Raw genomic sequence first — 57,281 nt, forward strand, 5'->3', positions numbered from 1 at the left:
CGCCCCTCCCCTTCGCGCGCGCGTGCGCCGGCCGGGCGCCCGGGGGGCTGGCGGCCGACCCGGCATCGGCCTACTGCCGTGCCGGGGTGAGCGCGTCCAGCGCCCGGTTGAGGTTCAGCACGTTGACCGCCGGTTCTCCGAGGAAGCCCAGCGCGCGCCCGCTCGTGTGCGCCTTCACCAGCGACTGGACGCGGGCCGGCGCCAGTCCGCGGGCCCGGGCAACCCGGGCGACCTGAAGGTCAGCGTAGGCGGTACTGATCTGCGGGTCGAGACCGCTGCCGCTGGCGGTCACCGCGTCGGCGGGGACGGCCGGACGCGCGGGCGCGTCACCACGGATCAGCACCTGTCGGCCGGCGGTGATGTCGTCGGCCAGCGTGCGGCAGCTCACCGGCACGCCGGCGTAGGTGACGAGGAACGGCCGCGTCGGGCACAGCTCGTTCACGCTGACCACCTTCGTCACCCGGCCGGTGAACCCGGGCCCGGCGTGGTAGACGGCGAGCACGGCACCGACACCGCTGGCGGTGCAGTACGGCCGCCGGCCGTCGGCGCCGTCGAACGCGCCGATGTCGTGGCTGCGGGTGCAGACCTGGGTGAGCAGGCTCTGCCGGCTCTCGTCGACACCCCGGGTGGCCGGGTCGTCGAAGCTGTCGGCGACGTCCTCGGGCCCCAGGTTCGACGCCGAGGTGGACGTCGGGTCGTAGCCGCCACCGGCCGCCGACGGGCGGGACTGGAAGTAGCCCGGCACCGGGTTGCCCGACGCGTCGGTGAAGTCCTGGCCGATGAGCGAGGAGCCGACCCGGTGGCCGGCCGCGTCCGTGACGAAGGAGCCCTCGGCCCGGCCATGCAGCCCGGGTAGCTGGGCGATGGCGAGGATCGCCAGCGGGTAGGCGAGCCCGACGACGACGGTGAACACGAGCAGGATCCGCAGGGCGGCCAGGTGCTGGCGGGCCCAGCCGGGAAGTCGCGCGAACATGGGTCAGCCCACTCCCGGGATGAACTGGATCAACAGGTCGATGATCTTGATGCCGACGAACGGGGCGATGATGCCGCCGACGCCGTAACGGGACAGGTTGCGCGACAGCAACGCCGAGGCGCTGCTCGGCACGTACTGCACGCCGCGCAGCGCCAGCGGGATCAGGGCGACGATGACGAGCGCGTTGAAGATGACCGCGGACAGGATCGCCGACTCCGGCGTGGCCAGCCGCATGATGTTGAGCCGGTCCAGGCCGCCGTACACCCCGGCGAACATCGCCGGGATGATCGCGAAGTACTTCGCCACGTCGTTCGCGATGGAGAACGTGGTCAGCGCCCCGCGGGTGATGAGCAGCTGCTTGCCGATCTCGACGATCTCGATCAGCTTCGTCGGGTCGCTGTCGAGGTCGACCATGTTCCCGGCCTCCTTGGCGGCCGACGTGCCGGTGTTCATCGCCACGCCGACGTCCGCCTGGGCCAGCGCCGGGGCGTCGTTCGTGCCGTCGCCGGTCATCGCGACGAGGTGACCCTTGGCCTGCTCGGCGCGGATGAGGGCGAGCTTGTCCTCGGGGGTCGCCTCGGCGAGGAAGTCATCGACGCCGGCCTCCTCGGCGATCGCCTTCGCGGTCAGCGGGTTGTCGCCCGTGATCATCACGGTGCGGATGCCCATCCGGCGCATCTCGTCGAAGCGGTCCCGCATGCCGGTCTTGACCACGTCCGCGAGTTCGATGACTCCAAGGACCCGGGCGCGCGTCGCGACCGGCCCGCCGGCGCTGCTGGTGCTGGTCCGGGTCGTCTCGGCGACGACAAGCGGGGTGCTGCCAGCCGCGGAGATGCCGTCGACGATCTCGCCGAGCTGCGGGGGCACGGGTGCGCCCGTCGCGCGCACCCAGGCGACGACCGCGCTGGCCGCGCCCTTGCGGATCTGGCGGCGCGGCATGCCTTCCTCACTGCCAGGATCCGCCCTGCCAGGATCCGCGTCCGGGTCGGCCAGGTCGACCCCGGACATCCTGGTCTGCGCCGTGAACGGCACGAACGTCGCCGCGCGCAGCTCACCCGGCGAGCGTTCCCGCAGGCCGTGGCGTTCCTTCGCGAACACGACCACCGAGCGGCCCTCGGGTGTCTCGTCGGCGAGGGAGGAGAGCTGCGCGGCGTCGGCGAGCATCGCCTCGTCGATGCCATCGACGGGCAGAAACGCCCGCGCCTGCCGGTTGCCGAACGTGATGGTGCCGGTCTTGTCGAGCAGCAGGGTGCCGACGTCGCCGGCGGCCTCGACGGCCCGCCCGCTCATCGCCAGGACGTTGCGCTGCACCAGCCGGTCCATCCCGGCGATACCGATCGCGGACAGCAGCGCCCCGATCGTCGTCGGGATCAGGCAGACGACCAGCGAGACCAGCACGATGCCGGTGATCCCGTGACTGGTCAGCGCGGCCGAGTCGGGGACGGCGGGCTGCGACGCCTTGGTGTAGACCGCCAGCGGCTGCAGCGTGGCGACGGCGAGCAGGAAGATGACAGTGAGGGCCGCCAGCAGGATGTTCAGGGCGATCTCGTTGGGGGTGCGGCGCCGGTCGGCGCCCTCGACCAGGCGGATCATCCGGTCGATGAAGCTCTCCCCCGGCTGCTGGGTGATCCGCACGACGATCCGGTCGGAGAGCACCTTCGTCCCGCCGGTCACCGAGGACCGGTCGCCGCCGGACTCCCGGATCACCGGCGCCGACTCGCCGGTGATCGCCGACTCGTCCACGCTGGCGATGCCCTCCACGATGTCGCCGTCGCCGGGGATGAGCTCCCCCGCGACCACGACGACGTAGTCGCCGCGGGCAAGCTGGGGCGCCGGCACCTCGGCAACCTCCACCCCGCTCACGGCTGTCCCCACGCTGCCGCTGCCGCTGCCGGAACCGGTGCCCTGCCCGGTGTGGGTGGCCGCGTCCAGCGGATCGCCGGGCGACCAGCCGGTGAGCCGGCGGGCGATCGTGTCCGTGCGGGTCCGGCGCAGTGCCGCCGCCTGGGCCTTGCCACGGCCCTCGGCGACCGCTTCGGCCAGGTTCGCGAAGACCACCGTCAGCCAGAGCCAGCCGGTGATCAGCCAGCCGAACACCGACGGGTTGCCGACCGCCAGCACGGTGGTGAACACCGCGCCGACCTCGACGATGAACATGACCGGGTTGTGCCAGAGCGTCCGCGGGTCGAGCTTGCGCAGCGCGTCCGGCAGGCCACGCAGCAGCTGGCGCGGGTCGAGCAGCCCGCCGCCGACCCGCCGCGGGCCGGCACCGGGCCGGGAGTCGCGCGGCGCGCCACCGGCGCCGGGCGGGGCGATCAGGGTGGTACTCACGAGTGGATCCCTTCCGCGAGCGGACCGAGCGCGAGAGCCGGGAAGAACGTCAGCGCGACGAGGACCACCGCGACGGCGGCGAGCATCCCGGCGAACTGCGGGCGGTGCGTGGGCAGGGTGCCCGCGGTCACCGGCACCGGTTCCTGTCTGGCGAACGAGCCGGCCATGCCCAGGACGAACAGCATCGGCAACAGGCGGCCGAACAGCATCACGAGACCCAGCGCGGTGTTGTACCAGGTGGTGTTCACGCCGATTCCGGCGAATGCCGAGCCGTTGTTGTTCGCCGCCGAGGTGAACGCGTAGAGCACCTCGGAAAGGCCGTGCGCCCCGGAGTTGAGCATGCCGGCCCGTTCACCGGGCAGCCCCATCGCAATTCCGGTGCCGAGCAGCGCGAGAATCGGGGTGATGAGAAAGTAGAGCGCGGCGAACCGGATCTCCCGCGAGCCGATCCGCTTTCCGAGGTATTCGGGTGTCCGTCCGATCATCAGGCCGGCCACGAACACGGTGACGACGGCCAGCACCAGCATTCCGTAAAGGCCCGAGCCGGTACCGCCGGGGGCGACCTCACCAAGCATCATGTTGAACAGCAGGGTGGCGCCGCCGAGGCTGGTGTAGGAGTCGTGGAACGAGTTGACCGCGCCGGTCGAGGTAAGGGTCGTCGCGCTGGCGAACAACGACGAGTTCGGCACGCCGAAGCGGGTCTCGGTGCCCTCCGTGGCGGCGCCGACCGCCGTGGGCACGGTGCCGTGGTGCACGGCCTGGAACGCGGCGCCGATGGCGAAGCTGCCCAGCGCCAGCACGGCCATCACGGAGACGATCGCGAGGCCCTGTCGGCGGTCGCCGGCCATCCGACCGAAGGCCCGCGGCAGCGAGAACGCGATGGCGAGCAGCAGGTAGATCTCGAACAGGTTCGTCCAGGACGTCGGGTTCTCGAACGGATGCGCCGAGTTGACGTTGTAGAAGCCGCCGCCGTTGGTGCCGAACTCCTTGATCGCCTCCTGGCTGGCGACCGGGCCGCCGGTGATCGTCTGGTGTCCGCCGGCGAGGGTGGCGACGACGCGGTCGCCGTGCAGGTTCTGGATCGCCCCGCCGGCGATCAGCACGATCGCGGCCAGCACACAGACCGGCAGCAGGATGCGGATCACCGTGCGCGTCAGGTCGACCCAGAAGTTCCCCAGCTCGTCACCGGTGCTGCCCGGGCCGCCGCCGCCGGCAGCACCACCCGCGCGGCCCGCCGCTCCCCCGCGGCTCGGCCGTCCCGGGTCGCCCGACCGTCCCGGGTCGCCTGCGCTGGCCAAGGCCCGGCGCCGCGTGAGGCCGCGGACCACGGCGATCGCCACCGAGATGCCGACCGCGGCGGACAGGAAGTTCTGCACGGCCAGGCCGGCCATCTGCACGAGGTGGCCCATGGTCGACTCGCCGGAGTACGCCTGCCAGTTCGTGTTCGTCATGAAGCTGACCGCGGTGTTCCAGGCCAGCGGCGGGGCCACCCCGGCAAACCCGAGACCGAGCGGCAGATGCGACTGCACTCGTTCCAGCAGGTACAGCAACAGCACGCTGACCAGTGAGAACGCCAGTACGCCGCGGGCGTAGACCGGCCAGCGCTGACCGGAGTCCGGGTGCACGCCGGTGAGCCGGTAGATCGCCCGCTCGATCCGCAGATGCCGTCGGTCCGTATACACCCGGTACATGTGGTCGCCGAGCGGGCGATAGGTGATCACAAGCGCCGCGACCAACAGCGCCACCGCCAGCGCACCTGCGACGTTCGTGGACATCAGAACCGTTCCGGAAACAGCAGTGCGGCAAGCACGAATATCCCGAGTCCGATCGACAGCACCAGGCCGGCGATGTTCTCCGCGTTCACAGCCTTTCTACCCCTCGCAGGACAAGCGCCAGCAGCGCGAAACAACCCAGCGTCAGCAGGACGTACACCACGTCTTGCATGCGCCCCCTCCTTCACCCCGACAGGGCTCCAAGTAAAGCGCGAAGAAAGCCGAAACGGACGTTCGCTCACAGGGTTCTCACGGTCCCCCGTCCGATTCTCACAGCCCACTAACATCGATCTAGGAAAACCGGTGGGTCCGGGCGTTCCGGCGGTTCCCGCGCAGGCCGGACGGGTGCACCATGGTTGGCGTGGGACGAGGAACTCTGCGCATCTACCTGGGGGCGGCGCCCGGGGTCGGCAAGACGTACGCCGCGCTCGACGAGGCACGCCGCCGCCGCGACCGGGGCACCGACGTCGTTGTCGGGCTGGTCGAAACGCACGGCCGGCACCAGACCGCGGCCATGCTCGACGATCTGGAGGTCGTCCCCCGGCGGTTCCTGGACCATCGCGGCGCGACCTTCACCGAGATGGACCTCGACGCGGTGCTGGCCCGCGCCCCGCAGGTGGCGGTCGTCGACGAGCTCGCGCACACCAACGTCCCGGGCAGCCGCAACGCCAGGCGCTGGCAGGACGTCGAGGAGCTGCTCGCCGCCGGCATCGACGTCATCTCCACCGTCAACGTCCAGCACCTGGAGTCCCTCAACGACGTCGTCGCGACGATCACGAAGGTCCAGCAGCGGGAGACCGTGCCTGACGCGGTGGTCCGCCAGGCCGACCAGGTCGAGCTCGTCGACATGGCGCCCGAGGCGCTGCGGCGCCGGATGGCGCACGGCAACATCTACGCCGCGGAGAGGATCGACGCGGCGCTGGCGAACTACTTCCGCCCCGGCAACCTCACCGCGCTGCGCGAACTCGCCCTGCTGTGGCTCGCCGGCAAGGTCGACGACCAGCTCGACCGCTACCGCGCCGAGCACGGCATCGGCGGCGTCTGGGAGACCCGGGAACGGGTCGTCGTCGCGCTCACCGGCGGCCCCGAGGGCGACACGCTGATCCGCCGCGCCGCCCGCATCGCCGCCCGCGGCAGGGGCGCGGAGCTGCTCGCCGTGCACGTCGTCCGCTCCGACGGGCTCACCGGAGCCGACCCCGCGGCCCTGACCCGCCAGCGCGCCCTGGTCGAGCGCCTCGGCGGCAGTTTCCACCAGGTCGTCGGCGACGATGTACCGGCGGCGCTGCTCGACTTCGCCCGCGCGTCGAACACCACCCAGCTCGTGCTCGGCGCGAGCCGCCGCAGCCGCCTCGCCCGGATCCTGAGCCCCGGCATCGGCGTGACGACCACGAACCGGTCCGGTCCGATCGACGTGCACATGGTCACCCACGCCGAGGTCGGCTCCGGCTGGCGGCTGCCCCGGGTCCGCCGCAGCGGTCTGGCGCCGCGCCGCCGGCTCATCGCCACGGCGCTCACACTCGCGCTGCTGCCGGCGCTGACCGCGCTGCTCGTCCAAGGCCGCGACACCGTCAACCTGGCCATCGACATCCTCGGCTACCTGATCGTCGTGGTGGCCGCGTCGATCGTCGGCGGCTTCTGGCCCGCCCTGCTGTCCGCGCTGGCCAGTGCCCTGCTGCTGAACTACTACTTCGCGCCGCCACTGCACCACTGGTCGATCTCGGACACCAACGACGCGCTCGCCGTCGCCGGCTTCGTCCTCGTCGCCGCCATGGTCAGCCGCGTCGTCGACACCTCCGCCCGCCGCTACGGCCAGGCCGTACGCGCCTCCGCGGAGGCGGCGACGCTGTCCATGCTCGCCGGCAGCGTGCTGCGCGGCGAGGACGCGCTGCCGGCCCTGCTCGACCGCGCCCGGGAGACCTTCGGCATGACGTCGGCGACCCTTCTCGAACGCTCGCCAGCTGGCGCGGTCGCAGCCGTGCGAGCAGAGGAAGCCGGCAGCGGCGGGCACGGCGACGAAGATCCCCGTCTGGGTGGGGAGGACGGTTGGCGAACTGTGCTGTCCGTCGGGCAGGATCCGTGCCGGCGGCCGGAGGACGGTGCGGTCGACGTGCCGGTCGGCGACGATCTGGCGCTCGTGCTGACCGGCCGGCCGCTGCCGGCCGCCGACCGGCGGATCCTCACCGCGTTCGCCGCCCAGGCCGCCGTTGCCCTGGAACGCCGCCGGCTGGCCGAGGCCGCCGCGGAGGCCGCGCCGATCGCCGAGGCCGACCGGGTCCGCACCGCCCTGCTCGCCGCCGTCAGTCATGATCTGCGCACGCCGCTGGCCGCCGCGAAGGCCGCCGTCACCGGACTGCGGGGCGGCAGCGCCCTGCTCGCCGCAGGCGAACGCGACGAGCTGCTCGCCACCGCCGACGAGTCCCTCGACCGGCTGACCCGCCTGGTGGAGAACCTGCTGGACATGTCCCGCCTGCAGGCCGGGGCACTGTCCGTGTTCCCCCGCCCGATCGGGCTGGAGGACGTCGTCCCGCACGCCCTCGACGAGCTCGGCCCGCCGGCCCGCGCCATCCCCATCCGCCTGCCCGACGACCTGCCGACCGTGACCGCCGACCCGGCGCTGCTGGAGCGGGTGCTGGTCAACCTGGTCGCCAACGCCCTGCGCCACGCCCCCGCCGACCGCCCACCGACGATCACCGCCAGCAGCCTCGCCGACCGGGTCGAGCTGCGGGTCGTCGATCATGGCCCCGGCATCCCCGCCGCCGCCCGCGAGCGGGTGTTCCAGCCGTTCCAGCGCCTCGGCGACCGCGACAACACCACCGGCGTCGGCCTCGGCCTCGCTCTGTCCCGCGGCCTCACCGAGGCCATGCACGGCACCCTCACCCCCGAGGAGACCCCAGGCGGCGGTCTCACCATGGTCCTCGCCCTGCCCGCCGCCGAAGCTCCGCCAGCCCTCGGGCCCATCGCCGAGCCGGACAACGCGGCGGCGCAGCACCTCCCGCCCGGGCCCCACCTCCCTGTCGAGTTCGGCGAGCCGACGGAGCCGTGTGCTGGTGAGATCGACTCCGGCCAACGCCCGGCCGCCCAGGCGGAGAAGCCGCCCGCCGGGCCCTGACCGCAGTCGTCCAGATGCCCGGGAACGTCGCCTCCGCCCGGCGGGCAACCGCCACGGATACTCCGTCAGCCTGCCGCCGACCAGCTCACCGATCACCGCCAGCCGCGCGGCCAGTCCACTCCCGACCGCGCCGCTGACACCGTCGTCCCCGTCCATGACCATGGGCGAACCGTAGGTCGCCGCGCACTCGGATGTCGAACTCATGTTCGACTCCTGTGGACGGCACAGCTCCTGTGGACAGAGCAGCCCCTCACGGCACGGCATCCAGGACGTCGGCGGGGTGCGGGTACGTGCGTCAGCCCGGACGGCGGGTGATCACGATTCTGTCGGGCAGTAAGGGGCCGCTGGCCAGCAGGACGGCGGTAATGCACCATTACCAGGATTTCGCCGCACGCAGGCCAGCCCTGGCCTCAACCTCGCCGTCAACCGCATCCGCGGCCACGTGGAAGCATGAGCCCGGGGGCCGCCTGGACAGATCAGCGCCGGTGCCGCGGCCGGTTGCCGGTCAGCCGAGGATGCCGCGTTCGTAGGCGACGGCCACGGCGGCGGCGCGGTCGCGGACGCCGAGTTTGTTGTACAGGTGGATGAGATGCGTCTTGATCGTGGCCTCGCTGACCATGAGTTCGCGGGCGGCGGCCTGGTTGGTGGCACCGGCGGCGACCAGGCGCAGCACGTCGCGTTCGCGGGGGCTGAGGCTGTCGGGTTCGCGGGCGCCGACCCGGCCCATCAGCGTGCCGGCGACGGACGGGGCGAGCACCGACTGTCCCGCGTGGGCCGCCCGCACGGCGCGGATGAGCTCGTCGCGGCGGGCGTCCTTGAGCAGGTAGCCGGTGGCGCCGGCCTCGATCGCCGGCAGGACGTCCCGATCGCTGTCGAACGTGGTGAGCACCAGCACGCGGGCGGGATTGCCCAGTGCCCGTAGGCGGGTGATGGCCTCGACGCCGCCCATCCCGGGCATCCGGAGGTCCATCAGGATCACGTCGACCTCGACGGCCTCGGCGCGCGTGACGGCTTCGGCGCCGTCTGCGGCCTCCGCGACGACGGCGAAGTCCGGGTCGCCGGCGAACACCCCGCGCAGCCCGTCACGGACGATCGGATGGTCGTCGACGATCAGCAGCCGGATCGGCCCGGCCGCCGCCCCGCTCATCGGGCCGGCTCCGCGCCGCGGGTCGGCGGGTCCGTGAGGGGGGTCGACGGGTCTGTTAGGGGGAAGGTGGCGTTGATCGTGGTGCCCTCGCCCGGGGTGGACTCGACACTGAGGGTTCCGGCGAGCGACTCGGCGCGGCGGCGCATGCCGGTCAGGCCGAAGCGGCCGGGTGGTGGGCCGGCCGACGGGTGGAAGCCGCTGCCGTCGTCGGCGACATCGAGCAGCAGCGTGTCGTCGAGGTAGGTGAGGGTGAGTCGGGCGCGGGTGGCCTGGGCGTGGCGGGCGACGTTGGCGAGGGCCTCCTGGGCGATGCGGAACACCGCGGTCTCGATCTCGGCGGCGGCGCGGACGGTCTCGCCGGTGGTGACCACGTCCGCCGGGAGCTGCGCCCGCAGCGTCCAGTCGCGAGTCAGTTTCGCCAGGGCCTCGGGGAGGCTGGCCTGCTCGAGCTGCTCGGGACGCAGGGCCCGCACCGAGCGACGGGCCTCGGTGAGGTTGTCCCGGGCGAGGCCGTCGGCGAGCTCCAGGTGCCGGTCGTGCTCGGCCGGGTCGACGCCGGCGCGCCGGGCGGCCTCAAGCTGGGTGATGATGCCGGCGAAGCCCTGGGCAAGGGTGTCGTGGATCTCCCCGGCCAGCCGGCTGCGCTCCTCGGCGACGCCGGCCTCGCGGGCCTGGGTGAGCAGCTGGGCGTGCAGACCGACGTTCTCGTCCATCGTCGTCCGCAGCCGGTCGTTCGCCTCGGCGAGTTCGGCGATCATGTGGCCGCGTTCGATGTTCTGCTCCAGCACCCGGTTCATCAGGCGGACCATGCTGAGCACGGCCACCACGTTGAAACCGCCCATGATCAGGTAGGTGACGGTGTGGGCGACGGAGCCGTTCGGGTAGCCGGCGGTCTGCGAGCCGGCGAGGACGAGCGCGGTCGCGGTGAAGCCGATGATCCGGCCGCGCCGGCCGAGCTCATCGGCGAAGAAGTAGCCGGTGAAGGCGAACACGCCGAACCACGGGTCCGCCCAGACGAGCACCGCGGCCAGCGCCAGGTGGACGCTGAACACGATCCGCCTGGTCCGCAGCGGCACGCCGACGACCGGATAGCCAAGCAGCCCCAGCGACCACACCACGGCCACGACCGCCACCGGGACGCCGACCCGCAGGTGGGACCGGTAGGCATCCAGCTCGGGCAGGGTGATCACGGTGAGCAGCACCGAGACGGCCAGCGTCGGCAGCACCAGCCGGCGGGCGATCCGGTCGGACCGGGTCTGCCAGGCCACCGCCGCCGGCGAGACCATCGAGCCCGCCGCCGCCTGTCCCGACCGCACAGCCTCGGCCGCCGACAGCACCGTGCCCGCGACCGCCGACCGGGCCGGGGCCACAGCCGGCGGCGGGGCCGGGGCCGGTATCGACACGGCGTCGGTGGGGGTCTCGACGCTCATACCGACCATCGTGTCACTGCCACCGGAACCGGCGGGCCGCGATCGCGCCGCAGCCGACCGCGTAGGCGAGGAGAACCAGCAGCGGCGAGGCAGCCGGAAAGTGCCCTTCCAGGGACGCCCCGACCGCGCGGACGCCGGCACCGAGCGGGCTGAAGTCGCTGATCGTGCGCAGGAGGTGCGGCATCGTCGGGCGGGGGATCCACATGCCGGCGAAGAACAGCATCGGGAAGAACACCACCATGCCCAGCGCGCTCGCGATCCGCTCGGTCCGGGCGAACGCCGTGATCAGCATCCCGATGCCCAGGGTCGCCGCGGCCACCAGCAGCATCGAGAGCACGAAGCCGGGCAGCTGGCGCGGCACCGGGACACCACAGCAGATCGCGACCACGAGCAGGACGATGTCGATGGCGACCCCTACGCCGAGGTAGATCAGGCCCTGCGCGCCGAGCAGGCGCGACGGCGGCACCGGTGTGGTCGACAGCCGGCGCAGGATGCCTCTCTCCCGGTAGCTGGACAGCACCGCCGGCAGCAGGTTCGCCGCCGACAGCAGGAGCACGTACATCATCAGGATCGGCAGGTAGACCCGCAGCGGGCTGAGGCCGCCGAGGGAGCCGCTCGGGCGCCTGGTCCCGGGCACGACCCCCAGCACGATGATCGCGGCGATGGGCAGCAGCGCCGTCCAGACCACGGCGGCGGGCGACCGGGCGAACAGCCGCGCCTCGACCCGAACGAGCTGCCAGAACGGGTGTGGACGCGCCGGCGAGGTCGACGAGGTCGGCGAGGCTGACGAGGTCGGCGAGGCTGACGGCACAGGATGAGTGGTCGAGGTCATCGGATCCTCCTGAGTTCGATGTGGGCCGGGCCGTTGACGGGTTCGCGGTTCAGGACGCGTGGGTCGACGTCAGCGCGAGGTAGGCGTCGTCGAGGCTGGGCTGTTCGACGCGCAGCCGGTGGGCGAGCACGCCGGCCCGGGCCAGGTACGTGGTGAGCACCGACAGCGCGTCGGCGTCGCCGACGACCAGCAGTTCGTCGCCGTGCCGGCTGACGGACTCGACGCCGGGCAGCGCGGCGAGCTGGGCGTCGTCGAGCGGCGCGGACGGCACGAAGCGGATGCGCTGCTGTGCGTCGAGGCGGGTGGTCAGCGCGGACGGCGAGTCGCAGGCGACGACCCGGCCGGCGTCGATGACCGCGACCCGGTCGCACAGCCGCTCGGCCTCGGCCATGAAGTGGGTGACGAGCAGGACCGTGACGCCCCGGTCACGCACCGCGGAGATGAGCTCCCAGGTGTCGCGGCGGCCCGCCGGGTCCAGGCCGGTCGTCAGCTCGTCGAGGATCGCCACCTTCGGCTGGCCGATCAGCGCCAGCGCGATGGACAGCCGCTGGCGCTGCCCGCCGGACAGCTTCCCGAACCGGACGCCGGCCTGCGCGCCGAGGCCGAGGACGTCGAGCAGCTCGTCCGGGTCGGCGGGCCGCGGGTAGAAGGAGGCGAACAGCGCCAGCGCCTCGCGGACCCGCAGGTTCGGCTGCAGGTCGCTGTCCTGGAGCTGGACACCGAGGCTCGCCGTCACCGCCGCACGGTCGCGCGCCGGGTCGTGCCCGAGCACCCGCACCGCGCCGCCGTCGGGCCGGCGCAGCCCCGCGACGCATTCCACCGTCGTCGTCTTCCCCGCGCCATTCGGCCCGAGCAGGCCGAAGATCTCGCCTTCGGCGACGGAGAAGGAGATGTCGCGCACGGCGACGCGTGCGCCATACGCCTTGTGCAGCCGAGCCACCTCGACGACCGTCATCGGATCCGTCCTTCCGCGTGTACCGCTGTCGTGGACGGTTTCGACGATCCCGCAGGAACGCCGCCCGCAATATCGCCCCGCCGGCTACAGGTGCGGGCCACGCGGTGGAGGGCCCGCATCAACCGATCGGTGGAGGTAACGACGAAACCGCTGGTAGGCCGCTCGTGGAATGGAGTCATCCCCTGACTCGTCGACGAGGTCGGCCTTTTTGCGGCGCGCGCGCCGCCGGTGGAGGAGAATGTTGCATTATGTCGGGGGTTGACTTAGCAGGCGAGAGCTCGGGGGCGACCGGGTGGGACTTCTTCGTCTCCTACACCGCTCAGGATGAGCCGTGGGCGGTGTGGATCGCCTGGACGTTGGAGGAGGCGGGTTTCACCACGCTGATCCAGGCATAGGACTTCGTGCCCGGCTCGGACTGGCAGGTCCAGATGGCGGAAGGTATGTCCCGCGCCACCCGGACAATTTCGGTGCTGTCGAGCGCCTACCTGCAATCCTTCTACGCCGGGGAGGAATGGCATGCCGCGCAGGCGGCCGACCCGAACGGGTTCGAACGCAAACTGCTGCCCGTCCAGATCGGGCATTGCGAGCCGCCGAGGCTCCTGCGCGCCCGCGTCACAGTCGATCTGGTCGGCCTCGACGAGGACAGAGTCCGCCGCCGGCTACTCGCGGCGGTGAGGGCAGCGGTGGATGGCCGGAGGAAACCAGAGAACAAGCCAGCGTTCCCGCCTCAGATCCAGCCTCGCAATCAACCCCCGGTAAATGATGTGCCCTTCCCCGGCTCCCGAGCCGTCCCCCAGCCGGCGCCCCAACCCGCGACCCAACCCGCACCCCAGCCGGCGCCCCAACCCGCGACCCAACCCGCACCCCAGCCGGCGCCCCACCTCGTGCCCCAGCCGACGGTCCGGCCCGTACCCCGGCTGATCCCCCGTTTCCTCACCGGCCACGACGGCTGGGTGGCGTCGGCACGGTTCTCCCCGAACGGCTCCACCTTGGCCGCGGCCGGAGCCAAGGCGGTGGTCCGACTGTGGGATGTCAGCGACCCCGCTGAACCTCTGCTGATCAGCGACCTCAAGCGGCATCATCACCGCGGGATCCAGCAGTTGGCGTTCTCACCAGACGGAGACCTCCTCGCCACCGCCAGCGAGGACCACTCGGTGCAACTGTGGGATGTCAGCAAGCCGGAACAGGCCCGCGCCGTCGGTGCTCCGCTGTCCGGGCACAGCCGCGGGGTCTGGTCGGTGGCGTTCTCACCAGTCGGACGCCTCCTCGCGACCGCGAGCGACGACCACACGGTGCGGCTCTGGGACGTCACCGATCCGGACCACGGCCATCCGGTCGGCTCCCCGCTCACCAGGCACACCAACTCGGTGCGCTCCGTCGCCTTCGCGCCGGACGGACGCACTCTCGCCACCGCCGGCGACGACCATTCGGTCCTGCTGTGGGACGTCACTGACCCGGGTCAGGTCCGACCCCTCGGTGAACCCTTCACGCACCACATGCTCATCTGGTCGGTCGCGTTCGCGCCCGACGGGCGCACCCTTGCCGCCGGCGCGGGCGGCAAGGACCACTCGGTAATCCTGTGGGACGTCAGCGACCCCCGGCGGCCGCAGCCGCTCGGCACCCCGCTGACCGGCCACGGCGCCTGGGTGGGGTCGGTGGCATTCGCGCCGGACGGAGGCACCCTCGCCACCGCCAGCGGCGATCACACCGTGCGGCTGTGGGATGTCAGCGACCTCCGGCAGCCGCGGCCGCTGGGCACTCCGCTGACCGGCCACACCGGCACCGTGATGTCGGTGGCGTATGCGCCGCAGGGCCACATCCTCGCCAGCGCCAGCAACGACAAGACCGTCCGTCTCTGGGACCTCAGCTCCAACTGATCCACAGCTCCCACTGATCCACGCCGCGGGGACGGTCGCCGCACTGGTGTCAGCGTGCGGGGTGCGGTCGGGCCGGCAGCGGGCCCAACAGCGCGGTGCGCATCGCGGGGCCCAGAGCCCGGACGATTTCATCGGCGGTCATCGACGCGAGCGGATCCGCGGCGATGACGTAGCGGGTGAGGATGAGTCCGCCGACCTGGGCGACGAAGGCGCCGGCCCGGCGGTGGGCGTCGGCGCCGCCGATCCGGTCGGCGAGGCGTTCGACCATCTGGCCGTGGATCCCGTCGCGCAGCATCGCCGCGAACTGGGGATCGCTTGCCGCCGCGCGCATGGCGGCCAGCAGCGGCACCCCGGTGTCGGGGTTGTCCCACGTTTTCACCAGGGTGGGGATGAGCCGCTGTGGCAGCGTCTCCAGGTCTCCCTGCAGCAGGCTCGCCAGCAGGTCCGCCGGGCTGAGGGTGAGTTCGAGGACCGCCGCGAACAGGCCGGCCTTGGAACCGAAGTAGTAGCTGATCAGCGCCGCGTCGACGCCCGCGTCCGCAGCAAGGGAACGCATCGTGACCGCGTCGAAGCCCTCCCGACGGAACCGGGCTCGCGCCACGGCGAGGATCTCGGCGCGCACGTCCGGGCTACCGGGCCGCCGCCCGCGCCGCGACGAAGAATTCATCACGGTTGAACTACGTTAGCCGCAGCGCCCACGGTGAGTCCAGCCGCACCGAAGCTGGAGGACCCTCGAGATGACCCCACCGACCACCCCACCCACGCCACTCGCCGTACCTACCAAGCCCGACGGGCGGCCCACCAAGCCCGACGGGCAGCCCGCCACGTACGACGAGCGCGACGAGCAGCTGCCAGCGGGAGCCGCGGATCGGCGGACCGCGGCACCGGGCGCGGGCCACACCAGGGTGCTGGTGGTCACGTGCCTCGCCCTGGCCACCGTCGTGTCCGCCATGTCGTCGCTGAACGTCGCGCTGCCGTCGATCGCCGCGGACACCCACGCCTCGCAGACCCGACTCTCCTGGATCATTGACGCGTACAGCCTGTTCTTCGCCGCGCTGCTGCTGCCGGCGGGCGCGCTCGGCGACCGGTTCGGGCGACGCCGCGCCCTGCTCGCCGGCCTGGTCATCTTCGGCGCCGCCGCGGCGGCGGCGCCGTTCACCAGCAGTGCGTCGGCGCTGATCGGGCTGCGCTGCGGGCTCGGCCTCGGCGGCGCGCTGGTGATGCCGGCGACCCTGTCGACGATCACCGGGACGTTCCCGCGGGAACGGCGGGCGGCGGCGGTCGGTGTCTGGGCGGCGGTCGCCGGGTCGAGCGCCATCCTCGGCGTGCTCGCCTCCGGCCTGCTGCTGGAGGCGTTCTCGTGGCGGGCCGTGTTCGTCCTCGGTGTCGGGCTCGCTGCCGTCTCGATCGCCGGGACCTGGCGGTTCGTCCCCGACTCGGCCGACACCGACACCCCGCCGATCGACGTCGTAGGTGCCCTGCTGTCGGTCGCGGGCCTCGGCGCGCTCGTCTACTCGATCATCGAGGCGCCGGAGCACGGCTGGCTGTCCGCAGCGACCCTGACCGGGCTCGGCATCGGCCTGGCGCTGCTGGTCGGGTTCGTCGCCTGGGAGCTGCGCACGACCTCGCCGCTGCTGGACCCGCGGCTGTTCACCCGGGCGCGGTTCGCGGCCGGGACGCTGTCGATCTTCCTGCAGTTCTTCGCCTTCTTCGGCATGATCTTCGTCGCGATGCAGTACCTCCAGCTCGTCCGCGGCGACAGCCCGCTGGTCGCCGCGGTCAGCGTGCTGCCGCTGACCGCGGGCCTGATGCCCGCCGCCCGGCTCGCCCCGAAGATCGTGGCCAGGGTCGGCGCCCGCGTCTGCTGCGTCGCCGGGCTGGTACTCGCGACCGTCGGCCTGGTGGTGCTGTCCCGGCTGACGCAGGACAGCTCGTACCTGCTCGTCGCGGCCGGGCTGTACCCGCTCGGCCTCGGCATGGGGCTCGCGATGACGCCCGCCACGACCGCGATCACCGACAGCCTGCCCGCCCGGCTGCAGGGCGTCGGCTCGGCCGTCAACGACCTGTCCCGCGAGCTCGGCGGCGCGCTCGGCATCGCCGTGCTCGGCAGCCTGCTCGGCTCGGCCTACCGTTCGCACCTGGCGCTGCCCGCCGCCGTGCCGCCGGCCGTCGCCGAGAAGGCCCGCTCGTCGTTCGGCCTGGCCGCCCACCTGGGCGAGCCGATCCGCGGCCACGCGCAGGCGGCGTTCGTCGACGGCATGGGCGTCGCCCTGCTCGGCGGCGCCGCCGCGACCGCCCTGGCCGCGCTCGCCGTGGCCGCACTCCTGCGACACCCGTCCCGTCCCGCCGAGGGCTGACCACGGACGTCGTCAGGCGGTCGGGATCCGCGCCGCGAGCCGGGCCACTCCCGGTCCGTCGAGGTCGGCGAGGGCCGCGGGGCGCCCGGTGAGGGCCATACCCAACGCCTCGGCGGGGCCGGTGACGAGGGTGCCCGCGCCGTGTTCCCAGTCCGTGTCGGTGGCCCTCAGCCGCAGGCCGGCGGTCGTACCAGGGACGATCAGCGCGCGGGCGGCACGCGGGGCGACAAGGTGGGTGAGCAGCAGACGCCAGTGCTGCGCCGGCACGTCGACGGACAGGGCGAGGGGGCGGGCGATGTCCCGCAGGTGGATGCAGGTCTCGGCGAACGGGCCGATCGGGCCGACCCGCGGCGGGTTGGTCCGATCGGCCGCGTGCCGGCGGAGGTCCTCGACGGTCTGGCTGCGGGGTCGCCCGGCGAGCTGGCGGGCGAGGTGGTCGACGGTGCGATTCGTGTCTCCCCGGTGGCGCAGTGCGACGCGAACGAACTGGCCGAACCCGACGAGCATGGGTTGGAGCAGGTGGGCGGCGAGCGTGCCGACCGTCCACCCGGCGCACAGACTCGGGGCCTGCCACTGGGCATCGTCCAGCCCCGCCAGCACGTCCGCGATCATGAGCCGGTTGCCCCTGGTCAGCGCGGCGAGTTCGGTCTCATCAGGCATGGGCGGCACTCCCCGCGTCGGCGGCCCGGACCAGCGGGTGCGCCCGGTCCCGGACGCTCTCCTCGACGGCCCGCAGCACCCGGGTGGCGACGGCGATCTCGTCCGCCGAGCAGCCCGGCGCGAGCGTGGCCAGGTCCCGCAGCTCGTCGCGGCGGATCAGCGCGAACACGGCCGCCCCGGCGGAGGTGGGCACGATCAGCGACGACCGGCGGTGCGCCGGATTCACCCGGCTCTCGACATAGCCGAGCGCGAGCAGCTCGTTGACGTGGCGCTGCACGCCCTGGCGGGCGAGATCCAGCCTGGCCGCGATGGCCGGCGCGGTCATGGGGCCACGGTCGACGAGCATCTCCAGCACCGCCCGGCCGCCCACCGTCAGCCCGTGCGGCCGCAGCGCGGCCTCGACCACCCGCGCGGAGTTCAGCACCAGCGGCCGGACGCACCTCAGCAGCTCGTAGAGGGCAGATCCGCGTTCCTGGGACATGACAACAATGTTGTCATAGCGACGGGCGGGATGTCATCGCGGCGCACGACCGCGGGCGCGTCGCGATGAGATCCACGGCTGCGCGTTGTCCAAGGTGGTGATGCGGCCCGGCACCCCGACCTGGGAGATCGACATGCGACTCACCCTGCACACCTTCCTCACCCTCGACGGCGTCATGCAGGCCCCCGGCGGCCCGGACGAGGACCGCTCCAGCGGCTTCGAGCACGGCGGCTGGTCGTTCGACCACGGCGACGAGGACTTCGGCGCGGCGATCGACGGCTGGTTCGCCCAGGCCGACGCCTTCCTGCTGGGCCGGCGGACCTACGAGATCTTCGCCGGGCACTGGCCGCGGGTGACCGAGCCGGACAACCCGGTCGCGAGGGCACTGAACACGCTGCCCAAGCACGTCGCGTCGACGACGCTGGCCGGCGTCGACTGGCCCGGCGCGCGTCTGCTGGCGGGCGACGTCCCCGCCGCCGTGACCGAGCTCAAGCGCCAGCCGGGTCGGGAGCTGCAGGTCCATGGCAGCGGCCGGCTCGCGCACACGCTCATCGAGCACGACCTCGTCGACGAGTACCGCCTGATGATCTTCCCGGTGCACCTCGGCACCGGCCTGAAACTCTTCGCCGACGGCCTGGCGCCGGCGAAGCTGCGCCTCACCGGCACCAGCACCACCAGCGCCGGAGTGATCATCGCAACCTACGTGCCTGCCGGGCCCGTCACCTACGGTTCCTACGCCCTCGACGACGATCAGTAGGTGCTGCTGGTGGTCCGGTGGTGTCACTCGGCGGGATCGTCCGTCTGGGCGGCCACGAGAGCCCGGACCCGTTCGGCCGGCAGGACACTGCGCACGGCCAGTTCATAGCAGCCGAGGCTGAAGGCGACCACGACGGCGATGTCCCACCAGAACGGGATGACGCCGCGCCCGTCGAACTGGCCGAGCCAGGAGATCAGCGCCATCCCGCCGAGCCACGGCACGAGCCAGGCTGCGGCCCGCCACTCGAGGTCGTCGCGGCTGGCGCGGCCACGGGTCGCCTGGTAGCCGCCGAACAGCGCGAGGCCGGCGAGGACCGCGAGGAACAGGCGCGCGTTCGTCCGCCAGCCCGCCCAGTAGACGATCAGGTTCGCGGCGGCGAAGGCCGCAGGCGCGAGCAGGCTGGCCGCCGGCATCCGGTACGGCCGCGGATGGTCGGGGTCGGCGCGGCGCAGCGCCGTCAGGCAGATCGGACCGAACGCGTACATCAGGAACGTGGCCGAGCTGATCAGCGTGACGAGGTTCTGCCAGCTCGGGAACGGCAGGAACATCAGCAGCCCGACGACGAACGCCAGCAGGATCGAGACGGTCGGCGTTCCGCGCCGGTCGAGGGCGTCCAGGCGGCCGGGCAGGTACCTGGTCCGGCCGAGGGAGTACGACAGCCGCGACGAGGTGCCCACGTAGATCAGCGCCGTGCCGCCGGGCGAGATCACCGCGTCGATGTAGAGCAGGACGGCCAGCCAGCCCAGGCCGAGGTTGGTGGCGAGGGTGGCGAACGGCCCGTAGTCCCCCAGCCCGACCGGGTGGGCCCAGCCATGGGCGATCCGGGCCGGGTCCAGGGAGCCCAGGAAGGCGACCTCGAGCAGCAGGTAGAGGGCCGTCCCGATCAGCGTCGCGCAGATGATGGCCCGCGGCAGGTGGCGGCGCGGATCGCGGGCCTCCCCGCCGAGCTGGACGGCCTGCTCGAAACCCTGCAACGCGAAAACGACGCCGGCGGGCAGCGCGGAGAAAACACCCCGGGCGCCGAACGGCGCGAATCCGCCGCCAGCGGTGAAATTCGAGGTGCGGAACGACACCGATACCAACGCGATCACCGTGATCGTCGGAATCAGGAACTTCCAGATCACGGTGATGGAGTTCGTGTGGGCCAGCCAGTGCACCCCGAGAATGTTCACCACCGTGCACACCAGCATCGCGGCGACGGCGATGGCGAGCCCTTCCCGGGTGAGCGTGCCGTCCGTATGGACCAGTCCGGACCATCTGTTGTTCAGGTAGGACAGCGCCGCCTCGACCTCGACCGGCGCCAGCGCGACGGCCTGCAGCCAGGCCAGCCAGCCGGCGGTGAAGCCGCCGAGCGGCCCGAAGACCAGATGGGTGTAGCGGGCAGTTCCACCCGAGACCGGGTAGGCCGCGCCGAGTTCCGCGTGCACCAGGGCGAGAACCGTGATGAGCACGCCGGCCATCACCCAGGAGAGCAGCGACGCCGGGCCGGCGGCCTGCGCGGCGGTCAGCGCACCGAGCAGCCAGCCGGACCCGATGATGGAGCCGAGCGAGACGAACGTCAGCCCGGCGAAGCCGATATGGCGGCGCAGCACCCGTTCGCTGGCCGGCCCGTCGGCAACGACGAATCCTTCCCCCGCGGGGTGGGTGTTTTCGGCGGTCGCGTCCGATGCCATCGGCAGCCTCCCGAATGTGCGTCCGCCGGTGCCCGCCCGGTTCCCCGCTGCCTTTCCCCCGCCGGCCGGACACACTCCCCCGACCGCCAACCGGGAGACACCGGTGGCACCCACGTGCCGGCCCGGGATCGGGCCTCACCCCACCGGGCGCCGCCGCGCACCCCGCCTGAACAGTGGCGACCCGGAGCCGTGGCGACACAGCGTCGTCGGGGCGGCGGCCTGGCTCACACCACCTGAACGCGCCCGTCGCGGGGCGATGTACCGTACGCCGGTCCCGGGCGATCGCGCGTCGGAGTTCCGGGGCCGCCGTCGGGTCGGAGCATCGGACAAGATCTCCCGAGCCGGAACGGAACCGCGGCCGGACCGGCCCGCGGGGCCGGCCTGGACCCGGTGGCGCGCCGGCGGCGACGTACCCCGCCCCGGCGCATCCCTGCCCCCGGTGCGCACCTTGGGAGTGACTGTACGTGACGCGTCGCAAGGATGGGGCGGCGCCCAGCGCCGAGACCCGCTGGCGTCGTCTGCCCGCCCCTGCCCTGATCGCCGTGCTCACGGCGCTCGTCGGCCTCATCGACATCGTCACCGCGATCAGCCACCGGCCGATCGGCTGGACGTGGATCGGCCGGCTCATCCCCGGCATGGTGACCGACGCGGCGGCCGGCACGAGCGTCGGCGCGGGCCTGCTGCTCGTCGCCCTGGCCCACGGTCTGCGCCGGCGCAAGCGGCGGGCCTGGCGGGCCGCGGTGGCCCTGTCCGGCGCGGCGGTGCTGCTCGACCTCGCCCGCGGTATCGCCGTGGTGCCGGCGCTGGTCGACCTCGTCCCGTTCACGGTCCTGCTCGCGACCCGACGGCACTTCCACGCCGCCGGCGACCCGCGGACCCGCTGGCGGGCGCTCGGCGCGCTGGCCGCGCTGAGCGCCGCGGACCTGCTCATCGGCCTGTCCCTGATCCGCTTACGCCACGGCCACGGCGGCGCGGCCGACCGGGTCCTGCACATCCTCGCCGGGCTGATCGGCATCACCGGCCCCGTCCGGTTCGGCCCCGGCGACGGTGATCTCGTCGGCTCGGTGCTGCTGGCGCTCGGTGTGGTCACCGTCGGCGTCACCGGCTACCTGGCGCTGCGCCCGGCCCGCCCGGTCGCCGCGCTCACCGGCGACGACTGCACCCGGCTGCGCGCGCTGCTCACCCGCCACGGCGGCCGCGACTCGCTCAGCTACGCCGCCCTGCGCCAGGACAACAGCGTGCTCTGGTCCCCGACAGGCAAGGCGGCGATCACCTACCGGGTCGTCGGCGGGGTCGCGCTGGCCTGCGGCGACCCGATCGGCGACCCGGAGGCCTGGCCCGGCGCGATCGGCCCGTTCCTCGACCTCGCCGCCGCCCACGCCTGGGTACCCGCCGCGGTCGGCTGCGGCCCCGACGGCGGACGCGCCTGGCAGCGCGCCGGCCTGCGCGTCCTCGAACTCGGCGATGAGGCGGTCGTGCACCCCGGCGAGTTCTGCCTCGACAGCCCGCTGACCCTCGGCGTGCGCCAGGCCGTCGACCGGGTCGAACGCGCCGGCCACACCATGCGGATCGACCGCATCGCCGACCTCACCGACGACGAGCGCGCCACTCTCGCCGACCGGGCATCGGCCTGGCGCGCCCGCGGCGCCATCCGCGGCTGCGCCACGGCGCTCGGCCGCGTCGGCGCCACCCAGGACGCCGAGTGCGTGGTCGTCCGGGCCTTCCACGACAACCGGCTGTGCGGGCTGGTGACCTTCCTGCCCTGGGGACGCGACGGGCTGTCCCTCGACGTGGTGCGCATCGACCGCGCCGCCACGGCGGGTCTGACCGAGTTCATGCTCGTCGCACTGCTCCAGGACGCGAAACGGCTCGGCATCACCAAAATCTCGCTGACCTTCGCGGCGTTCCGCGCGACCCTGGCCCGCGGCGCGCGCCTGGGCGCGCGCCCCGCCCTGCGGGTGTGGCGGCGCATGCTGCTCGCCGCGTCCTACTGGTTCCAGATCGAGTCGCTCTACCGCTTCAACGCCCGCTTCGACCCGGCCTGGCATCCCCGATACGTCTGCTGGCCGGCCACCCGCGACCTGCCCCGCGTCCTCGTCGCCGCCGTCCGCGCCGAGATCCTCCTCCCCCACCCGACCTTCCCCCGCCTCGCCCTGCGCAGCCGCCGGACGTCCCTGGACGTGGACCGGTCCGACGGTGTCGGGAACGCCGACAGCGCCTGGAGCGACGACAACCTCGACAGCAGAGGCCTCCTCTCGCTGAGCGCGGCCGCGCGCACGGCCGCGCGCACGGCGCACGACGGCCGGTCCTAGAACATCGACCACACCCAGCCCGCGAAGGTCAGGACGACGGGCAGCGTCAGAGCGACCCAGCCCTGTCGTCGGGGGAGATCGAACGCGACAGCACCGGTCACCGAGCCCACGGATCCAACAAGCAGCCCGAACAGCGGGAACGAGTGGACGATGAACAGCGCCGCGACGGCCAGCACCGCGGCCGCCAGGCGCAACCACCGGATCTCGTCCTCCGCCAGCCCCGACGACCTCGGCGCGGTGGCGGTGACCGGCGTGGGCGGCCCGGTCCGCCCCGACGCCGCCGGGGCTGTCCACCCCCGGGAGGGTGACGTCCTCCCGATCGGCGGCGGTGACGGTGGTGGCGGTGGTGGCGGCGGCGGCGCGGACGGGACGTTGGTAGTGGCATCCGTAGAGCCATGGGACGAACCGCGCCGCGGCACGAACGGATCGTGAAAGCCGTTGTCGCGCTGGCGGCACCACGGGCAACGTTGCCCCGCCAGCGCGCTGAAGACGTGACGCGACTCGTTCACACAGGTGGTCAGTGCCTCGAGGGTGCTGTCCAGCCGGGAGGCCCAGACGGCCGCCGGCGGGCGGTCGGCCGGGTCGCGCAGGCCCGGGCCGAACGCGCGGCGGGCGAGGTCGAGCAGATCGACAGGCAGCACGTCCACGGGCAGCGTCCGAGCCGGCACGATGACCAGGTCGTCGCCGGCGAACCTGCACAGGCCACGTTGGATCAGCTCCGCGGGCGTGTCCGCCTGCACCGTGTCGTCCGCCGGGACGCCGACGTACGGATGTGTCCCGCACATCAGCAACTCGCACAGGACGACCGCGAGGGAGAAGTCGTCCGTCGCAGCCGAATGGTCCGCCGGGGGATCTGCGGCGAGTTCCGGGGCGGCGTACTCACGGGTCAGCCCAACCGCGTGGACAATCCGTCCGTCCAGCCGAAACTGAAACGAGTCGCAATCGATCAGGCTGGGCAGACCACCGGGTCCGATCATGATGTTGCGGGGGGAGACATCTCCGATCACCAGCCCGGCCTCATGGACCATAGCGACGAGCGTGGCGGTGAAATAGGCGGTGTGCACCAGGAATCGCCAGTCAGCGTCGGGCACGTGCCGAAGCAGGGCCGCGCGGCTGTAGAGCTCGTCGAGCCGTGCGTAGCCAGGTGGCAGCCTCGGCATCAGATAGCCGACCTCGTCCGACTGGTCGTCGACGACGATGGTCACCGGCCAGGTCAGAAAGACGTGGTCAGGCAGGTCAGCCAGTTCCAGCGCCGGGTCCAGCGGGCGACCCAGCCTGATCAGCTGACGGGTCCGGCGGACGTTGTCGCGACGCCTCCCACCTCGGAAGATCTTGACCGCGTCGCCCGGCCGTCCCTCGACCGCGAACACCGCGGCCTGCCCACCGGCACCCAGGCGATCGCCCAGAACGATCGCCTTCCTGCTGTCGACCCGGACAAGCCGATCTCCGGGGCCGAACTGCCGTTGCACCCCGCCGCCATCACCTGTCGTCATCGGAGACCGCCACCACGATTGTCTTGTCGTCCTGGGTGTACTGCCGGAACTGCGGGCTGTACAGAAAGTCGCCCAGCGCCGCGTCCGGCTGCTGGGGCTGCTCATCGAAGTACTCCATGACGGACCGGACGATGGACTCGGTCACCTGCGGATCACGGCCGCTGTTCCGCACGAACGGCGACTCGAGGCCATCGGTGGACAACAGCACACCGGTAACTCGCGGATCGTCCATGGCATAGTTCCGCAACGTTTCCAGGCAGCGATCGGACGTCACGAAAGCCGTCTCGTCCGCGGCGGCGCCGTAACGGGACTTCGGCTCCAGATCCACCAGCGCGAACGACGCGTCCAGGCCGCGCTTGGCTCGCACCACGAGAAAGCAGTCGCCCACCGCCGCCCACGCGACGTAGTGCCGGTGCAGGATGGCGAGCGTCAGCGTCGTCGCGAAGTCCGCCGGATCGCCGTAGGCGCGGAAGAGCCCGAGAAGCGTCCGGTGCGCATCGCGAAACGCCTCGCCCGCGAGGTACCCCCAGTCAGCCGCACCCGCCGGACACGGTCCCGCGGCCAGCAGCCTTTCCACTGCCTGCGTGCCCACTCTGACCGCGTGATCGGCGCCCTCCCCGGACCGGCGCCGGCTGCCCGCACCGTCCGCGACCGCCAGCACGTACGTCGGCGCGGAGCCCTCGGTCGCGGACACCTCGGCGAAATGGAACGCGTCCTGGCAGGGCATCCCGAGCCGTCGGTGCGAGTCCCCCTGCGCCTTCGCGCCACGCACCCGCCAGTGGACCTGGCCGACCGGCGCCCGGCACGACCGATGTCCCTCGTCGACGCTCACGGCCGCCGTCGCCAGTTGGTGGTCTGGTCCCGGCCGCGAACCTGGTCGATGCTGTCGGTCATACGCGCCAGCAGCCCCTCGATGTTCACGTTCAGCTCGTAGTTCCGCGCCGGCGAGAGTGCCTCGAGCACCCGGCGCCGCTCGCCACTCGCGCCGGCACCCACCCCCACCGCGTGCAGTTGGAGATGACCGTTGCGCTCGGCGTCCGCAATGCGCTGGATCAACGGTTCCCACGGATCGGTGGGAGCGCCATCCGTCACCAGCCACAGAAGCGGGCGGTAAACCTGCTCGGCATGACGGCGCAGAAACTTCTTGCGCTGGTCGATGAGATCGATCGAGCGGCGCAGCGCCTCACCCATCGGCGTGTTGCCGTCCGCCCGCAGCTGCGGCGGACGGAACTCCGAAAGCGGGACGAACGTACCGGGGCCGGCATCCCGGTAGGCAACGCGTTCCGGGCCCCGCCACGCGCAGACACCACCCTCACCGAAGGTGACCAATGCGACTTCCAGAGCCCGGGCATAGTAGGGGTTGCGGCGCAGCTCGGCGAACCAGGTACCTAGCTTGTCGTTCACCTCCTGAATGGATCGGCCACGCATGGATCCCGAGGTGTCGAGGCACAGCAGCAACACAAGCCGCCGCTCAACCGGATCCTCGTCATCGAGATCATCCGGGAAGGGAATTACACTCCTGGGCTGCACGGTGATTCGGTCGTGAATGTTCGTCATGCCCCCGCCCTGACGGTTCTGATTTTGTCCTGTGACGCGCACACGGGTTACTCCGCGGCCCCTTGCGCATCATCCGCAGCTGTCACGACAGAAATGATGTGAAGCTCGCCGGCCCTGTTCCCGACACGGGCGGTGACGACCTCGCCGACCGCCGGCGGACGCACCGGGTCACCCAGCCAGAACGCCGGCCGGAGCACTCCGTCCGCTTCGAGGTATCCCCGCGACCCCGCGAGCGAGCTGTGCACCCGGTACTGCTGCCAGGCCGGTATCGGGTCGCCGCCAGCGGAACCGTCGGCGATAGTGCTGTCAGCGGGCATCGCGTCGAGAGCCTCCGTATCGACCGGCACGGTGTCGGGGGCCACGGCACCGACCGTTCCGGCGCCAGCAGGCATGCTGCCGATCTGCGTGCCGCCGGCGGAGGTGCTGCCGGTGAGCACGACCGCGGAGGTGACGTCGTCGCTGGCGCCGCCCTCGTCGTCCTCGTCGTCCTCGCGCACTCCCTGGCTGGGACCAAGCAGGCGACGGACATGGCCCCTGAACCGGACAGCCCGACCCTCGACGTCATCCGGTCGCAGCGAGATCTCCGTGTCGTCGTCCGACACGCGGCGGCGATAGAACAGGTACAGGAGCACAGGAACAACGACGATGACGAGCACGAGGCCCAGTGGCCACAGCAGGTCGGCCACTCCGTTGCCGGCGGAGCCGTTCCTGTCGGTGTCCGTCCGACCCGCGCCATCAGCGGTCGGCGACGATCCGTCAGCCGGCCGACCCGATGCCGACGAGGGTGAGCTACCCGGGGTGGCTGGCGTGCGTGCGGGTGCCAGCGGCGGCAGTCCCATCCCGGCGAGTTCCTCGGTCGCGCCCGCGTCCACCTGGGGATCATCCTTGACGAGACGATCCAGCGACCTCCGGCAGACCTCGTCGCACCACTTCCTGGCGGCAGGTCTCCTGGCCACGTCCGACTTGATCTGCCTGATTGTGTCGGCTGCCTGCTGCTGGGTCGAAGGCGACGCGATCCGGTGGCTGGCGAGCGAGAACATCAGGGCCGACGCCTCACCGCCGCCGGCACCGTCATCCAGGACGACGGTGAGGCGATCGCCGTTTCGGTCCCCGAGCCGCGAGAAATCGTTCCAGTCAAACTTCGACGCAAAGGAAATCGGCGCGGCGAAACGGACTGCAAACCTGCCCTGCGCGAGGCCGTCCAGGATGGCCTTCACCTGCGGTTCGCCAAGTTCAGGCGCGACGGCAGGCAGCTCGAGAGTCGGGATGGGAGCGCTCTCGGCCGGTGCCGCGAGCGCGGGCGCACCGAAAAACAGGAAGGCGAGGGCGCATAGCAGGGCTACATGAAGACCATGGCGCGACGCCGTTCGCCCAGGCCAGCCAACCACAACATGGTGGGCCAAGATGTACCGTCTCTCCCCCCGGAGCGGCCACGATTCGCGCAGATCGTACCAGGAAGACCCTCAACCGGCGTCCAACGGGCACCGGAACCGCCGTATGCACCCGAAGTTGAGTGGAGGTGAAACTTATGAATCTACCTTTTGTTCCAATTTGACGGCTCGCCACCCACGTCCGAACGTGGCGGCGGAGTACGTCCGATGTCGTACAGAGCGGGGAGGCCGGGATCTCCCCGCTGGTCCTCCCACGTCCCGCACTGCGCAGCCGCCGGACACTGCTGGCACTGGGACGGTTCCGGCGACCCGGACGACGACGAAACCGCCGGGCGCGCCTCGCGCCCGGTACCGCCGGCCGATCACCGTACGGCGTCGGCGAGCCCGACTGGCCCCGTCCGGACAAGGCCCGGCGTTGACAGCGCCGGTCGGGATTGATTCCCTCAGCGCGTGACCACGCGGCGGAGCGTCCGGTTGGCCATCGTCAGTGTCGCGCCGACGCCCGCGCTGCGGGCCGCGCGCTTCGCCGACGACGAGGGCCTTGACGCCGACGGGCTGCGCCGCGCCGCCTCCGCGTCCCGGGCGCTGGCGGCGGGCGCCCTGCCGCGACGGGCCCGGGTGCTCGTCGACGGCTCCATGCGGGCGCGGCAGACCGCGCGTGCGCTCGGTCTCGGCGCGCTGGCCGGCGAGGCGGGCGTCCAGGTCGACCCGGCGCTGCGCGACCTCGACGTCGGCGCCTGGCGGGGCCGCGACCTCGCCGAGCTTTCCCTCGACGAGCTGCGCCGCTGGCACGAGGAGCCCGACATGGTGCCCCCTGGCGGCGAGTCCCGGATCGACCTGTGCGCCCGGGTCGAGGCCTGGCTCGGCGAGATCGGCGAGGCGGAGCACGTCATCGCGGTCAGCCACCCGGCGGTCGTGCGCGCCGTGCTGCTCCACGCCCTGGGCTGCCCGCAGGAGGTCTTCTGGCGCATCGACGTCGCCCCGCTCACCGCGACCCTGCTGCATCGCCCGGCCGCCGGCGGCAACCCGGGGTCGCCCACCCACTGGACACTCACCCACGCCTGCCGACCGCTGTAGCGCTGTTCCTCGCGCAAGGTGTCTCGCCGTAGGCAGGACGAGAAGTGCCTCGGACCTGTAGGCGTGCTCAGAGCTGGCCGTGGCGGGGCGGGAGTGTGTCGGTGAGCAGCCAGCGGCCGATGTGCTGGACCTTCCAGCGGCTCGGGTCGTGCAGGGTGTGGGTGCGTCCGTCGCGCCAGTAGCGGTTGAGGTTGACGGCGCCGGCGGCGCTGCGGGTACCGCCGAGTTCGAACAGGTCAGACGCGGCCCGCACCACCGCTCTCGCGCCCGCGACCTTCGCGACGGCGGTGGCGATCGAGGCGCGGGCGGTGCTGTCCTCGGTGGGGTCGAGTTCGGCCGCGTCGATGGCCGCCGCCGCCTCGCGCAGCAGCGCCTCCGCGGCCCGGACGTCGATCTCCAGTTCGCCGGCCTGCTGGATGAGCAGCGGGTCGTCGGCGGCCCGGTCGACGCCGGCCTCGAACCACGGCCGCGCCTTCGTGACCGCCTCGACGGCGGCGTCGAGCGCGCCGCGGGCGATCCCGGTGTCCAGCGCCGCGTGCAGGACCTGGGCACGGGCGCCGTAGGTGGTCGGGCTGTCGAAGATCGAGGTGAAGGCGACGATCTGGTCGGCGTCGACGGCCACGTCGTCGAGGTGGACGGTGCCGCTGGCGGTGGTGCGCTGACCCATGCCGTCCCAGTCGTCGTCGACGGTGACCCCGGGGGTGTCGCGGCGGATGTAGGCCAACGCCTTGCCGCGCGCACCATCGGGGCCGGGCGGCTCGTCGGCGAGGACGGCACGCACAACCAGCCAGTGCGCGAACAACGCGCCGGTGGCGTAGTACTTCTCGCCACGCAGCACGTACCCGCCGTCCGGCCGGCGGCACAGGGTCGTGGCGTCCTCGGCGATGGTCCGGCCACCGCGCTCGGTCTGCGCGTTGGCGAAGCGCCGGCCGGCGAGGGCCTCGGCGAAGAAGCGGCGCTGCTGGTTCTCGTCGCCCTGGCGGCGCAGCGCGTCGAGGAAGACGAAGTGGCTGTGCGGGATCTGGGCGAGACTCGCGTCGGCAGTGGCCAGCACCCGGAAGACCTCGGTGAGGGTCGCGACCGACACATCGGCCCCACCGAGCCGTGCCGGGACGGTGACGCCGAGCAACCCGGAGGCGGACAGCTGCTCGACCTGCTCGAACGGCAGAACCCGGCCCGCGTCCCGCGCGGCGGCGCCGACGGCGAACCGGGCCGCGAGCCCGCGGGCAGCCACGACCGCCTCTGCGTCGGAGCGCGGCACCGGCACCGGCGCCGGCACCGGCGGCTGGTCGGCGGGGACGGTCGCGGTTGTCCCGGCGGCGGACGGGTGATCGGACACGGCAACATCTCCCAGGTCGGCGTTCGTGCCGGCCGACGCGAACGGAAACAGGTGGCGGGCCCGTCGACCAGATTCGGCCTGGCAATTCGAAGGGGACGGACACGCGTCGGTCATCATGACCGGCATGCGTCCGCCACGTCGACGTCCGCTGCCCGACATCGATCCGCCTCCGGACGGCCCGCCACGGACCACTGTGAGTGGCAGGCATGTCAGGCCGGCTCCCGCGGCCGTACCTCAGCCGAGGTCGAGGAGTTGCTCGTGGAAGCCGCCGAACCCGCGGCCGCGGTCGACGAGGTGGATCTCCAGGATCCAGTGACAGACGCGGCCGTCGTGGTCGAGGCGGCGCATCGGCTGGTCGCTGTCCGGGGCGACGTAGTACTCGATCTTGTTGCCGGGGATGCGGGCGTGTGGGAACTCGCCGACGAGATGGCCGGCGATCGGGCCGCCGAACGACCAGCCGGCCTGCTCGGCCAGGTGGCCGACGGCGGCGTACAGCTCGGCGCCGGTGATGTCGGGATGGGCCTCGAAGTGGCGCCGGCCAGCGTCGAAGATCCTGGGCAGGTCGGCGAGCAGGCGGTCTTTGACCGGGTCGTCGCCGAGGACGAGCGTGCGGCCGAAGTCGGCCTCCCAGCCCTCGAACACCGGGCCGAAGTCGGCGAAGACGATGTCGTCAGCGTCGATCACACGGTCGGGCGGGTTGTCGTCGTAGGGGTACAGGGTGTTCAGACCGGCGCGGACGATCCGCTTGTGCCAGTGCCGCTCGACGCCGAACATCTCGTGGGCCAGGTCACGGATGGCGTCGCTGACCTGCCGTTCCGTGCGGCCGGGAGCGACCAGCCCGCGGGCTTCCACCTCGTCGAACAGCGCCCGCGCCCGCGACTGCGCGGCGAGCAGGCGTTCCGCCCGTCTGGTCTCTGGCTCCACGCCGCCCATCGTAGGTGGCAGTCGAGTCGCCCCGACGCCAGCGCCCGTCGGCCCGGCAGGGGTCCCCGACCCGCTGTCCCCCACCGCCGCGCGAGCGGAAACAATGCGGGCGGACCTGAGCCGGCCGGGCCGGCGTGACGCGAGGAGGCCCAGCACATGGACACCGCGGATCCGGCCACCGCTCGCCCGGAACCCGACGAGGCAGCCCTCGTCGCCGCCGCCCGGGCGGGGGACGCCGACGCCTTCCGCCGGCTGGTGACGCCGCTGCAGCCGCGGCTGCGCGCGCACTGCTACCGGATGCTCGGCTCGCTGTTCGACGCCGAGGACGCGCTTCAGGACACCCTGCTCAAGGCGTGGCAGAACCTCGACGGTTTCGACGGCCGGGCGAAGATCAGCACCTGGCTGCACCGGATCGCGACGACCACGTGCCTGAACGCGATCCGCAGCCGGTCGCGGCGCGCGCTGCCGGTCGACACCGGGTTCCGGGCGGCCGGCCCGTCCGATGCCGCGACCGCGCCGGTCGCCGAGTCGGCGTGGCTCGAGCCCTTCCCGGACGCCGCCCTCGGGCTCACCGCGGAGCCGGACCCGCAGGAGTCCTACGAGCTGCGCGAAAGCGTCGAGCTGGCGCTGGTCGCGGCCTGGCAGCACCTGCCGGCGAACCAGCGGGCGGCGCTGATCCTCACCGACGTGCTCGGCTACCCGGCGCGCGACGCCGCGAGCCTGCTCGACACGAGCACCGGTGCGCTCAACAGCGCGCTGCAACGCGCCCGCGCCCTGGTCGCCGAGAAGGTGCCGGCGCAGTCGCAGCAGGCCACGCTGCGCCAGGTCGGCGACAGTGCGATCGACGCGGCCGTCGAACGGTTCCGCACCGCGATGGACGCCGCCGACGTCGACGCCGTCGTCCAGCAGCTACGCGAGGATGCGACGTGGTCGATGCCGCCGCAGCCGGCGTGGTTCGCCGGGCACGACGCGATCGCCGCGTTCCTCGTCGCCAACCCGTTCCAGTACTTCCGCTGGCGCAGCGTGGTGACCCGGGCGAACGGCCAGCCGGCGCTGGCCGCCTACTCGGTGCTGGCCACCGACCCGCCAGGCACCCCGTACCTGCCGCACGCGATCAACGTGCTCACCTTCGACGGCGACCGCATCGCCGAGGTCACGACCTTCCTCGACGTCACCCGCCGCGGCATCACCGGCCCCGGCTTCCGCCCCTTCACCGAGACCGGCCTGTTCACCCGCTTCGGTCTGCCCCCGTCCCTTCCGGCCTGACGGGCGCTCCGCCCTCGGTGCCGGTGGACGAGCCGGCGGCGGTGGACACGTCAGCGCTGGTCGTCGAGCCAGCGGCGGTGAACGGATCGGCCGCGGAGAGCGGGCTGGCGGCGTGGGCCTGGGCGGGGACGGCGGAGCGGCCGGGAGCCGCGGGGGTGGCGCCACGCAGCAGGGAGGACAGGCCGGCGAGCAGGCCGAGGCCGGCGGCGACGCCGAAGACGATCAGCAGGCCGTGGTGGAACGGGCCGGCGAGCAGTCGCGGGAAGAAGCCGTGGCCGCTGACGGTGGCCCGGTGGGCGGCGGGCACCGCGGCCAGGCCGCCGTCGGGGGCCAGCAGGTGTTCGACCGGGTTCACGCCGAGCACGGTGGCGAACAGCGAGGAGACGGGCGGCAGCGAGCTCGCGTGCCGGGCGACGGTCGCCGACACGCCCTGGGCGCGCAGGCCGTCGAACAGGGCGTCCGGCAGGGTCGCGGCCAGGCCGGCGATCATCAGGGAGAAGAACACGCCGATGGACAGGGCGGTGCCGGAGTTCTGGAACGTCGCGCGCATGCCGGAGGCGACGCCACGCTGCTCGGCCGGCACCGCCCCCATGATCGCTGAGGAGTTCGGCGCGGCGAACATCCCGGCGCCGATCCCGTTGGCCGCGATGAGCAGCGCGAACATCCAGTAGGAGAACATGACGGGCAGCACCATCAGGCCGACGAAGCTCGCCGAGAAGACCGCCATTCCGGTGGTGGCGATGCCGCGGGCGCCGAAGCGGTCGGACAGGTAGCCGGACACCGGCCCGGCGAGCAGGACCCCGGCGGTCAGCGGCAGCAGGTAGATGCCGGCCCACAGCGGGGTGTCGTCGTAGTCGTAGCCGTGCAGCGGCAGCCAGATCCCCTGCAACCACATGATCATCATGAACTGCAGGCCGCCGCGGGCGACGGAGACCGCGAGGCCCGCGAGGTTGCCGGCGGTGAACGCGCGCGAGCGGAACAGGCCGAGGGAGAACATCGGCTCCGGATGGCGTCGCTCGACGCCGACGAACGCGACGAGCAGCACCACTCCCCCGATCAGCAGCCCGATGACCCTCGGGTTCGTCCAGCCCATGGCGTGCCCCTGGTAGGGCTGCAGGCCTTCGGTGACGGCGGTCAGCACCGCGGCGAGACCGATCGCGAACGTGACGTTGCCCCACCAGTCGACGCGCGGCCGCGGCCGGCGCCGGGGGGCCGAGGTCTCGCGCAGCCGCCGGTACGCCCACAGCGTCCCGAACACGCCGACGGGCACGTTCACCCAGAACACCGCCCGCCAGTCCAGGACAGCGAGCAGGCCACCGGCGACGAGTCCGACGAACTGGCCGGCGAGCGCGGCGACCTGGTTCACCCCGAGGGCGAAGCCGCGCCGCTCGGCGGGGAACGCGTCGGTGAGGATCGCGGCGGAGTTCGCCGTGAGCATCGACCCGCCGACCGCCTGCAGCACCCGCCAGCCGATCAGCCACAGCGCGCCGTGCCCGCCGTCGAACGGGTCGAAGGACAGCAGGACGGACGCGGCGGTGAACACCGCGAACCCCAGGTTGTAGATCCTGACGCGGCCGAAGATGTCCCCGAACCGGCCGAGCGCGACGACCAGCACCGCCTGCACCAGCCGGTAGCCCATGATCATCCACAGCAGGTAGCCGACGTTGCCGGGCGCCAGCGGGTCGAGGTGGATGCCGCGGAAGATCGGTGGCATCGCGATGAGGACGATCGACCCGTCCAGGGCGGACATGAACACCGCCGCGGTGGTGTTCGCCAGCACAACCCGCCGGTAACCGGCCTCGCCGGGCCCGCGCTCCACCGCCTGGTCGGCCGGCGGCATCAGATGCGCTCCGCGAGGCGGGCGAGCAACGGGACCGCGGCGGCGAGCTGGTCGAGCTCGGCCGGGGTGAAGCCGGCGTCGAGCGCGCCGGCGATCAGCTCGGTACGCGCGTCGCGGCGGCTGTTCAGGGCCGCGATGCCGGCCTCGGTCGGCGAGAGGATCACCTGCCGACCATCGCCCGGATCGCGGCGGCGCTCGACGAGGCCGCGGGATTCCAGGGCCGCGAGGGTGACACCCATCGCCTGCGGGCTGATCTGCTCGACGCGGGCGAGCGCCGCCGAGGTGGCCGGGCCGCCGCGGTCGAGCCGGGCCAGCGCCGCCGACTCGGGGATCGTCAGCCCACCCGCCGACGTGGACTGGCGCAGCCGGCGCACCAGCATCCCCACGCTGAGGCGCAGCGCGGCGGCGAGCTGCCGGACGTCAGGTTCTTCGGAGGACATCTCGTCAGCCTAGATTGATAAACCTAGGCTGACAACATGGTGATCACGGCCGAGAGCGGCGGGTCTCCTCGAGGACGCGGATGAGCAACGCGGCGGCGTAGCGGTCGATCGGCGGCACCTGCTCCGCCGGCAGCAGGCCGCGCTCGACGATGAGCCGGGTCACCCGGGCGGCGAGCAGCGTGTGGCGCGCCGAGGCGAACAGCAGGTAGGCGTCCATGTCCGCCAGCGGCCGCCCGAGCAGGTCGGCGTAGCGCGCCTCGGTGGCGGCGCGCCCGGGCAGCCCCGCCAGGCGGGCGATCCCCACACCCTCGCTGAGATGGCGGTCGAGGTGCAGGTACCAGGCGAGATCCGTCTCCGGCTGGCCGAGGGACATCATCTCCCAGTCGAGCACCGCCGTGACCCGCTCGCCGGCAGCGAAGATCAGGTTGCCGAGCCGCGCGTCGCCCCAGAGCAGCCGCGGCGGGTGCCGCTCGGCCGGCGGATGCGCGCGCAGCCAGGCGAAGGCCGCGCCGACGGTCTCGGCGGTGTTGTCGGCCGGGGCGAAGAAGTCCAGGTGCCGCTCGTAGGCGGCGAGCTGCTGGGCCAGGCCGGTCGGGCCGTACTCCGGCTGGCCGGCGAACGTGACGCCGAGCGCGGCCGGGTCCAGCCGGTGCACCCGCGCCATCGCGGCAAGCCCGGAGTCCCACACCCGGGCCTGGCCGGCAGGGTCGAGCTCCGCCGGGAAGCCGCCCAGATGGTAGGGCGGGATGTCGGGGGGCACCTGCCCGTCGACCAGTCCGAGGACGACGAACGGAACTCCGAGCACCGCCGGGTCCAGCTCGTAGCCGTACACCGGCGCGACGCCGACCCGGCCGTCGCGGGCAAGGATCTCCATCAGCCGGCACTCGTCGGCGAACCGGTCCCACGGGTAGAGCCGGTAACGCTGCGGCGCGAAGCGCACCACCAGCGGCCGGGACACCCGCTGCCCGTCCGCGCCGATCCGAACCGCCGGCAGCCGCACGAGCTCCGCCGAGAGCCCCTGCCCGCGGGGCGTGCTCGGCTCCCCGAGCTCCCAGCGCACGGCGTCACCGGCCGCCGGCCGCTCGCCGCCCGCCCACCCGGGACCGGGTGGACGCCGCGCGAGCCAGGCCGCCAGCCGGCTACGCAGGCGCCGCGGGTCGGCCGGAGCAGATGAGGTCAGGTGCGGTCCTGGATCTCCCGGACCGCTCTGTCGATGTGCTCGCTGTGCTTGTTGCCGGTGCGGTCGTCGATCACGTCGCCGAGTTTCTCGGCTGCGGCGTCGATCTTGTCGTCGTGTTTCTCCGCCAGGTCACCGAGCTTGTCGAACGCACCCTTGAAGTCCACCATCGAACGCTCCCTCCGTCGCGGTGCCCCGCCCGCCGGCCGTCGCCCGCAGGCGATCGACGTCCCGCACGGAGGTCGGCACCGTCACCAGCGCTACCGGCACACACGATACCGATCCCCCGACATCGTTCGGCCGCATAGCGACAGGTCGGCGCCTTGTGCCGCCCAGGCCGGGAAAGGCCGCGCGACCGTGACCGTCAGGTGTCCGTGCCGGGCCGCGCGCCTGGCAACGGCGCTTCCTGTCTCGTACACAGCCCTCGGCGCCCGATTCGTCCTGTGAAGGAGACAGCGACCCGCTCAGCCACGCACGTCGGGCCGGCGGCGCAGCAGGAGCAGGGTGGCAGTTCCAGCGGCGGCCGACGTCCGCGCCGTACGAGCCGAAGAACGTCCGGCAACGGCGAACCAGGGCCGGCCAACAAGGCGCCGAGCCTGGGCTCCAACGCGTCACCCAAACCGTGCATCCGCATGAGAACATCACGGTAGTGGCTTACCGAAAGGTCAGGGTCGGTGAGTTCCAGTGCCTTTTCCAGGCGGAGGTGGGCACTGGCCGTGCGCTGCCGAAGCACCATCATCACGCCGGCGAACGCCGCCGCGGGCGCGCCGCCATCCAGGTTTACGCCGTGCACCCCATTACCCATCGCATCGATATTGCCGCGCTACGTGGATACCCGTACAGCCCGCCGGCCCGGGAAGTCGGCATACCGGGGGTGGGCGCTCTCCGACATGCTCGTGGAATCAGCGCACATCCCGCGGGGGATGGATTCGGCCGGGCGGCCGCGGCGCGCGGGTGGGACCGGCCTGGCGCTCAGCGCGGCTCGTCGGCGCTGGCGCGGGCGGCCTCGGTGTCGCCGCGGGCAGGGCGTCGAAGGCGCCCGGGTCTGCCGCGTCGGCCGTCTCGTCTACGTCGAAGTGGTCGCCGCGGTCGAGGTGGTGAAACGCCTGGAGTGGAACGCCTGGACCTGTCCGGGCCGGGTGGACACGGGCACCGGCTCGCCACCGGCGTCACGCACCGCGGCCCAGGGCTCGGTGAGCTCGACCTGTCCGGCGCCGTCGGGCGCGACCAGGAACGCGACACGGGTGCCCGCGAGATCACTCGCCACCTGACTGCACTCCTCTGACCTGCTTCGGCTGTGCTGGACACCCCCGGCCCTGCCCCGCATCGGCTCGGTTACCCGGATCCCTCCCCACACCCAGAACGTCACCCTGGGCAGTTACATGAACACGCATCACGGATGATCCCGGCCGGCGTGGGCGGCAGACGGCACGCAATGCAACACATCCCTCCCTGTCAGAATGAGGACTTATCCCGGAGCGACGGTCACCGAAGGGCGCCACATACCATTTCGTACCGACCGGGACATGGGATCGTGCGTCGCCACCACCGACGGCGCACCGGCCATGTCCGCCGTTCCAGGGAGGCATCCGATCGACCGCTACGAGCTCATCGACCTGACTCGACGGGCACTCAAAATCGCAACGGACCGGACCACGGACATGACTGCGTCGGAGCGCCGTCAGCCCGCCGCCGCATATACCGACCGCGATCGATTCGACCGCGAACGGGAACTCGTCCGGCGCGCTCCGCAACTGGTCGGTTATCGTTCCGAGCTGCCGACGCCGGGCACCTTCTGCACAAAGACCGTGATGGACGTTCCGGTACTGCTCACCCGTGCCGCGGACGGCCAGGTACGTGCTTTCCAGAACGTGTGCGCGCACCGGCAGGCGCCGGTCGCCCAGGGCTGCGGCGAGGCCGAGCGGTTCGTCTGCCCGTTCCACGCGTGGGTCTACAACAACGAGGGCCAGTACGTCGGCGGCCCCGGCCAGGACGGCTTCCCGCAGACGCTGAGGCCCGGTGTCGGCCTCACCGAGCTGCCCGCCGCCGAGCATTCCGGCTTCCTCTGGGTCGGCCTGGACCCGGCCGCCGGCCCGCTGGACATCGCCGATCACCTCGGTGATCTCGGTCCGGAGCTGGAGTCCTGGAACATCGGGAACTGGGCGCCGATCGGCGAGAAGGTGCTCGACACCCAGATCAACTGGAAGTTCGCGCTGGACACGTTCGCGGAGAACTACCATTTCGCGTCCGTCCACAAGGACACGTTCGGTCTGATCGCCCGCAGCAACTGCGCGCTGTTCGACTCGTTCGGGCCGCACCACCGGTTGGTTTTTCCGCTCCGACACATCACGGATATCGCGGAGCAACCAGAGGACTCGTGGGAGCCGCTGCACAACCTCGCGGTGATCTACGCGCTCTACCCGAACATCGTGCTGTCGGCCACCGTGGCCAATGGCGAGGTATTCCGGGTCTACCCGGGCCGTGAGCCGGGCCACTCGGTGACCTACCATCAGAACGCCACACCGATGGACCTCAGCGACGAGGCCACCAGAAAGGGCGCCGGCGAGATCTTCGAATACGCCCACGCCACCGTCCGTGACGAGGACTATCGCCTCGCGGCGGAGATCCAGCGTGCCATGGCCTCCGGCGCCCGCGCCGAACTGGTCTTCGGGCGCAACGAGCCGGGCCTGCACCACCGGCACCTCGCTTTCGACGCGGCCCTCGGCGACCCGCTGCTGCACGACTGATTCACGTCATGCGATCCGAGCCGCGCCCGCGCGGGCGGACCCTCAGAGCCCGCCCGCGCCACGGCTCCCGCCGGCGTCGAGACGCCGGACCGGCCCTCGGACCGGCCCCCGGGCCGGCGTGACCTCGCGGAAACCGGAGTCCTCTACGGTTCTGGTCGGCCGAGATGCCGACGCGAGCCGAGGTGACGACCGATGACCGACGACGCGACGACCGTCAGCGCGAGGGCCGGCAACGCGACGGCCGGCAACGCGAGGGCCAGCGAGGACGCGACGACCACCAGGCCCGCGGCGTTCGGGTCGGCGGGCGGCGGGCTCGTGCCGGTCGTCGACGTCTCGGCGTGGACCGGACCGGACGGCGCGGGACGGGCGGACGAGCGGCGGGCGGTGGCTCGCCGTCTCGACGAGGTGTGCGCCGCGGTCGGCTTCACCCAGATCGTCGGGCACGGTGTGCCGGACGATCTGATCGCCGACATGCTCGCCGTCACCACGGAGTTCTTCGACCGTCCCGTCGAGGAGAAGCTGGCGTTGCGGCCGTCGTCGCCGGAGGTCAACCGCGGGTACGCGCCGTACGGCAGTGAGGCGCTCGCCTACAGTCTTGGCGCCGAGCAGTCGCTGCCGGACCTGTTCGAGGCGTTCAACATCGGTGTCGACACCTGGCCGGCGGGTGAGGCGTACTACGAGCGCGAGGCGCACCGGATGTTCGCGCCGAACCTGTGGCCGGCGGAGCCGGCGCGGATGCGGTCGGTGTGGGTGACGTACTTCGACGCGCTCAGCCGGCTCGCCGCCCGGCTCATGGCCGCGTTCGCCTGCGCGCTCGACCTGCCGGCGGACTACTTCGCCGACCGCACCGGCCGGGCGCCGAACGTCATGCGCGCCAACCGCTACCTGCGCCAGCCCGGCTCACCCGACCCGGCGCCCGGCCAGCTGCGGATGGGCGCCCACACCGACTACGGGGCGTGCACGATCCTGCTCGCTGACGACGTGCCCGGCCTGGAAATCCTCGGTCCGGACGGGGCGTGGTACCCGGTGCGGCCGGTGCCGGGCGCGTTCATCGTCAACATCGGGGATCTGCTGGCCCGTTGGACGAACGACCGGTGGCGCTCGACACTGCACCGGGTCGTCCCGCCGCCGCCGGCGCGGCGCGGCCCGGCGTTGCGCCGCTCGATCGCGTTCTTCCGCGAGGGCAACCACGACGCGATCGTCGAGTGCCTGCCCACGTGCGTGTCCGCGGCGAACCCGGCCCGCTACCCGGCCGAGACCGTCGCCGCGCACCTGATGGCGAAACTCCTCGGCCCCCGCACGCTCACCACGTCGACCGCCACGTCGACGACCACCGGCCGCGCCGGCGCCTGACCGGCCGCTGCCGCCCGGCGGACGGCGCCCTCGGTGGCACGTTCCCTCTACCTCTCCTCGGGCGTCCCGCCGCCCGCCCGGCGGCCGCCCGGCGGCCACGGCGCCGCCGTGATCGGGCAGCCCCGCGAGCTCGACCTGCGGCCGGCCGCCCGGGCCGTGCCGGCAGGGACCAGCGGGCCCGCCGGGGGCGACGTTGGGCCTCGCCCGCCCGCCCCGATCCGGGCGTAGCCTCCGTGGTCATGGCATCGCTACCTACCGCGCCCGTCGTCGCCGCAAGCCTCATCGGCGGGTACTCCGCCGCTCGTCTGAGCGGGCGCCGCGAGCTGGCCGGTGTCGTCCTGGCTGTCGGCGGGACCGTCTGCGGGCGGTCCTGGCTGCGCAGCCGTGGCCCGGTGCTGACCGGCGTGCTGCTCGGCACCTACACCGCGGCGTTCGGCGTGGCCCACCCCCTCGCGAAGAAGCTCGGCGCCTGGCCGTCGGTGTTCACCGTCAGCGCGGCCGCCGCGGCCGCCACCTACGTCCTCGCCGACCGCCCCACCGACCGCCGGACCTGACCCGACCATCCGTTCACGGCCGGCTACGCGGCCTCCACCGTCCTCAGGCCACGCCGCCCGCGACGCGCGGTCGCGGCCATCAGCCCCGTCGCGCCGCCCCGCCGTGTGCGGGGCGGCGCTCGCCGTCTGGACGCTCGGTTGTACCGGTGCTCGGTGTTGCCCGTGCTCGGTGTTGCCGGTGCTCGGTGACGCCGATGCGGGCGCTCAGACCGTGCCAACAGTGGCGGTCACGGCGCGCAGCAGGTCGGCGAGGCGTTCCCACGCGGCGCGGGCCGCGGCGGCGTTCTGCTCGTTGGGCGGCGCCGAGGCGAGCAGCTGCACCGTCTTGACCGCCGCGTACAGGTACAGGGGGCGGCCGCGCCAGACGGTGAGCAGCGGATAGGTCTCGGCCAGCGCGCGGTGCACGACCCGCCGCAGCGGGATGTCCGGGCTGCGCTGCCCGATGTCCATGCGGTGCAGGATCGTCACGGCCGCGTCGATCTCGTCCATGTCCGGCATCCAGACACCGATCGTCAGCGCCGCAATGGCCTCCTCGTACGCGTCCAGGGCGGCCACCACCGGATACCCGCCGCCGTGGTGCACGGGCGGCGGAGCCCAGTCGTCGTCATCGTCGGTCACTCGACCACCGTCCCTCACCGGAACCACTCTGGGACGAACAGTGGCCAGACCCATATCGTTTGATGAATTTATTTCGCTAGACGTCGATCAGACGAACAAAAAAGCGCGCACATCGGATTATCGCCGAAGACCGGCCATGCTTCCTTCGGCGGCCCGCGCCAGCCCGGCGCGGGGTGGGGGTACCGCCGCGGGGAAGCCCCACCCCCGGTGGCACCAGCCGGCGGCCGCAGGCCCCCCGATCGGGTGGACGGCGTCGGCTGGGAACATCGCCGCCATGGGACCGAGCCGGCGGACACTGCTGCTCGCCGGGCTGACCGCTGGCTGCGCCGTCGGCGGCAGCCCCGCCACCCCCGCCCCCGGCCCGAGCGCCGGCACCCACGAAGCGCTGACCGCCGCCGCGGCGGCAACCGGGCCCGCGACGGTCACCACCACGACGTTCCGCAGCGCCGCGCGCCGCCGCCAGGTGGCGATGTCGGTCGTCACCCCGGCGGGTGGCGGGCGGGGGCTGCCCGTCTGTCTGGTGCTGCACGGGCGTGGTGACGATGCCCGCGGCGCGGTCGGTCTGCTCGGGCTCGACGGCCTGCTCCCGGCGGCGATCCGCGCGGGCACGGCGCCGTTCGTTCTCGTCACCCTGGACGGCGGCACGACCTACTGGCACCGGCGCTCCTCCGGCGACGACCCGGAGACGATGATTCTCGGTGAGGTCCTTCCCCGGTTGGCCGCCGCCGGCCTGCGCACCGGCCGGTTCGCGGTGCTGGGCTGGTCGATGGGGGGCTACGGCGCGCTGCTGCTCGCCCGCCGTCATCCCGAGCTGGTGGTCGCCGCCGCCGCGAGCAGCCCGGCGATGTGGCACACCTACGGCGCCAGCGCCCCCGGCGCCTTCGACTCGGCCGCCGACTTCGCCGCGCACGAGGTGCTCGGCACCCCGCCCGCGCCCGGCGTCGCCTACCGCATCGACTGCGGCGCCGCCGACCCCTTCGCCGCGGTCTCCCGCCAGGCCGTCGCACAGCTGCACCCGAGCGAGTACAGCCTCGGTACGGGCGGCCACACCCCCGCCTACTGGCGTTCGGTCGCCCCCGCCCAGCTCGCCTTCCTCGGCACCGCCCTGGCCCGCGCGGTCTGATGTCCCGCCGCCCGCGGTCGCGCGGCGCCGGACGGACGGTCCCGCGGCGTCGCGCGGCGATTCCACCGGTCCGCTGTCCGACGGTGGACGAGGAAAGCCGACTTTGCCGGAAACCCCGCGCGGTCCTTCCCCAGTTGCGAGCATGGCCGGGTACGACAGCGGGCGCCGGGGCGATCACCGTCAGTCCGATTCACCAGCGCGGCCTTCGGGGGAAGCCGGCGGGCGTGAACGTTCCACGGAGCCGGGTGTCGTGTGTTGTCCGACCTGTCCACCTCGATGTGGAGGCCCCGTGTCCACGATCATCAACACCGATCCGAAAGACCTGGAGGAGTTCGCCAACCTCGTCGTGGGTTTCGGCGAGACGGTGACCGAACAACTCCGGGGCCTGCAGACGCGCTTCGATCAGCTGCACTGGCAGGACATCCAGAAGGAGAAGTTCCGGGACCTGGTCACGGAGCACGCGCAGCATCTTCACTCGCTGCTTGAGGCCGTCGTCCAGGTGGCGCCCGAACTGCGCGGCAAGAGCGCGAAGCTGCACGAGTACCTCGACGGCGGGCCCGGCCTCTAGGCGGCCGACCGGTAGCGAGACGGCGTCGAAGGACGCGCCATGGTGGTCGTCGTCGATCCCACCGTGCTCACGGCGCACCTGGGTCTGCTGGTGAGCACCGCGGCCCAGCTCGGTTCCGCGGCCCTGGAGATCACCGGCTGCCTCACCGAGACGGCCGGGCGGGCGGACCGCAACCTGGCCAGCCACCGGGCGAGGCTGGACGCGGCGACCCGTGCCCGTCACCTCGCCGAGACGGAGGTCGAACGCGCGCAGCGTGAGATCGAGGCCGCCCAGCGCTCCGTCGCCGAGGCGCAGGCCGCGCTGGACCGAGCCCGCTCGCAGACCTGGCGGGATGCCGACGGAACCGAGCACCACCCTGACACGAGCGCCGAGCAGGCGGCGGTGTCGCGGGCGCGGGAGCGGGTCACCGTCGCCCGCCGCGCGCTCGCCCGGGTGCAGGCGGAACTGGAGAAGGCGATCGCCGCCGTGCTGGGCGCCGAGCGCGGCACCCGGGCCGCCGGCGCCCTGTGCGGCCGCGTCGGCGAACAGGTGGCGAACGCCGCCGCCGTCGCCGAGTGGATCAGCATGTTCCAGCAGCTCGCGACCGATGCGTCGTTCCTGCTCACCATCAAGACCGACCTGTTGGACCAGTATCTCGGCGACCTGCCCGCGCAGGCGTCCATCGCCCGGGCCGCCGCCCCCGCGGCGGCGCTCGCCGTCGCGCTGTCCGGCCTCGGCGGCGGCCTCGTCGGGCCGTTGGGTCTCGCGACGCAGCTCGGCCTCAGCGCCAGCGGGGTCACCGGAGTCGCCGGAGTCGCCGCGAGCCTGATCGACCTGAGCTCGGCGTTCGGCGGCGGCCTCGGCCTTCTCGCCGAGCACTGGGCCGACGACGTCGGCCACCGCTACCGCAACGCGTTCGCCGAGCCGCTCGCCGAGCGGCTGCGCGGCATCGCCCACGCCGCCGATGACGTCAGCACGGCCGTCGGCGGGATCACTCGCGACCTCGAAGGTTCCGAACGAGACAGCACCCGGAGGACCGAGGATGGATGAGCCAGCCCCCCTCATCGACCGCCTGGACAGACTGCGCGGCCAGATCGACGCCGCCCAACGGGAGGCGACGCGGGCCACCGAGACGGCGGACGCGCGCCTCACCGCGCAGCGCACGAAGATCAGTGCGGCCCGTTCCGCCGAGCAGCGGGACAACGCCCGCTGGCGCGACGCGAACGTCCGCCCGCTGGTCGCCCAGGCGCACGAGGCCCTCGGCTCGCGCGTTCACCTGTGGGAACGGGCCGAACAGCAGCGGCACGCGCCGCGACGACCGCCCGCGTCGATGGACACCCTCGACCTGCCCGACACCCTCGACCTGTTGGCGGAGGCCGCGAACAAGCTGGGCTCGATCTGGCGCAGCAGGCGCTACTGGGTCGCCATGGCGGTGGCCGCCGTCCGGCGCGCCGACCAGCTCATCGCCGACAGCGACGCGCAGGCCGAACGGCAGGCGCGGCTCGCCGGCCAGCAGGCGGTCGACGATCACCATCAGGCCATCACCGCCGCACGGCGGCGCTGGCAGGCCCAGTTCGCCCGGCTGCGCGCGGAGCTCGCGGCCACCGTCGCCGAGCTGGACGAGATCGACCGGCCCGCGGACACGGACTGGAGTGACTGGCGGACACCCGCGCGGCCACTCGGTGCCGTGCGCCTGGGCGACCACACCCGGCAGGGCTTCGCCGACGAGCCGATCGCGGTGCCGGCACTGTTCCGCTTCCCAGCGGCGACAAACCTGGTCATCCGGACCGTCCGGGACAACGCGGAGCACACCGACGCGATCCTCGGCGTGATCTGCCGGCTGCTCGCCGCGGTGCCGCCCGGGCAGCTGCGGCTGACCGTCATCGACCCGCGTTCGCTCGGCGGCAGCGTCCGCACCCTGGCCGGGCTCAACTCCGACGACGTGAAGCTGCTGGACAAGCCGCTCACCGAATCGATCGACATCGAGCGCAGGCTCGCCGCCCTGGTCGGACGGATCATGCGCGTGCACGGCGAGATGCTCGGCCCCAACGGGCTGGACACCCTGACCGAGTACAACGATCGGGTCGCCGCCCGCCCGGAGCCCTACCACCTGGTGGTGCTGTTCGACTTCCCCAGCGGCTTCACCACCGCGGACAGCCGCATCCGCGTCGATCAGGTGATGTCCAACGGCCCGGCCTGCGGCGTCTACACCGTGCTCGCCATCAACGACGAGGACCCGGACCATCAGCACCACCTGGAGCTCACCGCCGACGGCCGGGTGCTGCCCGGGCCCGCCGCGTTCGGCCCGGCGAGCGCCGGAGCGTGGGGCCTGGAACTCGCCCGCCCCCGGGAAGGCCGGTGGGAGCGGTCGGCGGCGCTGCGCACCGTCGTGGAGCGGGTTGCCGACGCCGCCCGCGACGCGGGGTTGGTCGTCGTCTCGGTGGAACGGATGTTCGCGCTGCTGCCGGCGACGGCGCGGCCCGAGCACGGCGGCGTCCCGGGCGCCACCACGGCGATCAGCCCGCAGGAGCCGGCCACCTGGTGGCAGGGCGACGCCGGCGGCCTGCTCGTCGCGCCGCTGGGCCTCTACGGCCTCGACGACGTGCAGGCACTACGGCTCGGCGAGGACACCTGGCAGCATGCCCTGATCGCCGGTACGACCGGGTCCGGCAAGTCGACGCTGCTGCACACGCTCATCATCTCCGCCGCGACCGTCTACTCCCCCGACGAGCTGGAGCTCTACCTGATCGATCTCAAGGGCGGCGTCGAGTTCTCCGAGTACGCGGTGCGCCGCCTCCCGCACGCCCGGGTGGTGTCCATGCACAGCGAGCGCGAGTTCGGCCTGGAGACCATGCAGGGCCTGCTCGCCGAGTCCCGCCGCCGCGAGCTGCTGTTCGCCCAGCACGGGGTGCAGGACCTCGCCGACTACCGCCGGGCGTGGGATGCCGCGCCGGCCGACGATCCGCTGCGGGCCGAGCCGCGCTTCGCCCGCGCACTACTGATCATCGACGAGTACCACGTGCTGTTCGAGGGCGACGACCACATCGCCCGGGCGGCGCGGGCCTGCCTGAGCTCCCTGGTTCGCCAGGGCCGGGCGTTCGGCATCGGCACGCTGATGGCCTCGCAGACCCCGAGCAGCCCCGTCCAGCTCGGTGAGGGCGTCCCGAGCCAGATGGCGGTGCGGATCGCGCTGCGCTGCCCGGAGAACATCAGCCGGCGCATCCTGGCCGAGAACAATGTCGCCGCGAGCCTGCTCACCGCCCGCGGCGAGGCGATCTACAACCCGGAGTACGGCCAGGTCGGCCGGGACACGACGTTCCAGGTCGCCTTCCAGGACCGGCTGGCGCGGGCGGACGCGCTGGATCGGATGAGCCGGCTCGCGCACGCCCGGGGATTCACCCGCGAGCCCATGGTGTACGACGGCCACCGGCCGGGCGATCTCACCCGCGACGGGGTCTTCGAGGCCCACGCGGGCGCGGAGTACCGCCGGGCCGGGCGCGGGCCGACCGATCCGGTCCGGGTCTGGCTGGGCGAGCCGATGGGCCTGACGGCTCCCGTGTCGGTGGCGTTCTCCGCGAGCCCCCGCCGAAGCCTGCTGGCGATCGGCGACGACGAGGCGAACGTGGGCGTGCTCGTCGCGGTCGTCACCGCCCTCGCCGCCGCCGGCCTCGGGCGCACAGCCGCGACCGCCGACGCCGTCACGGTGATCGACTTCACCGGCGCGGCCTCCCATTCCCGCTATCCGGGTGTGCAGGCCGAACTGGAGGTACTCCTGCCCGGTCTGCGCCGCATCGCGGTGCGCGACGCCGAGGAGCATCTGGTCGCGCTCGCCGACGAGGTGCGCCGGCGCCTGGCGGACGACGCCTTCCCGGCCGGCCGCGCGCAGGACGCCCGGTTCGTCCTGCTCAACGGTCTGCGTCCGGCCCAGGGTCTGGCGGACTCGCCGCGGTTCCGCCCGGCCGGACTCGGGATGGCGCTCGACGTGCTGCTGTCGCAGGGTTCGGAGGTCGGTGTCTTCGTCGTCGCGACGATGGATCCGAGCGCGGAGCGGCGCATCCACAGCGAATATCTCAACGAGTTCGGCCCGGTGCTCACCCGCTGGCAGCCGCACACCTACGACCATCGCATCCAGAGCCTGGTCGGGCGGCGGACCGACAGCCTGCGCGACGGTCAGGCGCTGCTGATCGACGAGGACACCGAGGCGCGCCTGCGGCCGTACCAGATTCCACGGCCCGGCTGGCTGACGGAACTCGCCGCGCGACTGCCCGCCGGGGACGCGCCGTCCACCGAGCTGCCCACGGTCTGACCCGGTCCGGTCTGACCCGGTCCGTACGGTCTGACCCGGTCCGTACGGTCTGACCCGGTCCGTACGGTCTGACCCGGTCCGTGTGGCCGGTCGGCCGGCGTCAGGGCGGCGCGTCGACCGAGCGGATGGCGTCGGTGACGGCGGCGAGGGCGAGCAGGCGGACGAGGTCGACGTCGGCCTCGACCTGCCCGGTCGCGGCGGCGACGAAGGCGTCGCCGTCCACCCGGGTGTGCGGCGGCATGATCGCCCGAGCCAGGCCGTCGTGGGCGCCCTGGGCGACGATCAGGCAGCCGGCCTTGTCCAGGCGGGCGTTGGTGACGACGACGCCGATGGTCGTGTCACCCCGGCCGCCCGCGAGGGCCAGCGGGCGCCATGCGCGCGCCGCCGCGTCGAGGTCGGCCAGGCCGTCGCCGTGGTCGATGTCGCCGTGGGCGTTCACGGCGCACAGCGCGGCGACGGCGAGCGTGCCGACCCGGCGGACCGCGTGGCCGAGCCCACCGGGCCGAAGCGGCGTGCGGCCACGCCACTTTCCCGTGCGCGCCCCCGTCCCGGCGCCGACGGCCCCGCGCAGCGCCGGCCGCTCGCCGCCGAACGTCTCGCCGGCGAACGTCTCGCCGGCGAAGGCGGCGGCGGCGGCGAGGTAGCCGGACTCGGCGGTCGGCCGCGCGTCGGGATCGCCGACCGCCAGGTCGAACAGGGCCAGCGCCGGGACGATCGGGACCGGCCCGGCGGCGGTGACCACCCCACGGCCGCGCTCGGCGAGATGGCGCATCACCCCGTCGGCGGCGGCCAGCCCGAACGCGGAACCGCCGGTGAGCAGCACGGCGTCGACAGCGGCGACCAGCATCCCCGGCGCGAGCACGTCGAGCTCCCGCGATGCCGGCGCCCCGCCGCGCACCTCCCCCGAGGCCACCGTCCCCGCCGGCAGCTCCACGACCGTGCAGCCGGTCAGCCCCACCGGATCGGTCCAGTGCCCGACCCGCACCCCGTCGACTCCGATCGTCACGGCTTCGCCACACCGACGATCTCGTCGACCTGAACGCTGGAATGGATCGGACCCAGAACGCTCCACCAGCTCACGTCGGCCTCCTGGCTCGCGGCGCCCGATATGCCGTCGAACGCCTGGCCGTCCCAGTCTCCTCAGGCCGGCCACCCAGAGCCACCCGTCCACGGCGCCAGCCGATCAGCCAATGTTGTCACCTCACGCAAACAGGACGTGATAATGTCATTAAGCGGCCATTTCGTAACTCTCTGAATAAAATCGGGGGAGAATAAAATGGGGGATCACGCCTGGTGCGTCATACCACTCGGCTGTTGACAGCGGCGACATCACTGCTGTTCCTGCTGGCTGCCTGCGGCAGCGGCTCCGGCCCGCTGATTCCCGATCTCCCCGCCACGAGCGCCAGCGCCGGGGGACCGGCGACGAAGACCCTGCCTCCGGCCCGGAACTACGACCCGCCGGTTCATTTCAGCCAGACGGGTGCGGTGCCGATGCCACCCGAGACCGGGCAGGGCCTCATCGGGCTCGACGGCAGTGCTCGGCGGCCCCTGCCGGTGGTGCTCGTCGGCACCCTCGCCTACATCGCCGCCACCGACCGTCTCCTGGCAGTAGACACTCGTACCGGCCAGCAGCTCGACTCGCCGATCACCCCACGGTCAGGACAGAGCGAGCCCTACCAGCCCTCCGGATTCGTCGGTGACAATCCCGCGCAGCGGCCCCTGTCCACGACGGTTGGCGGCCACCGGCGGCTCTATACCGCCTTCGTCGTCGACATGCCGGGCAGCGGCACGACACCAAAGCAGCCCGCTCTCGAGCTCGTCGGGGTCGAGGTGCCAGGCCTGCGTGCTGCCGCACGCGCGGTGGTGCCACTGGAGAAGTGGGTCAGCGAGCCGCCTTACGGGGTGGTGGCAGCGCCAGTGTTCAGCGACGAGCACACCGTCGTCGTCCGTGTCACCGACGACTCATCCGACGCCACGACTTACGCCATCGACGCGACCAGCGGAAAGGTCCTCTGGAAGCAGGACGACTTCGCCGCGCGTGCCGTCGTCGGCTCCACCGTCGTCGGCGAACTCCCGGGCGAGTCCTATCCGGCGAAGACCTCCGGACTGTCGCTTTCCGACGGCAGCATCCGCTGGACGAAATCCGACGAAGCCCGCTCGGTGACGATCCTTCCCGGTGGTCCCACGACTGTGGTCGCCTACGGCGAGACCGCGGGACGGGCGAACTTTCTCAATCTCATCGACCCGGCGACCGGTGCGGTCCTCGACAGCAGCAGCGGCGCCGTCTCCGACGTCACCTGCGAGTACGACGGCACGTCCGTGACCGTGTGTTCGCAGCCGGCCGTATACGGCGATGCGTGGGCCGCGGCCTTCGACGCCACCACACACGCGTGGCTGTGGAGCCTTCCGGACGACAAGGCGAACCGGGTGGCACCCACCGTCACCACCGTGTGGCACGGCGCAGTCTACGGATACACCAGGAGCGGACCGGTCATTCTCGACGCGCGAACAGGAGCGGACCGCGCCACCGCGCCAGGGACCGCTCCCTTTGTCGTCGATGGCGATGTCGGTATCGCGGACACCCCGGACACGTCCGGGGTCCTTGCCGCCTACCCCGCCGACGGCTGACGGTCCGCCGGGACGTACTGCGGATCCCGGAACATGGGCAGCCGTGCCTTTCGGTTGTGGCAAGGGGTGCTGAACGCCTTCCGGGGGCATCGCACGGTGGACGGGGACGGCCGGTGCCGCAGGGGCACGGCGCCCGGACGCGGGAGGCTCCATGCGGATTGGTGTGCACGGTCTGAACATGGGCGTGGCGGCGACCGGGGCGGACACCGCCGCGTTGGCGCGCCGGGCGGAACAGCTCGGGTATGACTCGTGGTGGACCGGTGACCACGTCGTCGTACCGACGCCGACCGGGCCGGCGTCGGCGACGGATCCCGTCGAGTCGATTCTCGATCCGATTGTCGACCTGGCCTATGTGGCCGCGTCGACCGAACGGCTGGAACTGGGCACCGGCATTCTTGTTCTCCCGTTGCGCAATCCGCTGGTTCTCGCGAAGCAGGCGGCGAGCCTGGACGTGCTCAGCGGTGGCCGGCTGCTGCTCGGGGTCGGCGCCGGCTGGCTGGAACCGGAGATGCGCGCCATCGGCATCGACCCGTCCGGCCGTGGTGCCCGCGTCGACGAGTACCTCGACGCGATGACGTCGTTGTGGACCGATCCGGCGCCGGAATACCACGGGAAGTACGTGGACTTCGCCGGCGTGGTGTCCCGCGCGGGACGTCGAGCGGCCCGCCAGGCTGGGCCGCCTGGAGATCACCTACATGTTTCCCGACCCCGCCGAGGTGAGCGTCGAGACGACGCGTGCGGTCGCCGACCTCGGTGTGGACCGCTTTCTGCTGTTCGGGCTGCCGCTCGGCACCGCGGCCGCGGCCGGGGAGTTCCTCGAACGCCACGCGGACCTTCCCCGCTGACGGCCGCGCCGGCCGCGCCGGCGGCGCCGGGCTGGGCCGGCGCCGCCGGAGACTTGCGAAAGCGAATACGGAGCATCGATCGGATTGGTACGGTCGGCCGGCACCTGGAGGTATTCGGTCCGCCATCCTGATGGAGCAGACGCCTCGTGAGCCTGAGCAAACGTGCCCGGCAGTTCCAGGAATTCCTTGAACAACGCGGTCTGGGGTTGACGGTCACCGAGCTGCCGGACTCCACGCACACGGCGGACGAGGCCGCGCGGGCCCTCGGCTGCCTGAAGGGGCAGATCGTCAAGTCCCTGGTCTTTCGGAACACGGCGACCGACGCGCCCGTCGTCGTGCTCGCCAGCGGATCGAACCGGGTGGACGTGGCGCGGGTCGGCGCGGCCCTGGGCCATCCGATCGCCATGGCGGACGTCGCGTTCGTGCGGCGGGTGACCGGTTTCCCGATCGGCGGCGTTCCGCCGCTGGGTCACCGGGAGTCGTCCGACCTGTTCGTCGACGAGGACCTGCTCGACTTCGACGAGGTATGGGCCGCCGCCGGCACCCCGCACGCGGTCTTCCGCATCCCCGGGAAGATCACCGAGATCCTGCCCGAGCACACGGTCCTCACCATCGCCTGAGCGTCGCTCAGGCCGGCGGCGCCGGGTCGGCCGAAACCTGACCGGCGCGGCGGTCGTCGGCGTCGCGGGCCGCCTCGACCTCGTCGACGTGGGCGTAGCCCACCGGCGCAGCCCGGAGATCTGCGCGGACAGCGTGCGCCCGAGCGGGGTCAGCGCGTAGTCCGCACAAGGTGGGACGGCGGCGTGCACGGTCCGCTCGACGAGCCCGTCGCGCGCCAGGGCGCGCACGGTCCGGGTGAGCATCTTCTGGCTGACGCCGCCCACCGCGCGGCGCAGCTCCTGGTGGCCGACCACGCCGGGCTCCCGCTCGGCACGGTCGTCTGAACGTCGTCACGGACCCCGCGTCTCAGGGTTTGCGGCCGACGGCGGCGTAGTTGCTGACCAGGGCGTCGGTGAGGTCCGGCGGCACGGCGTCGTCGGGCCGCCACCGGTGCGCGACGGTGACGCCCGGTTCGACGAGGTCCAGCCCGGCGAAGAAACGGCCGAACTCGTCGCGGTCGCGGGACTGCAGATGGATGCCCCGCGCCCGGTAGGCCTCGTACAGGCGGCGTGCGCCCGGGTCGAAGTCCGCGGTGCCGTGGGTGGCGACGAGGTAGCTGCCGGCCGGCACCGCGTCGAGGAGCCGGCCGACGATGTCGTAGGGCTGGTCGTCCGCGCTGAGGAAGTGCAGCACGGCGACCAGCGAGATGGCCACGGGACGGGTGAGGTCGAGGGCCCCGCGCAGGGCCGGCGCGGTCAGGATGCGCTCGACGTCGCGGATGTCGGCGTCGAGGTAGGCGGTGTGCCCGCGCGCGTCGCCGGTGAGCAGCGCGCGGGCGTGGGCGAGCACGATGGGGTCGTTGTCGGCGTAGACGACCGTGCTGTCGGCGGCGACGCTCTGGGCGACCTCGTGCAGGTTCGGCGAGGTGGGGATGCCGGTGCCGATGTCGAGGAACTGGCGGATGCCGAGTTCGCCGGCCAGGTGACGGGTGGCGCGGACCATGAAGGCACGGTTCTGCTGGGAGACCAGGCGCGCGTTCGGGAAGACCGTCAGCGCCCGTTCGGCCGCCTCCCGGTCGGCGGGGAAGTGGTCCTTCCCGCCGAGGTAGTAGTCGTACATCCGGGCCGAATGCGCCTGGTCGGTTTTCAGATCCACCGGTACGGGCCGCGCGGCGAGGGACTTCCACCACTGACCTGACGGCTGCTCTCCGATGGAACTCGTCACCCTGTTCAGCCCCCTCTTTCGACTATCAACCGGGTGAGCCTATCTATTCGGTTTTGCCGTCAGGCGGACTGGCGCTCCGCGTAGAGGCGTGCCCACTCCTTGCGGGAGCGGATGGCGGTGTCCACATCGGTCGCGGTGGCCCGCAGGGCACCGACCGTCGCCTGGGACTTCGGCAGCTCGACGAACGGGTCCCAGCCGAAGAACCGGCAGGCGTTCCGCCAGGTGATCTTGTCGATCTCCGCGTCGGTGGCGCCGGCGTTCGTCAGCTCGTTGTGGACGAACTCCGGGGCCGTCGGCCAGATCGAGTCCGAATGCGGGTAGTCGCACTCCCACGCGATGTTGTCGATGCCGATCTCCCGGCGCAGCCGTAGCGACGTCGGGTCGGTGACGTAGCAGGCCAGGGCGTGCTCCCGGAACACCTCGCTCGGCAGCTTGCCGCCGAAGTCCCGGCGCAGCCAGCGCTGGTTCGTGTAATGCCGGTCGCAGCGGTCCAGGTAGAACGGAATCCAGCCGATCCCGCCCTCCGAGAAGGCGAACTTGAGATGCGGGTAGGTGCGCATCGCCGGGCCCCACAGCAGGTCCTGCGCGCTCAGCGAGGAGACCTGGGTAGCAAGGATGATCATGTTGTCGATCGGCGCGTCCGGCGCGAGCTTCAGCGCGCCGAATCCGGTGCCGATGTGCAGGCACATCACCATCCCGTGGTCGGACAGCGCCTGGAAGACCGGGCCCCAGAAATCCAGGTCGTGGTAGCTCGGCAGCCCCTCCAGGTACGGAAGCTCGGGCAGGGTGACCGCCCGGCAGCCCTTCGCCGCGACCCGGCGGATCTCGTTGACCATGAGCTGCGGATCCCAGGTCGGCAGCAGCGCCAGCGGGATGAACCGGCCCGGGTGGGCGCCCGCCCACTCGTCGATGTGCCAGTTGTTGTACGCCTGGATCATGACGACGGTGGTGTCGGTCTTGTAGTGGTTGAGATGGCCCGCGCTGAACCCGGCGAACGTCGGGAAGCACATCGAGGCGAGAATGCCGTTGCGGTCCATGTCGCGGACCCGGTCGTGGACGTCGTACGCCCCAGGCCGCATCTCGGCGAACCCGGCCGGCTCGAACCCCCACTCCTCCGCCGGCCAGGACACCACCGCGTTCAGCCCGCTGACGCCGGTCACCCGGCCCTGGTAGATCCACTCGTCGATGCCCTGGTCGTTGGTGACGACATGCGGGGCCTGGTCGGCCAGCCGCGCCGGGACGTGGTTGCGGAACATGTCGGGCGGCTCGACCACGTGGTCGTCGATGCTCACCAGCACCATGTCGTCGATGTTCATCGCCACTCCTCGTTCGTCGTCTCTCGTCGCGGCCGGCGCGCCGTGGATCCGCGTAATACGCCGCTAACTCCGTTGTACGCTGACGAGATATGACCGTCTCCGCAGCTCCGGCCAGAAACCATGCACGAACGGCCACGCGTGGACCTGCCGCGGCCGGTCCGGCCGGCCCCGAACCGGTCCGGCCCGCACCAGGCCGCACCGAACCCGTCCGGCATGGCCTGGTCGACATGCGCCAGGGCGGCCACGGCCTCGGCGGCAGCTACCTGTTCGAGGGCAGCGACCTGGTCACCGGCTGGCACTCGCACGACCTGCACCAGATCGAGTACGCCGTCAACGGCGTGATCGAGGTCGAGACGGCGGCCGCCCACTACCTGCTGCCGCCCCAGCAGGCCGCCTGGATCCCGGCCGGCCTGGAGCACACCACGACGATGAAGGCCGCCGTGCGCTCGATCGCCGTGCTGTTCGACCCCGCGCTCATCGCGCAGCCCGGCGACCGGGCCCGCATCCTCGCCGTGCCGCCACTGATCCGCGAGATGATGATCTACGCCCAGCGCTGGCCGATCGTCGGCGCGCGGGCCGACCCGATGGCCGACGGCTTCTTCCGCGCCCTCGGCGGCCTCGTCGCCGAGGCCCTCGACCACGAGGCCCCGCTCAGCCTGCCCACCGCCACCGACCCGATCGTCGCCGCCGCCGCCGCGTACACCCGGGAGCACCTCGCCACGGTCACCGCGGACGAGGTCGCGCGGGCCGTCGGGGTCTCCGAGCGCACGCTGCGCCGCCAGTTCCGCGCCTCGCTCGGCGTCTCCTGGCGCTCCTATCTGCTGCGGGCCCGGCTGCTGCGCGCCATGGCGCTGCTCGCCGAGCCCGGGCCGACGGTCCTCGACGTGTCCACCGCGGTCGGGTTCGACAGCGCCAGCGCCTTCGCCCGGGCCTTCGCCGAACGCTGCGGCGAGAGCCCGTCGGCCTACCGACGCCGGGCGGCCGCACAGCCGCAGCCGCCCGGACCGCCGCCGCCAGCCGGCCGCGTGATCCCCACCGCGCCCTCCGGCCGACCCGACGCGTCGGGCTGGGCCGCCGCGGGCCTCACCCCGCCGGACGGCACGCCCGGCCCGGGGTAGGCCCACCCGACGAAGGCCTGGCAGCGCGCCATGGTGGGCCTAAGCCCCCTGTCGCACAGCGGATTCAGGCGGCTCGTCGCGAAGCCGGCGCTCGCCGAGGCTGAGAGCCATGACCGAGACCTCCACCGCGACACCGGCCCGCCCCTTCGCCGGCACCGAGCCGTCCACGCGGACCAGTGCGGCGCGGCGAACGCGCGCTCGCCCCCGATCTCACCCGCGGCGCGATGACCCCGCGAGAGCGGGAGGTGCTGGCACACATGGCCCAGGGCCGCTCCAACGCCGCCATCGGCGCCGCCATGGTGATCACGGAGAAGGCGGTGGGCAAACTCACCAACAGCATCTTCGCCAGGCTCGGGCTGACGCCGTCGGAGGACGACAACCGCCGGGTGCTCGTCGTCCTCGCCTGTCTCGAAGGCTGACCGGCCGCACCCGTCAGCACGCGTCGGCAGGCAGACAGCCTCGCTGTCGCGTCCGTTGCCGCGCCGGACACGACGAACCGGCAGTATATGGCCGTGATCAGGAATCCTCGGCGGGCCGTCGCGATGCTCGGACTGCTGGGCCTCGGCCTGGTCGCGACGCCGCTGGCTGCCGGCTGTGGATCCGCGTCCGCCGCGACGGCCACGGCCACGGCGACGGCCCGCCCGGCGACGTCGACCGGCGACACGACCGCGCCAGCCGCGGCGCCCTATCGGGTGACGACCCGCACCGAGCGGGGGACGCTGCGCCCGGGTGCCGACTACACGATCACCATTCCGGTGCTCGCCGGCCCGGACCAGAACGTGGTGCGCCGGGTGAACCGTGCCGTCCTCGCGTACGTGAACGAGGAGAGGAACCAGACGGCCGACGCGACCCTGACCCTGACGGCCGGCTCGCCGCACGTGGGCACGACGGTGCTGGCGCTGTCGTTCGGTGGGGACCGCTACCCGCCGGGCGCCGCCCATCCGACCGAGCTCGCCACCGGGCTCGTCTTCGACCTGCGGACCGGCGACCGCATCCGGATCGAGGACGTGTTCACCTCGACCGACGCCGGGCTGCGCCGGCTGGCGGCGATCGTCCGGCCGGAGCTCGACCGGCGGTTCCCAGGTGGGCCGACGGGCGGGGTCGCCGATCCCGTGTCGGCGAACTACGAGCAGTTCGTCGTCACCCCACGCGGGCTGGTGGTGATCGTCAGCGACCTGCCGTACGTGCTCGGGCCGCAGAGCGTGCTGGCCCCCTGGGAACGGCTGGGCGACCTCGTCCGTCCGGATCTCGCCGCCGCCCTGCGTTCCTGAGTGACGCCGTTCCTGAGTGACGCCGTTCCTGAGCGACGCCGTTCCTGAGTGGCGGGCCGGCGCCGACAGGTCAGTGGGGCATGACCGCGGCCCGATGGCCGCTGGACGCGGGCTCGGCACTCGACCCGCCGCGGGCGAGCCCCGCGCTGGCGGCGGTCTGAGCCTCACGCCGAGTCGCTCACGGGTATCAGCGCACTCACGGGTTTCAGTGCCGGTGCGGCGACGGCCGCCGCCGCGCGCACGAAGGCGGCGACAGCCGCCGACCGGAGCTGACGCGGCCAGGCGACGCAGAGCGTGCTCGGGCCGAGATCGCGGACCTCGCGGTAGGCGATGCCGGAACGGGGATGGCGGCGGGCGACCGACTCCGGCGGGAACCACACGATCGCGCCAAGCTCGACGAGGGTGAAGATCTGCGCCAGGTCCCGGTAGCGCTGCTGCGATCCGGCCGGCGGCGGCCCGGCCACCCCGGTCGGAACCGTCGGCAGCCGCCGGGGCTGGGGCGCGGTACCCAGGCCGCGCAGCGGTTGCGGGTCGGCGAGGTGCGCCGCGGCGCCGTCGGGCAGCACCCGGCCGACCAGATCGGCCAGGACCAGCGACGGACGGGCGGCCAGCGGGTCGGCCGCCGCGAGCGCGGCCAGGCGCGGTTCGGTCACCAGCGGCTCGTGGTCGAGGTCCCGATCGTCAAAGGGTGCCGGGAGCAGAGCGACGTCCGCCAGGCCGGCACGCAGGGCCGGTGCCTGCTCGCCGCGCCCGCCCATCAGCAGGTCCACCGGGACGGCGGCGTCCTCCCGGTGGTAGGCGTCGAGGATGCGCGGCAGCAGCCCGGCGTCGTAGTCGGCCTTCATCGCCAGGCGCAGGCCAGGTTCGGGCCGCCCGGCGTGCCGGGCCCGCTGTTCGGCGGCGGTGACCGCTTCCAGTGCCACCCGGGCGTCGCGGAGGAACGCCCGCCCCGCGGCGGTGAGCGTGACCCGGCGCGTGGTGCGTTCCAGCAGCGTGACGCCCAGGCGGCGTTCCAGCTCCCGGATCGACCGGGACAGTGGCGGCTGCGCCATGCCGAGTCGCTCGGCGGCGCGCCCGAAGTGCAGCTCCTCGGCGACGGCCACGAAATATCGCAGCTCCCGTACCTCGATGTCACCGCTCATCGGTGCCGCCATTCATACCACCAGGGTATGAGTCGGGACCGTAATGGTCCTTCATGCCCGCTCTCGCTGCGCGTTGAGTGGATGACACGGCGCCACCAGACGCCCAGGCCGCGCAGCGGTCCGCAGCCACCCCGGAGACGCACATGATCGTGGTCACCACGCCCACCGGCACCATCGGCAGCCAGGTGCTCGACCGCCTCCTCGCGGCCGGCGAGCCCGTCCGCGTGATCGCCCGCAGGCCCGAGCGGCTCCCCGACCGGGTCCGCGACAGCGTCGAGGTCGTGGCCGGCTCGCACGGCGACCCCGACGTCGTCACCAAGGCGTTCGCCGGCGCCGACGCGGTGTTCTGGCTGGCGCCGCCGAACCCGGCAGCCGCGACGGTGAACGCCCCTTACCTGGACTTCGCCCGGCCCGCCGCCGAGGCGATCAGGAGCCAGGGCGTGCGCCGGGTCGTCAGCGTCTCCGCCCTCGGGCGCGGGACGCCGATGGCCGCCAACGCCGGCCTGGTGACGGCGTCGCTGGCCATGGACGACCTGATCGCGAGCACCGGCGTGGCCTTCCGGGCGCTGGCGCTGCCCGGGTTCATGGACAACATGCTCCGGCAGGTCACGTCGATCCGCGGCCAGGGGATGTTCGTCTCGACGTTCCCCGGCGAGCGGCGCCTGCCGACCTGTGCCACCCGCGACATCGCCGCCGCCGCGGCCGGCCTGCTGCGTGAT

48 protein-coding genes and 3 pseudogenes (1 of these 51 running past the window's edge) are annotated in these 57,281 nt (G+C 72.7%); 22 read left to right on the forward strand and 29 right to left on the reverse strand.

The features are described 5' to 3' along the window. Positions 1-70: 70 nt before the first annotated feature. The 4 genes from MXD60_RS11745 to kdpF are packed head-to-tail and all read right to left on the reverse strand — an operon-like array spanning position 71 to position 5,168. The gene (locus MXD60_RS11745; RefSeq protein WP_248819064.1) at positions 71-973 is read right to left on the reverse strand and encodes a potassium-transporting ATPase subunit C; all 903 of its coding nucleotides are present in this window, start codon (positions 971-973) and stop codon (positions 71-73) included. Positions 974-976: 3 nt separating this feature from the next. Then, a complete protein-coding gene (gene kdpB, locus MXD60_RS11750; protein ID WP_518467787.1) occupies positions 977-3,304 on the reverse strand; it encodes a potassium-transporting ATPase subunit KdpB in 2,328 nt (775 codons plus the stop codon). After that, entirely contained in the window at positions 3,301-5,079 is a 1,779-nt protein-coding gene (gene kdpA / locus MXD60_RS11755) for a potassium-transporting ATPase subunit KdpA (protein WP_248819065.1), read from the reverse strand. The genes kdpB and kdpA overlap by 4 nt, the downstream gene beginning before the upstream one ends. After that, positions 5,079-5,168 (reverse strand): K(+)-transporting ATPase subunit F, encoded by a 90-nt coding sequence (kdpF, locus tag MXD60_RS11760; protein WP_248819066.1) that lies wholly within the window; start codon positions 5,166-5,168, stop codon positions 5,079-5,081. Before kdpF ends, kdpA begins: the two co-directional genes overlap by 1 nt. Before the next feature lie 260 nt (positions 5,169-5,428). On the opposite strand from kdpF, the gene MXD60_RS11765 reads away from it, so the two are divergent. Beyond that, positions 5,429-8,185 carry a sensor histidine kinase gene (locus MXD60_RS11765; RefSeq protein WP_248819067.1) on the forward strand — a complete coding sequence of 919 codons (2,757 nt, stop codon included), beginning with the start codon at positions 5,429-5,431 and terminating at the stop codon, positions 8,183-8,185. 505 nt (positions 8,186-8,690) lie between these two features. Here MXD60_RS11765 and MXD60_RS11770 read toward each other — a convergent pair. The 4 genes from MXD60_RS11770 to MXD60_RS11785 are packed head-to-tail and all read right to left on the reverse strand — an operon-like array spanning position 8,691 to position 12,549. Continuing rightward, on the reverse strand, positions 8,691-9,332 hold the full coding sequence (locus tag MXD60_RS11770) for a response regulator (protein WP_248819068.1): 642 nt from the start codon (positions 9,330-9,332) through the stop codon (positions 8,691-8,693). After that, positions 9,329-10,762 (reverse strand): sensor histidine kinase, encoded by a 1,434-nt coding sequence (locus MXD60_RS11775; RefSeq protein WP_248819069.1) that lies wholly within the window; start codon positions 10,760-10,762, stop codon positions 9,329-9,331. The genes MXD60_RS11770 and MXD60_RS11775 overlap by 4 nt, the downstream gene beginning before the upstream one ends. Before the next feature lie 13 nt (positions 10,763-10,775). Then, positions 10,776-11,594 carry an ABC transporter permease gene (locus MXD60_RS11780; protein ID WP_248819070.1) on the reverse strand — a complete coding sequence of 273 codons (819 nt, stop codon included), beginning with the start codon at positions 11,592-11,594 and terminating at the stop codon, positions 10,776-10,778. 49 nt (positions 11,595-11,643) lie between these two features. Beyond that, a complete protein-coding gene (locus MXD60_RS11785) occupies positions 11,644-12,549 on the reverse strand; it encodes an ABC transporter ATP-binding protein (protein WP_248819071.1) in 906 nt (301 codons plus the stop codon). A gap of 248 nt (positions 12,550-12,797) precedes the next feature. Between MXD60_RS11785 and MXD60_RS29850 the strand changes: the two are divergent. Together MXD60_RS29850 and MXD60_RS29855 are read left to right on the forward strand one after the other, a co-directional pair. After that, a pseudogene (locus MXD60_RS29850) lies at positions 12,798-13,568 on the forward strand (toll/interleukin-1 receptor domain-containing protein); the annotation flags it as partial. Next, positions 13,563-14,426 carry a WD40 repeat domain-containing protein gene (locus tag MXD60_RS29855; RefSeq protein ID WP_368861218.1) on the forward strand — a complete coding sequence of 288 codons (864 nt, stop codon included), beginning with the start codon at positions 13,563-13,565 and terminating at the stop codon, positions 14,424-14,426. The pseudogene MXD60_RS29850 and the gene MXD60_RS29855, both read left to right, overlap by 6 nt. A gap of 49 nt (positions 14,427-14,475) precedes the next feature. Here the strand turns inward: MXD60_RS29855 and MXD60_RS11800 are convergent, their stop codons facing one another. Beyond that, positions 14,476-15,093, reverse strand: coding sequence for a TetR/AcrR family transcriptional regulator (locus tag MXD60_RS11800; RefSeq protein WP_248819074.1), 618 nt, complete (start codon positions 15,091-15,093; stop codon positions 14,476-14,478). 70 nt (positions 15,094-15,163) lie between these two features. Here MXD60_RS11800 and MXD60_RS11805 point away from each other — a divergent pair, with 70 nt between their 5' ends. Continuing rightward, positions 15,164-16,783: an MFS transporter gene (locus MXD60_RS11805; protein WP_248819075.1), complete on the forward strand. Its 1,620-nt coding sequence runs from the start codon at positions 15,164-15,166 to the stop codon at positions 16,781-16,783. A 12-nt stretch (positions 16,784-16,795) separates the two neighbouring features. On the opposite strand, the gene MXD60_RS11810 is transcribed toward MXD60_RS11805, so the two are convergent. Both MXD60_RS11810 and MXD60_RS11815 read right to left on the reverse strand, forming a co-directional pair. Next, the gene (locus MXD60_RS11810; protein WP_248819076.1) at positions 16,796-17,443 is read right to left on the reverse strand and encodes a maleylpyruvate isomerase family mycothiol-dependent enzyme; all 648 of its coding nucleotides are present in this window, start codon (positions 17,441-17,443) and stop codon (positions 16,796-16,798) included. Further along, complete coding sequence (locus MXD60_RS11815; protein WP_248819077.1) at positions 17,436-17,924, reverse strand: MarR family winged helix-turn-helix transcriptional regulator; 489 nt, start codon at positions 17,922-17,924, stop codon at positions 17,436-17,438. Before MXD60_RS11815 ends, MXD60_RS11810 begins: the two co-directional genes overlap by 8 nt. Positions 17,925-18,018: 94 nt before the next feature. On the opposite strand from MXD60_RS11815, the gene MXD60_RS11820 reads away from it, so the two are divergent. After that, positions 18,019-18,681: a dihydrofolate reductase family protein gene (locus tag MXD60_RS11820; RefSeq protein WP_248819117.1), complete on the forward strand. Its 663-nt coding sequence runs from the start codon at positions 18,019-18,021 to the stop codon at positions 18,679-18,681. Between the two features lie 23 nt (positions 18,682-18,704). Here MXD60_RS11820 and MXD60_RS11825 read toward each other — a convergent pair whose 3' ends face one another. Further along, positions 18,705-20,354: an APC family permease gene (locus tag MXD60_RS11825; RefSeq protein ID WP_248819078.1), complete on the reverse strand. Its 1,650-nt coding sequence runs from the start codon at positions 20,352-20,354 to the stop codon at positions 18,705-18,707. A 464-nt stretch (positions 20,355-20,818) separates the two neighbouring features. Between MXD60_RS11825 and MXD60_RS11830 the strand changes: the two genes are divergently transcribed. Then, positions 20,819-22,666, forward strand: a complete 1,848-nt coding sequence (locus MXD60_RS11830; RefSeq protein WP_248819079.1) for a phosphatidylglycerol lysyltransferase domain-containing protein — start codon at positions 20,819-20,821, stop codon at positions 22,664-22,666. On the opposite strand, the gene MXD60_RS11835 is transcribed toward MXD60_RS11830, so the two are convergent. From MXD60_RS11835 to MXD60_RS11850, 4 genes are read right to left on the reverse strand one after another with little or no spacing between them, the layout of a single operon-like run. Beyond that, positions 22,663-24,159 carry a hypothetical protein gene (locus tag MXD60_RS11835; protein ID WP_248819080.1) on the reverse strand — a complete coding sequence of 499 codons (1,497 nt, stop codon included), beginning with the start codon at positions 24,157-24,159 and terminating at the stop codon, positions 22,663-22,665. The two genes, MXD60_RS11830 and MXD60_RS11835, sit on opposite strands and share 4 nt — an antisense overlap. Then, entirely contained in the window at positions 24,146-24,991 is an 846-nt protein-coding gene (locus MXD60_RS11840; RefSeq protein ID WP_308222446.1) for a PP2C family serine/threonine-protein phosphatase, read from the reverse strand. The genes MXD60_RS11835 and MXD60_RS11840 overlap by 14 nt, the downstream gene beginning before the upstream one ends. Further along, on the reverse strand, positions 24,988-25,716 hold the full coding sequence (locus MXD60_RS11845; protein WP_248819081.1) for a vWA domain-containing protein: 729 nt from the start codon (positions 25,714-25,716) through the stop codon (positions 24,988-24,990). Before MXD60_RS11845 ends, MXD60_RS11840 begins: the two co-directional genes overlap by 4 nt. A gap of 47 nt (positions 25,717-25,763) precedes the next feature. Further along, on the reverse strand, positions 25,764-26,933 hold the full coding sequence (locus tag MXD60_RS11850; protein WP_248819082.1) for a hypothetical protein: 1,170 nt from the start codon (positions 26,931-26,933) through the stop codon (positions 25,764-25,766). Positions 26,934-27,581: 648 nt separating this feature from the next. Here MXD60_RS11850 and MXD60_RS11855 point away from each other — a divergent pair. Further along, entirely contained in the window at positions 27,582-28,184 is a 603-nt protein-coding gene (locus tag MXD60_RS11855) for a histidine phosphatase family protein (protein WP_248819083.1), read from the forward strand. 67 nt (positions 28,185-28,251) lie between these two features. On the opposite strand, the gene MXD60_RS11860 is transcribed toward MXD60_RS11855, so the two are convergent. Next, positions 28,252-29,523 carry an SfnB family sulfur acquisition oxidoreductase gene (locus MXD60_RS11860; RefSeq protein ID WP_248819084.1) on the reverse strand — a complete coding sequence of 424 codons (1,272 nt, stop codon included), beginning with the start codon at positions 29,521-29,523 and terminating at the stop codon, positions 28,252-28,254. 234 nt (positions 29,524-29,757) lie between these two features. Continuing rightward, positions 29,758-30,456 carry a M24 family metallopeptidase gene (locus MXD60_RS11865; protein WP_518467795.1) on the reverse strand — a complete coding sequence of 233 codons (699 nt, stop codon included), beginning with the start codon at positions 30,454-30,456 and terminating at the stop codon, positions 29,758-29,760. A gap of 147 nt (positions 30,457-30,603) precedes the next feature. Here MXD60_RS11865 and MXD60_RS11870 point away from each other — a divergent pair, with 147 nt between their 5' ends. Next, complete coding sequence (locus MXD60_RS11870; protein ID WP_248819086.1) at positions 30,604-31,713, forward strand: RNA polymerase subunit sigma-70; 1,110 nt, start codon at positions 30,604-30,606, stop codon at positions 31,711-31,713. On the opposite strand, the gene MXD60_RS11875 is transcribed toward MXD60_RS11870, so the two are convergent. From MXD60_RS11875 to MXD60_RS11895, 5 genes are all read right to left on the reverse strand, one after another. Further along, the gene (locus tag MXD60_RS11875; RefSeq protein ID WP_248819087.1) at positions 31,676-33,553 is read right to left on the reverse strand and encodes an MFS transporter; all 1,878 of its coding nucleotides are present in this window, start codon (positions 33,551-33,553) and stop codon (positions 31,676-31,678) included. The two genes, MXD60_RS11870 and MXD60_RS11875, sit on opposite strands and share 38 nt — an antisense overlap. Beyond that, positions 33,553-33,993: a MarR family winged helix-turn-helix transcriptional regulator gene (locus MXD60_RS11880; RefSeq protein WP_248819088.1), complete on the reverse strand. Its 441-nt coding sequence runs from the start codon at positions 33,991-33,993 to the stop codon at positions 33,553-33,555. Before MXD60_RS11880 ends, MXD60_RS11875 begins: the two co-directional genes overlap by 1 nt. Positions 33,994-34,036: 43 nt before the next feature. Further along, positions 34,037-35,053 carry a phosphotransferase family protein gene (locus MXD60_RS11885; RefSeq protein WP_248819089.1) on the reverse strand — a complete coding sequence of 339 codons (1,017 nt, stop codon included), beginning with the start codon at positions 35,051-35,053 and terminating at the stop codon, positions 34,037-34,039. Between the two features lie 116 nt (positions 35,054-35,169). After that, positions 35,170-35,340 carry an antitoxin gene (locus tag MXD60_RS11890; RefSeq protein ID WP_248819090.1) on the reverse strand — a complete coding sequence of 57 codons (171 nt, stop codon included), beginning with the start codon at positions 35,338-35,340 and terminating at the stop codon, positions 35,170-35,172. 896 nt (positions 35,341-36,236) lie between these two features. Further along, complete coding sequence (locus tag MXD60_RS11895; protein WP_248819091.1) at positions 36,237-36,437, reverse strand: type 1 glutamine amidotransferase family protein; 201 nt, start codon at positions 36,435-36,437, stop codon at positions 36,237-36,239. A gap of 394 nt (positions 36,438-36,831) precedes the next feature. On the opposite strand from MXD60_RS11895, the gene MXD60_RS11900 reads away from it, so the two are divergent. The 3 genes from MXD60_RS11900 (at position 36,832) to MXD60_RS11910 (ending at position 39,824) form a co-directional block, all read left to right on the forward strand. Beyond that, positions 36,832-37,917 (forward strand): aromatic ring-hydroxylating oxygenase subunit alpha, encoded by a 1,086-nt coding sequence (locus tag MXD60_RS11900; RefSeq protein ID WP_248819092.1) that lies wholly within the window; start codon positions 36,832-36,834, stop codon positions 37,915-37,917. Between the two features lie 192 nt (positions 37,918-38,109). Continuing rightward, positions 38,110-39,270, forward strand: coding sequence for an isopenicillin N synthase family dioxygenase (locus MXD60_RS11905; RefSeq protein WP_248819093.1), 1,161 nt, complete (start codon positions 38,110-38,112; stop codon positions 39,268-39,270). Positions 39,271-39,509: 239 nt separating this feature from the next. Continuing rightward, complete coding sequence (locus MXD60_RS11910) at positions 39,510-39,824, forward strand: hypothetical protein (protein WP_248819094.1); 315 nt, start codon at positions 39,510-39,512, stop codon at positions 39,822-39,824. A 204-nt stretch (positions 39,825-40,028) separates the two neighbouring features. Here MXD60_RS11910 and MXD60_RS11915 read toward each other — a convergent pair whose 3' ends face one another. After that, complete coding sequence (locus tag MXD60_RS11915; protein ID WP_248819095.1) at positions 40,029-40,442, reverse strand: response regulator; 414 nt, start codon at positions 40,440-40,442, stop codon at positions 40,029-40,031. A gap of 274 nt (positions 40,443-40,716) precedes the next feature. On the opposite strand from MXD60_RS11915, the gene MXD60_RS11920 reads away from it, so the two are divergent. From MXD60_RS11920 to MXD60_RS11935, 4 genes are all read left to right on the forward strand, one after another. Further along, complete coding sequence (locus tag MXD60_RS11920; RefSeq protein ID WP_248819096.1) at positions 40,717-41,565, forward strand: alpha/beta hydrolase-fold protein; 849 nt, start codon at positions 40,717-40,719, stop codon at positions 41,563-41,565. Positions 41,566-41,854: 289 nt separating this feature from the next. Further along, positions 41,855-42,133, forward strand: coding sequence for a hypothetical protein (locus MXD60_RS11925; protein WP_248819097.1), 279 nt, complete (start codon positions 41,855-41,857; stop codon positions 42,131-42,133). 39 nt (positions 42,134-42,172) lie between these two features. Next, the gene (locus tag MXD60_RS11930; protein ID WP_248819098.1) at positions 42,173-43,162 is read left to right on the forward strand and encodes a hypothetical protein; all 990 of its coding nucleotides are present in this window, start codon (positions 42,173-42,175) and stop codon (positions 43,160-43,162) included. Continuing rightward, complete coding sequence (locus tag MXD60_RS11935) at positions 43,155-46,418, forward strand: FtsK/SpoIIIE domain-containing protein (protein WP_248819099.1); 3,264 nt, start codon at positions 43,155-43,157, stop codon at positions 46,416-46,418. Before MXD60_RS11930 ends, MXD60_RS11935 begins: the two co-directional genes overlap by 8 nt. 100 nt (positions 46,419-46,518) lie before the next feature. Here the strand turns inward: MXD60_RS11935 and MXD60_RS11940 are convergent, their stop codons facing one another. After that, positions 46,519-47,424: a P1 family peptidase gene (locus MXD60_RS11940; RefSeq protein ID WP_248819100.1), complete on the reverse strand. Its 906-nt coding sequence runs from the start codon at positions 47,422-47,424 to the stop codon at positions 46,519-46,521. Positions 47,425-47,711: 287 nt separating this feature from the next. On the opposite strand from MXD60_RS11940, the gene MXD60_RS29370 reads away from it, so the two are divergent. From MXD60_RS29370 to MXD60_RS11955, 3 genes are all read left to right on the forward strand, one after another. Continuing rightward, a complete protein-coding gene (locus tag MXD60_RS29370; RefSeq protein WP_248819101.1) occupies positions 47,712-49,046 on the forward strand; it encodes an outer membrane protein assembly factor BamB family protein in 1,335 nt (444 codons plus the stop codon). Between the two features lie 151 nt (positions 49,047-49,197). Continuing rightward, positions 49,198-50,022 carry a TIGR03619 family F420-dependent LLM class oxidoreductase gene (locus tag MXD60_RS11950; RefSeq protein WP_248819102.1) on the forward strand — a complete coding sequence of 275 codons (825 nt, stop codon included), beginning with the start codon at positions 49,198-49,200 and terminating at the stop codon, positions 50,020-50,022. A gap of 15 nt (positions 50,023-50,037) precedes the next feature. Further along, on the forward strand, positions 50,038-50,511 hold the full coding sequence (locus MXD60_RS11955; protein ID WP_248819103.1) for a YbaK/EbsC family protein: 474 nt from the start codon (positions 50,038-50,040) through the stop codon (positions 50,509-50,511). A gap of 150 nt (positions 50,512-50,661) precedes the next feature. On the opposite strand, the pseudogene MXD60_RS11960 reads toward MXD60_RS11955, so the two are convergent. The 3 genes and pseudogenes from MXD60_RS11960 to MXD60_RS11970 all read right to left on the reverse strand — a co-directional run. Next, positions 50,662-50,754, reverse strand: a pseudogene (locus MXD60_RS11960) (HxlR-like winged helix-turn-helix transcriptional regulator); the annotation flags it as partial. A 103-nt stretch (positions 50,755-50,857) separates the two neighbouring features. Beyond that, entirely contained in the window at positions 50,858-51,715 is an 858-nt protein-coding gene (locus MXD60_RS11965) for an SAM-dependent methyltransferase (protein WP_248819104.1), read from the reverse strand. A gap of 59 nt (positions 51,716-51,774) precedes the next feature. Beyond that, positions 51,775-53,031 carry an amidohydrolase family protein gene (locus MXD60_RS11970; RefSeq protein ID WP_248819105.1) on the reverse strand — a complete coding sequence of 419 codons (1,257 nt, stop codon included), beginning with the start codon at positions 53,029-53,031 and terminating at the stop codon, positions 51,775-51,777. Between the two features lie 227 nt (positions 53,032-53,258). Between MXD60_RS11970 and MXD60_RS11975 the strand changes: the two genes are divergently transcribed. The 3 genes and pseudogenes from MXD60_RS11975 to MXD60_RS11985 all read left to right on the forward strand — a co-directional run bounded on the left by MXD60_RS11975 (position 53,259) and on the right by MXD60_RS11985 (position 55,420). Continuing rightward, positions 53,259-54,149 carry an AraC family transcriptional regulator gene (locus MXD60_RS11975; protein ID WP_248819106.1) on the forward strand — a complete coding sequence of 297 codons (891 nt, stop codon included), beginning with the start codon at positions 53,259-53,261 and terminating at the stop codon, positions 54,147-54,149. A 224-nt stretch (positions 54,150-54,373) separates the two neighbouring features. After that, positions 54,374-54,568: pseudogene (locus MXD60_RS11980) on the forward strand (response regulator transcription factor); the annotation flags it as partial. Positions 54,569-54,661: 93 nt separating this feature from the next. Next, positions 54,662-55,420: a DUF3298 domain-containing protein gene (locus MXD60_RS11985; protein ID WP_248819107.1), complete on the forward strand. Its 759-nt coding sequence runs from the start codon at positions 54,662-54,664 to the stop codon at positions 55,418-55,420. 164 nt (positions 55,421-55,584) lie between these two features. On the opposite strand, the gene MXD60_RS11990 is transcribed toward MXD60_RS11985, so the two are convergent. After that, on the reverse strand, positions 55,585-56,562 hold the full coding sequence (locus MXD60_RS11990; protein WP_248819108.1) for a LysR family transcriptional regulator: 978 nt from the start codon (positions 56,560-56,562) through the stop codon (positions 55,585-55,587). A 143-nt stretch (positions 56,563-56,705) separates the two neighbouring features. On the opposite strand from MXD60_RS11990, the gene MXD60_RS11995 reads away from it, so the two are divergent. Then, positions 56,706-57,281, forward strand: partial view of an NAD(P)H-binding protein gene (locus MXD60_RS11995; protein ID WP_248819109.1) — the 5' portion only. It continues 309 nt past the right edge of the window; the window shows 576 of its 885 coding nt (coding positions 1-576); it begins with the start codon at positions 56,706-56,708; its stop codon lies off the right edge, out of view.

The organism is Frankia sp. AgB32, assembly GCF_023243045.1.
Lineage (GTDB): Bacteria > Actinomycetota > Actinomycetes > Frankiales > Frankiaceae > Frankia.

Coding starts and splice junctions, on each gene's coding strand:
- MXD60_RS11930 (WP_248819098.1), top strand. CDS start 42,173: ATGGTGGTCGTCGTCGATCCCACCGTGCTCACGGCGCACCTGGGTCTG.
- MXD60_RS11785 (WP_248819071.1), bottom strand. CDS start 12,549: ATGACGGTCGTCGAGGTGGCTCGGCTGCACAAGGCGTATGGCGCACGC.
- MXD60_RS11950 (WP_248819102.1), top strand. CDS start 49,198: ATGCGGATTGGTGTGCACGGTCTGAACATGGGCGTGGCGGCGACCGGG.
- MXD60_RS11970 (WP_248819105.1), bottom strand. CDS start 53,031: ATGAACATCGACGACATGGTGCTGGTGAGCATCGACGACCACGTGGTC.
- MXD60_RS11805 (WP_248819075.1), top strand. CDS start 15,164: ATGACCCCACCGACCACCCCACCCACGCCACTCGCCGTACCTACCAAG.
- MXD60_RS11865 (WP_518467795.1), bottom strand. CDS start 30,456: ATGGGCGGCGTGGAGCCAGAGACCAGACGGGCGGAACGCCTGCTCGCC.
- MXD60_RS11990 (WP_248819108.1), bottom strand. CDS start 56,562: ATGAGCGGTGACATCGAGGTACGGGAGCTGCGATATTTCGTGGCCGTC.
- MXD60_RS11900 (WP_248819092.1), top strand. CDS start 36,832: ATGACTGCGTCGGAGCGCCGTCAGCCCGCCGCCGCATATACCGACCGC.
- MXD60_RS11935 (WP_248819099.1), top strand. CDS start 43,155: ATGGATGAGCCAGCCCCCCTCATCGACCGCCTGGACAGACTGCGCGGC.
- MXD60_RS11815 (WP_248819077.1), bottom strand. CDS start 17,924: ATGTCCCAGGAACGCGGATCTGCCCTCTACGAGCTGCTGAGGTGCGTC.
- MXD60_RS11745 (WP_248819064.1), bottom strand. CDS start 973: ATGTTCGCGCGACTTCCCGGCTGGGCCCGCCAGCACCTGGCCGCCCTG.
- MXD60_RS11810 (WP_248819076.1), bottom strand. CDS start 17,443: ATGCCTGATGAGACCGAACTCGCCGCGCTGACCAGGGGCAACCGGCTC.
- MXD60_RS11765 (WP_248819067.1), top strand. CDS start 5,429: ATGGTTGGCGTGGGACGAGGAACTCTGCGCATCTACCTGGGGGCGGCG.
- MXD60_RS11800 (WP_248819074.1), bottom strand. CDS start 15,093: ATGAATTCTTCGTCGCGGCGCGGGCGGCGGCCCGGTAGCCCGGACGTG.
- MXD60_RS11910 (WP_248819094.1), top strand. CDS start 39,510: ATGGCATCGCTACCTACCGCGCCCGTCGTCGCCGCAAGCCTCATCGGC.
- MXD60_RS11870 (WP_248819086.1), top strand. CDS start 30,604: ATGGACACCGCGGATCCGGCCACCGCTCGCCCGGAACCCGACGAGGCA.
- MXD60_RS11905 (WP_248819093.1), top strand. CDS start 38,110: ATGACCGACGACGCGACGACCGTCAGCGCGAGGGCCGGCAACGCGACG.
- MXD60_RS11975 (WP_248819106.1), top strand. CDS start 53,259: ATGCGCCAGGGCGGCCACGGCCTCGGCGGCAGCTACCTGTTCGAGGGC.
- MXD60_RS11775 (WP_248819069.1), bottom strand. CDS start 10,762: ATGAGCGTCGAGACCCCCACCGACGCCGTGTCGATACCGGCCCCGGCC.
- MXD60_RS11920 (WP_248819096.1), top strand. CDS start 40,717: ATGGGACCGAGCCGGCGGACACTGCTGCTCGCCGGGCTGACCGCTGGC.
- MXD60_RS11770 (WP_248819068.1), bottom strand. CDS start 9,332: ATGAGCGGGGCGGCGGCCGGGCCGATCCGGCTGCTGATCGTCGACGAC.
- MXD60_RS11780 (WP_248819070.1), bottom strand. CDS start 11,594: ATGACCTCGACCACTCATCCTGTGCCGTCAGCCTCGCCGACCTCGTCA.
- MXD60_RS11825 (WP_248819078.1), bottom strand. CDS start 20,354: ATGGCATCGGACGCGACCGCCGAAAACACCCACCCCGCGGGGGAAGGA.
- MXD60_RS11875 (WP_248819087.1), bottom strand. CDS start 33,553: ATGCCGCCGGCCGACCAGGCGGTGGAGCGCGGGCCCGGCGAGGCCGGT.
- MXD60_RS11890 (WP_248819090.1), bottom strand. CDS start 35,340: ATGGTGGACTTCAAGGGTGCGTTCGACAAGCTCGGTGACCTGGCGGAG.
- kdpA (WP_248819065.1), bottom strand. CDS start 5,079: ATGTCCACGAACGTCGCAGGTGCGCTGGCGGTGGCGCTGTTGGTCGCG.
- MXD60_RS11880 (WP_248819088.1), bottom strand. CDS start 33,993: ATGTCCTCCGAAGAACCTGACGTCCGGCAGCTCGCCGCCGCGCTGCGC.
- MXD60_RS11845 (WP_248819081.1), bottom strand. CDS start 25,716: ATGACGAACATTCACGACCGAATCACCGTGCAGCCCAGGAGTGTAATT.
- MXD60_RS11835 (WP_248819080.1), bottom strand. CDS start 24,159: ATGACGACAGGTGATGGCGGCGGGGTGCAACGGCAGTTCGGCCCCGGA.